Genomic DNA, 41,406 nt, shown 5'->3' with positions numbered 1-41,406 from the left:
GCCCGCGGGGGCGGGTCAGCGCGGCGGGCGACGCGCCGGCTCCGGGCGTGCCGCCCGGACCTGGTCGAGGTGCTCCCGCGTGGCGGCCACCATCACCGTCAGGAAGCGGCGCACGACCTCCAGCTCGTCCTCGCTGAAGCCGGCCATCGCCGCGTCGGTGCGGCGCCCGAGCGGCTGGAAGAACTCCATGGCCAGCGCGGCGCCCGGGTCGGCGTAGCGCAGGAAGACCTTGCGGCGGTCGCCGGTGTCGCGGTCCCGGCGGACGTGCCCGGCGCGCTCCAGCCGGTCGATCAGCGCGGTCACCGAGCCGGACGACAGGTTCAGCTTCTCCCCCAGGCGGCCCGGGGTGACCGGCGCGCCGGCGAGTTCGGCGTCCATGACGGCGATGAGGGCGTGCAGGTCGGTGCCGTTGAGCCCGTGCAGGCCGGCGAAGGCGTGCCCGACGTGCTGGGCGTCGACCGAGTAGCGCCGCAGGTCGTTGGTGATGTCGGCGACGAGCTGCTCGCGCCGGGTTTCCCGCCGCCGGTACATGCCGTGCGTTGCCACGACGTCGCTTCCCCCTCCCCGTGCGTGCCGGTTGCAGCATAGTCGAGCAGTCGATAATCTCGCCTATCAAGATACTTGGTAGACGCGACAATCGGCTGTTCGGAACTCGCCGGCCCAGCGCGCCCACCAGCCCCGTGCCCACCCCGAAAACCACGAGGGAACCCGATGTCTGTGTTCACCCGCGTCGCCCGCGGTCGGCTCGCCGCCTGGCTCACCGTGGCCGCCGCGATCGTCCTCGGCGCAGCCGTCTTCGGACTCCCGAAGCCCGACAACCCCGCCTCCGTCTCGTCCACCGGGCTCTCCGTCGAGTGGCAGTCCACCCAGGTCGAGCGGCTCCAGGACGAGCTGCCCTCCCGCGACGTCCAACCCGCGATCGTCGTCGTCAGCCGCGCCGACGGCGGCCCGCTCACCGAACCGGACCGCGCGGCGATCACCGCCCGCGAAGGCGAGCTGGGCCGGTTCGCCGTCGGGGGCCGGGTGAGCCCGCCGCAGACCTCCCCCGACGGCACCGTGGCGCTGCTCGCCGTACCGATGTCCACCGCCGCCGGCCAGGAGGCCGTCGCCGGCGCGGTGGCCGACCTCCGCGCCGCCCTCGACGGCCTGCCCGCCGGCCTCACCGCGCAGGTCACCGGCGCCCCCGCGTTCACCGCGGACCTGACGCAGGTCTTCGAGGGCGCGGACGTCACGCTGCTCGCCGTCACCGCCGGCGTCGTCGCGCTGCTGCTGCTCGTCACCTACCGCAGCCCGTTCCTGTGGATCGTGCCGCTCGTCGTCGTCGCGGCCACCGAACAGCTCACGCTGCGGGCCGTCGACACCGTCGTCCCCGCCCTCGGCATCCACCTTCGGGAGGGCGCGGTCACCGGCATCGCCAGCGTCCTCGTCTTCGGCGCCGCCACCGACTACGCCCTGCTGATCATCGCCCGCTACCGGGAGGAACTGCGCCGCGAGGCCGACCGCTTCGCCGCGATGCGCAATGCCCTGCGCCGCACCACCGAACCCATCCTCGCCAGCGGCGGCACGGTCGTGCTCGGCGTGCTCACCCTGCTGCTGTCGGAGCAGGAGAACAACCGGGCCCTCGCCGTGGCCTGCGCCACCGGCGTCGTGTTCGCCATGCTGTCGGCGCTGTTCGTCCTCCCCGCCGCGCTGGTGCTCCTCGGCCGGGGACTGTTCTGGCCGTTCGTGCCCCAGGTCGGCGGCCCCGCGCGCGAGGGTCGGCTGTGGGGCCGGCTCGGCGCCGCCGTCGTCCGCCGCCCGCTGCCGGTCGCGGCGCTCGCGACGCTGCTGCTCGCCGGCCTCGCCCTCGGCGGGCTGGGCATCCGCACCGGCCTGTCGGAGACCGATCAGTTCCGGGTGAAGCCCGAGGCCGTCGCCGGCGCGGAGACCCTCGCCGGAGCCTTCCCCGCCGGCACGACCCAGCCGGTCGCCGTCCTGACCACCCCGGCGGCGGCGCAGGCCGTGACGGCGGCCGCCACGGCCGTCCCCGGGGTCGCCTCCGCCCGCCCCGGGGCCGCCGGCACCGCCGTCGCCCAGATCGACGTGGTGCTCGCGGCCGAGCCGGGCAGCGCCGCCTCGGACCACGCGATCGAGGCGCTGCGCGCCGCCGTCGCCGCGGTGCCCGGCTCCGCCCCGCCACCGGCCGCCGGCGCCGGACAGTCCGACGGGGCCGTCGTCGGCGGCACGGTCGCCGCCACCTACGACTCCACCGAGGCCGACGGCAGGGACCTGCGGCTGATCCTGCCGATCATCCTGCTGCTCGTCGCCGCGGTGCTCGTGCTGCTGCTACGCGGCCTGGTCGCCCCGGCCCTGCTCGTGCTCACCGTCGTCGCGTCGTTCTTCGCCAGCCTCGGCGCGGCCCGGCTGCTGTTCGACCTCGTCCTCGGGTTCCCGGCGCTCGACAGCGGTGTCCTGCTGCTCGCCTTCGTCTTCCTGGTGGCCCTCGGCGTCGACTACAACATCTTCCTCGTCACCCGGGCCCGTGAGGACGCCCGGCGCACCGGCACCCGCGACGGCATGCTCTCGGCCCTGCGCGTCACCGGCGGCGTGATCACCAGCGCGGGGGTGCTGCTCGCGGCGGTCTTCGCCGTCCTCGGCGTGCTGCCGCTGATCCTGCTGACCCAGATCGGGGTCATCGTCTGCATCGGGGTGCTGCTCGACACGCTGCTGGTGCGCACGGTCCTCGTGCCGGCGCTGGCGTTCCTGCTCGGCGACCGCTTCTGGTGGCCCGGCCGGATCCCGCCGGCGCCCACCGGCGAGCCGCGCGACCCGGACCCTAACCGGGGCCGGACGTCCCGCGCGGCCCCGCAGCGGGTTCCGCACCGACCGCCCGGCCCCGGGTCGCCCAGGCGACCATGAACAGCGCGGTCCACGCCACCCCGAGCAGTACCGAGGTGACCGTGCTGCTGGCGGTGCCCTGCCCGAGATAGAGCCGCGCGCCGCCGATGGTGGCCACCCCTGCCGCGGCGGCCGTCCACACCGCCACCGCCACCGGCCAGGGCGCACCCCGCGACAGCAGCCACGCCAGGGTGCACAGGCTCGCCGCCATCACCGCGTTCTGCGTCGCGAACAGCATGCTCTCCTCCCCCGACGCGAGCCGGCCCGGAGCGACCACGTCGGCGACGAGGGCGAGCACCACCAGCGGCAGGAACGCGCCGACGGTGCCCACCACGTCGAGCGGATCGGCCCGCGGCAGCGGCCCGCCACGGGCCGGGCACGGACGCTGCCGCCAGGCCCGACCGGCGGCCACCACCGCCACCAGCGCGATCAGCACCGAGCCGCGCGACACGGAGACCACGGTCAGCGCGACCTCCGCCGCGCCGGGAGTATGCCGGTCGGCGAACCAGCCGGCGATCACGTCGTCGACCACCGCCAGCCCGCTCCACCGCATCGCCGCCCCCAGCAGCCAGGCGATCCCCGACCCGGCCACGAACAGCAGCACCAGCCCCGCGCCCAGGTTGATCAGCAGCGTCCAGCCGGGGCCGACGCGCATCGCCAGCAGGAAGAACAGCACCCCGTACCGGGCGGAGAGCCAGCGCACCGGCGGCAGCGCCGCAGCCCGGGCCAGCAGCGCCCGAGCCGGGTCCGGGTGGCGGCCCAGCCAGCGACCCACCAGCACCACCGCGAGCACGCCGCCGAGCAGCACCAGCACCGCGCTGGTGGCCCGCCCGAGCAGCCGGGACACCGTCTCGTACGACTCCCCGGCCAGGTTGCCCGCCAGCACCGCCCCGCCCACCCAGGTCGCCACGCCCGCGAGGTTCCACGGCGCGAACCGGCGGTACGGCATGCCGGACGCCCCCGCCAGGCGGGGCGCGAGGGTGCGGGCGAACGCCACCCAGCGCGCCGTGCACACCCCCCGCCCGCCGAGCCGCTCCAGCAGCGCGTCGGCGCGCCGCCACCGGTGCGGGCCCACCCGCGCCCCGAACCCGGACGCGCGCAGCCGGGGACCATACCGGCGGCCCGCGCGGAACGCCAACGTGTCCCCGGTCACGGCTGCGACAATCATCACCAGCAGGGCGGGGCCGAGCCGCAGCGCGCCGGTGTACGTGAGGAAGCCGACCAGCAGCAGCGTCGCCTCGCCCGGCACCAGCAGCCCGACGATCACCGCCGTCTCACCGGCCACGATCGCCGCGGCGACCAGGTAGACCAGCAGGGGCGGCAGGCCCTGCACCGAGTTCAGCAGATCGTGCACGACGGCCCCCGGCTCACGCGGCCAGCATGCCAGCCGGGGCACGGGCACCGACAGTCGCACAGCCACCGGATCCGCCGAAGGCCGGGGGGTGACCCCGACGCGGCCCCTGATCCGCGCAGGCGGGAGGATGGAGCCCATGCAGCTTCGCACCGACCTCCGCAACGTCGCCATCATCGCTCACGTCGACCACGGCAAGACCACCCTGGTCGACGCCATGTTGCGGCAGGCCGGCGCCTACGGCGCCCGCGGCGAGACGACCGAGCGGGTGATGGACTCGATGGACCTCGAAAGGGAGAAGGGCATCACCATCCTGGCCAAGAACACCGGCGTGCGCTACCTGCCGGCGGACGGGTCGGAGCCGGTCACCATCAACATCATCGACACCCCGGGCCACGCCGACTTCGGCGGCGAGGTCGAGCGCGGCCTCACCATGGTCGACGGCGTGGTGCTGCTGGTCGACGCCAGCGAGGGCCCGCTGCCGCAGACCCGCTTCGTGCTGCGCAAGGCGCTGCGCGCCCGGATGCCGATCATCCTGGTGATCAACAAGGTGGACCGCCCCGACGCCCGGATCAAGGACGTCGTGGACGACACCTACGAGCTCTTCCTCGACCTGGACGCCGACGAGGAGCAGATCGACTTCCCCATCGTCTACGCCTGCGCCCGCGACGGCATCGCCTCGCTCACCCAGCCTGCCGACGGCTCGGTCCCCCAGGACAGCACGAGCCTGGAGCCGCTGTTCCGCGCCCTGCTCGACACCATCCCGCCGCCCGCGTACGAGCAGGACGCGCCGCTGCAGGCCCACGTCACCAACCTCGACGCCTCGCCGTTCCTCGGCCGGCTGGCGCTGTGCCGGGTCCGGCAGGGCACCATCGCCAAGGGCCAGACCGTCGCCTGGTGCCGCACCGACGGCAGCACCCAGCGGGTCCGCATCTCCGAGATGCTGATGACCGAGGGCCTGGAGCGCAAGCCCGCCGACTCGGCAGGCCCCGGCGACATCATCGCCGTCGCCGGCATCCCCGAGATCATGATCGGCGAGACGCTGGCCGACGCCGAGAACCCGATCGCGCTGCCGCTGATCACCGTCGACGAGCCGGCGATCTCGATGACCATCGGCACCAACACCTCGCCGCTGGTCGGCCGCGTCAAGGGCGCCAAGGTCACCGCCCGGATGGTCAAGGACCGCCTCGACAAGGAGCTGGTCGGCAACGTCTCGCTGCGGGTCCTGCCCACCGAGCGCCCCGACGCCTGGGAGGTCCAGGGGCGCGGCGAGCTGGCCCTGGCCATCCTCGTCGAGCAGATGCGCCGCGAGTCCTACGAGCTGACCGTCGGCAAGCCGCAGGTCGTCACCCGGGAGATCGACGGCAAGACCTGCGAGCCGGTCGAGCGGCTGACCATCGACGCCCCCGACGACTACCTGGGCGCCATAACCCAGCTCCTGGCCACCCGCAAGGGTCGGATGGAACAGCTGGTCAACCACGGCACCGGCTGGATCCGGATGGAGTGGCTGGTTCCCGCGCGCGGCCTGATCGGCTTCCGCACCGAGTTCCTCACCGAGACCCGGGGCACCGGCATCCTGCACCACGTCTTCGAGTCCTACGAGCCGTGGTTCGGCGAGCTGCGTACCCGCAACAACGGCTCGCTGGTCGCCGACCGGGCCGGGGCCGTCACCGCGTTCGCGATGACCAACCTCCAGGAGCGCGGCCAGCTCTTCATCGAGCCGGGCACCGAGGTGTACGAGGGCATGATCGTCGGGGAGAACTCCCGCTCCGACGACATGGACGTCAACATCACCAAGGAGAAGAAGCTCACCAACATGCGGGCGTCGACCTCCGACGAGACCGAGAAGCTGATCCCGCCGCGCAAGCTGTCGCTGGAGCAGGCCCTGGAGTTCTGCCGCGAGGACGAGTGCGTCGAGGTCACCCCGGCCGCGGTCCGCATCCGTAAGGTCGTGCTCGACCAGACCCAGCGCGCCCGCGCCACGGCCCGCCGCAAGCACGCCGGCTGACCCCGGCCCCCGGGCGACCGGGGGCCGGATCGGCTACCGTCACCGGCATGATCTGGGACGAGCTCGACGCCCGCCTGGACGCACTGCCGGGCACCGTCTCGGCGTACGCGGGCCGGGTCGACGCCCCGGCGACCTGGACCCGGCACCCCGACGCCACCCACTACGCGGCCAGCACCATGAAGGTCGCCGTGCTGCTGGCCCTGCACCGGGCCGCCGAGGCCGGCACGCTCGACCTCGACGCCCCGGTGCAGGTGCGCAACGAGTTCGACTCCGCCCTGCCCGGTGCCCCCCGCTTCGCCTGCGCCCGGCACTACGACAACGACGAGGCGGTCTGGGAGCGGGAGAGCGGACACGCGTCCCTACGCTGGCTGGCCGAGCGGATGATCGTGCGCTCCAGCAACCTGGCCACCAACCTCTGCCTGCGCCACGTCGGCCTGCCCGCCGTCGCCGACGCGTGGGCGGTCGCCGGTGCCCGACACAGCGTCACCGGGCGCGGCATCGAGGACTTCGCCGCCCGCGAGGCCGGCATCACCAACCTGGTCACCGCAGCCGACCTGGCCGACCTGCTCGGCGGGCTGGCCGCCGGCGCGACCCGCCCCGGCCCCCTCGCCTCCCCCGCCGGCTGCGCCGCGATGCTCGACGTCCTGTTCGCCCAGGAGTTCCGCGAGGACCTCGCCGCCGGCCTGCCCGACGGCGTCCGCATCGCCCACAAGAACGGCTGGGTGCGCGGCGTGCGGCACGGCGCCGGCGTGGTCCACCCGACCGACGCCCCACCGTACGTGCTGGTCGTCTGCACCACCGGCGACCCGGACGGCGGCGACCCGGACGGCGGCGACCCGGACGGCGGCGACCCGGACGGCGGCGACGGGGCCGGCGACAACGCCTGCCGGTTGCTCGCCGACATCTCCGCCCGGGTCTGGGCGGCCCGCCACGACCTGAGCCCGGCCCCGGCGGGGCCGAGGGCCCGGCAGGACAGCGAGCCGAGAACCGGGCGCGACACCGCCACGTGACACAGCGCAACGCAGGGCGATACGCAGACAAGGCCCTTTGCTCTGCACCCACGGACGCAACGGTCGCATAGCGGTCACGCAACGCATCTGGCCGCCGCTTCCACCCGTGACCTTCATTCGGCGCATCCGCAGCTCAGCGACGTGTTGCGTAGATGGGTGCAGAGCAAAGGGGGAGCGGGATGTCTGCTCGGGTCGCAGGACCATGACACAGCGTCAGCCGGACCGCCATTCGCCATCGCTTCCCGCAGCCGTCACGGAACGCGATCAGCGAACGGCGCGCCTCAGTCCAGCAGGTTGTCCCGCAGCGCCGCCAGGTGCCCCTGTGTCAGCCCCAGCCCGTCGCGCAGGTACGCGTCGAACGAGCCGTGCACCCGCCGGACCTCCGCGTACGCGGCGTCCAGGTACGCCTCCCGCACCTCCATCAGCGGCCGGATCGCCGCCTCCGCCAGCTCCGGCTGCCGGGCCCGCATCGCGGCCAGGACGACCTCCTTGAGGCTCTCCGTCCGCTCGTTGGTCCGCAGGTAGTCCGCCCGGATCGCCGCCTCGTCCACCCCCAGCGCGGTGAGCAGCACGACCGACAGCCAGCCGGTGCGGTCCTTGCCGGCCGAGCAGTGGAACAGCAGCGGCAGGCTGCCCGCGTCGGCGGCCAGCCGGGCCGCCCCGCCGAAGCCCGCCCGGGCCGCTTCGCCCGTGACGAACCACCGGTAGATCTCCGCCATCGCCGCCGGGCTGCCCTGCAGGGCCAGCGCCGTCTCCGCGCGCAGGTCGTGCCCGAGCAGCACCTCCGACACGGCCGTGAAGACCGGGTGCGCCGGGTCGTACACCGGCAGGCGCACCACGCGGGGCTCACCGGGCAACCGGTTCGGCGGGGCCGCCGCGATCTCCGAATCGTCGCGCAGGTCCACCACGCAGACCGGGGCGATCTTCCCCAGCACCGGCAGGTCCTCGTCGGTCAACCGGCCCAGCGCCGGGGTCCGGATCAGCCGGCCCGCCCGCACCCGCCGCCCGTCCAACCCCACCATGCCGCCGAGGTCGCGCGCGTTCGGCGCCCCCACCAGCTCCCAGTCCCGCCCGCCCATCCGGCCTCCCCTGTCGTCGCCGTGCCCTGTATAGGGTGCCCCACGTGACGATCACCGCGGTACACACCCATCGGCTTTCCGCGCCCCTGCACACCCCGTTCGTGACCGCGCTGCGCCGCACCACCACCACCGACACGCTGATCGTGGAGCTCGTCGACGCCGACGGGCGGTCCGGCTTCGGCGAGGCCCCGCAGGTGTGGCAGGTGACCGGGGCGTCGCTGGCCGGGGCGGAGGCGTGCGTGCGGGAGATGCTCGCGCCGGGCCTGGTCGGCCGGGACGCCGACGACCTCGTGGCCCGGTGCGCCGAGGTGCGCCGCGCGGTGGCCGGCAACGAGGCCGCCAGGGCGGCGGTGGACACCGCCCTGCACGACCTGGCCGCGCGGCGGCTCGGCGTACCCCTGGTGCGGTTGCTCGGCGGCACGGCCCTGCGCGTGCCGACGGACGTCACCCTCGCCGCGGGCGACGCCACCGACCTGGCCGCCGCCGCCCGGCAGCGACGCGGCGAGGGGTTCTCGGTGCTCAAGCTGAAGGTGGGCACCGACGCGGCGGGCGACCTGGAGCGGGTCCGGGCGGTCCGGGCCGCAGTCGGCCCCGACGTGCGCATCCGGCTCGACGCCAACCAGGGTTGGACCCCCCGCGAGGCGGTCCGCGTGATCCGCGGCATCGAGGACGCCGGCCTCGGCGTCGAACTGGTGGAGCAGCCGGTGTCCCGCTGGGACCTAGACGGGCTGGCCTGGGTCAGCGACCGGGTCGGCCTGCCGATCCTGGCCGACGAGTCGGTGTTCGGCGTGCGCGACCTGGTCGAGGTGATCCGCCGCCGGGCCGCCGACATGGTCAACGTCAAGCTGGCCAAGTGCGGCGGCCTGCACGCCGCCCGCACGCTGCTGGACCTGGCCGCCGAGCACGGGGTCGGCACCGTCGTCGGCTCGATGATGGAGAGCCAGGTCGGGCTCGGCGCCGCGGCCAGCCTGGTCGCCGCGCACGGGACCAGCGCCGTCTCCGACCTCGACGCCGCCTGGTGGCTGGCCTGGTCGCCGGTGCGGGGCGGCATCCGGTACGACGGGGCGACCGTGGTGCTGCCGGACACGCCCGGCCTCGGCATCACCTCCGTGTCTGAAGCAAAGATTCAGCAGACTGGTTGATTGGTGGCGCTTTCTTTCATAAGGTCGCGACAGGGACGCCGCGAACTGGGGGTGGACGTGGAGCTGCAACCGGGCCGCGAGGCCGTCGTCCGGGTCGCGGTCGCGACCCTCTGGTCCCAACCCGAGGCGGTACGCCCCGTCGACCGTCCCGCCCTCGACGCCCACGCCGACGTCGCCGCCTGGATCTCCGGCATGGATGCCGACCAACAGGTCGGCGAGTGCGTGCTGAGTCAACTGCTGCTCGGCGAACGGGTGCTGGTCACGGACGTACGCCCGGACGGCTGGGCGCACGTCGTGGCCGTCGAGCAGCCGGCGGCCCGGCTCGACCCGCGCGGCTACCCCGGCTGGCTCCCGGCCGCCCAACTCGCCCCACCGCGGGCCGACGCCCCGGCGGCCCCGGTCGCCCCGGCCACCCCCTGGGTCGTCGACGCGACCGTCACCGCCCTGCGCGCCGCCCCGGCCGGCCGGCCGGTCGTCACCGGGGTCGTCCTCGGCACCCGACTGACCCCGGTCGGCCCCCCGGTGGACGCCTGGCGGCCGGTGCGCGCCCCCGGCCACGAACCACCGCTCTGGCTGCCCGAGGCGCACCTCGTGCCGGCGTCCGCCGCGCCCCCGTCCCCGGCGGACGTGCTGACCGTCGCCGCCCGGCTGCGCGACGTGGCCTACGTGTGGGGTGGCGTGTCGGCGTACGGGATCGACTGCTCCGGCCTGGTGCACCTGGCCTGGCGGCGGTTCGGCGTGGTGCTGCCCCGCGACGCCGCCGACCAGGCCAACGCGACCACCCCGCTGCCCCTGGGCGCCGAACGCGCCGGCGACCTGTACTTCTTCGCTCGGCCCGGCCGGCAGATCCACCACATCGGCTTCGTCAGCGCCGCCCCGGACGGTGACGCCGACCGGCGCATCCTGCACGCCTGCTACCAGCACCGGCGGGTCCTGGAGGAGACGATGCCGGCCGAGCGGACGGCCACCCTGGTCGGCGTGCACCGGGTCTGAACCGCCCGAGACGCGAAAAGGGCGCTCCCGGTGCCGGAAGCGCCCCTTTCGTCGAGGCAGGGTCAGCCGCGTGCCGAGGTCAGCTCGCGCCGCCTGTCCCGGGCCGACTTGATCAGGCTGGCCACGGTCGCCACCGAGAGGGTGCCGAGGATGACCGTCAGGGAGAGCCAGATCGGGATGTGCGGGGCCCAGGCCACCGGATCGCCGCCGTTGACGAACGGCAGGTTGTTGTCGGCCAGGGCCTCCAGCACCAGCTTGACGCCGATGAAGCCGAGCACCACCGCCAGGCCGTAGCTGAGGTAGATCAGCCGGTTCAGCAGCCCGCCGAGCAGGAAGTAGAGCTGGCGCAGGCCCATCAGCGCGAAGACGTTCGCGGTGAAGACCAGATACGGCTCCTGGGTGATGCCGAAGATCGCCGGGATCGAGTCCAGCGCGAAGATCAGGTCGGTGGTGCCGATGGCGATCATGACGATCAGCATCGGGGTGAACAGTCGTCGGCCCGCCTCGTGCGTGGTCATCTTGGCGCCGTCGTAGTCCCTGGAGATCGGCAACGCCTTGCGGCTCCACCGGATCAGCAGGTTCTCGCTGAACTCGTCCTCGTCCGGCTCGCCCTGGCGGGCCAGGTTCACCGCGGTGTAGATGAGGAACGCGCCGAAGATGTAGAAGACCCAGGAGAACTGGGAGATCAGGGCCGCACCGGCGGCGATGAACCCGCCGCGCATGAGCAGCGCCAGCACGATGCCGATGAGCAGCACCTTCTGCTGATACTGCCGGGGCACCCCGAAACGGGCCATGATGATCACGAAAACGAACAGGTTGTCCACCGAGAGGCTGTACTCGGTGAGCCAGCCGGTGTAGAACTCACCGGCCACCCCGGGGCCGGAGAAGATCCACAACCCGGCTCCGAAGAGCAGTGCCAGCCCGACGTAGAAGCCGACCCACAGGCTCGACTCGCGGACGCTCGGCTCGTGCGGCCGCCGGCCGATGATCAGCAGGTCGACGACCAGAACCGCTGTCAGTGCGACGAGAGTCCCCGCCCACACCAATCCGGACACGTTCAATCCCATCCTCCGGCAGACACACGGCGTCGGGCACACCGTAGCCCGCCGGGGCGGGTGGGTGTGGTGACGCGGACACTGGTGGCTGTCGGAGGTCTCTTCCGTCGCCGACCCGCGAGCGGGCCGACAACCTACGGAGCCGGGTCGCGCCGCCGGGGGGCGGTCGACCGTGCTGACGACTCCGTCGCGGGGGAATACTCCCCTCCTTCGTGCCCATTGTTCACCATCGCGAGGCCGAAGCGCATCTCCGGTGGCGGACGTCTCCGCGCGCAGAGCGTCCTAGGAGGCCATCCCAGGACCGGTGGCGGCGCGGATCGCCCCCCCCCCGCAGTGGACACTGCCACCCCGGCGGACCAGGCCCAGCCGGCAACGTGCAAGGCTCTCGGCATGGTGCTTGAGGTTGCGCTCATCGACGTGACGCCCGGACACGAGGACGACTTCGCCGCCGCGTACGCGCGGGGGCACGAGATCCTGGCCGGCACGCCCGGCTGCCGCTCCGTCCGGATGACCCGGGGCATCGAGTCGCCGACGCGGTTCGTACTGCTGGTCGAGTGGGATTCCGTGGCGGCCCACGAGGAGAACTTCCGCGAGACCGAGCGGTTCCAGCAGTGGCGGGCGCTGATCGGCCCGCACTTCGCCGGCCCGCCGCTGGTCGAGCACTTCGTCGACGTCCCGGCCTGAGACGCACCGGCCCGACCGGTCGCCGCCCCCGCCCGCCCTGCCCCGCCGGGATTGTCGTACCCGCCGGCTACCGTGCGCTCGCGCGCGTGGCCACCGGCCCCGACGGGCTCGGGGTTGCCGGGCCCGGTGGCCGCGCGACGATGATCGCTGCCGGTCCACCGGCCCGACCCGTGCGTCAGTCCGGGCCGGGAGGTCAGTCCGGGCCGGGAGGTCAGTCCGGGCCGGGAGGTCAGTCCGGGCCGGGAGGTCAGTCCAGGGGCGCGCGGGGCCGGGGCAACGCCGCGCCCTCCGGCCGGCCCCTGACCGACGACCGCCCACCGAGGTCGGCCGCCGCCGGCAACGACGGGTCGTCGGCCAGCCGGGCCAGCAGCGCCGCCGTCTCCGCCGCCGGGAGCGCAGCGTCGAGGAGCCGCTCGACCACCGTGTCGTACCAGGCGAGATCGGCCGCGGAGACCAGCCGCACGTCGGTGGTCAACGCCTCCAGCATCACCGTGCGCGGGTCGGCCGGGTCGGGGAACGAGTATCGGGTGAACGGGGTCAGCGGATGCGCGCCCCCGGCCGTCGCCCCGGGCGGAACCACCCGAACCGTCACGTTCGGCTTGCCCGCCAGATTGACCAGGTGGCGCAGCTGCTCGCGCCAAATGCCGTCGGGCACGCCGCCCGAGTCGCAGGCCGTGAGCTCCAGCAGCGCCGTATACCGCGGTGGCTCCGGCCGGTGCAGCACCTCCTGCCGAACCAGCCGGGCCCGCACGTCGGTCTCCACGTCGACGTCGGGGTGCAGCAGCCGGGCCACCCCGAGCCGCAGCCGCGCGTACGCCGGGGTCTGCAGAAGCCCCGGTATGACGGCGGGCTGGTATTCCACGACGGTGGCCGCCCCGGCCTCCAGTTCGGCGTAGGCGCGCTGCCGCTCCCCCATCCCGCCGAGCGTCTTCCACCAGCCGCGGCCGGTCGCCGCGTCCCGGGCGATGACGATCAGCGCGTCACGCTCGTCCGACGCGACCCGGTAGACGTCCAGCAGGTCGAGCACGTCGGCGAGATCGGGCCGGCTCTGCCCCAGCTCGATGCGGGACAGCTTGGAGGTGGAGGCCCAACCCAGCCGTTCGCAGACCTGCTCCAGCGTCAGCTCCTCCCGCCTGCGCAGTTGGCGCAACTCGGCACCGAGTCGCGCCCGTCGAATCACCGGACTCGTTGGCAACGGCATCCCCGCCTCCCCAGGACGGAGAGTACGCAGATCGATCACGCGCTGCAATACCTCGCTTGCTTACGGCGACGGCATCCGACGCCCCGGAAGCGGCCCGGGGTCACTTCACGCCGGCCGCGTCCATCCCCCGCAACTCCTTCTTGAGGTCGGCGACCTCGTCGCGGATGCGGGCGGCCAGCTCGAACTGCAACTCCCGGGCGGCGGCGAGCATCTGGTCGTTGAGCTCCTGGATGAGCTGGGCCAGATCGGCCCGGGCCATCCCCTCCCGCGACGGCCCTCCCGCGCCGGCCCGGCTGCGGCTGCGGGCCTCCTTGACCGGCGCCTTGCCCCGGGACAGCTGCCGCGCCGCGCCACCGACCCGGGAACTCTCGGTGTCCTCCGCCTCCCGGTAGATGTCGTCGAGGATGTCGTGGATCTTCTTGCGCAGCGGCTCGGGGCTGATCCCGTGCGCCTCGTTGTGGGCGACCTGCTTGGCCCGACGCCGGTTGGTCTCGTCGATCGCCTCCGCCATCGACGGGGTGATCTTGTCCGCGTACATGTGCACCTGACCGGAGACGTTGCGGGCCGCCCGGCCGATGGTCTGGATCAGCGACCGGCCGCTGCGCAGGAAGCCCTCCTTGTCGGCGTCCAGGATCGCCACGAGGGACACCTCGGGCAGGTCCAGTCCCTCGCGGAGCAGGTTGATGCCCACCAGCACGTCGTACTCGCCCTTGCGCAGCTCGCGCAGCAGCTCGACCCGGCGCAGCGTGTCGACCTCGGAGTGCAGATACCGCACCCGGACGCCGTTCTCCAGCAGGTAGTCGGAGAGATCCTCCGCCATCTTCTTGGTCAGCGTGGTGACCAGGACCCGCTCGTCGCGCTCGGTGCGCAGCCTGATCTCGTGCATCAGGTCGTCGATCTGCCCCTTGGTGGGCTTCACCACCACCTCGGGGTCGATCAGGCCGGTCGGGCGGATCACCTGCTCGACGAACTCACCCTGGGCCTGCTCCAGCTCCCACGAGCCGGGCGTCGCGGAGAGGAAGACCAGCTGGCCCACCCGCTCCAGGAACTCGTCGAAGCGCAGCGGCCGGTTGTCGGCGGCGCTGGGCAGCCGGAAGCCGTGGTCGATGAGCATCCGCTTGCGGGACGCGTCGCCCTCGTACATGCCGCCGATCTGCGGGATCGTCACGTGCGACTCGTCGACGACGGTGAGGAAGTCGTCGGGGAAGTAGTCGAGCAGGCAGTGCGGCGGGCTGCCGGGCAGCCGGCCGTCGATGTGCATCGAGTAGTTCTCGATGCCGGAGCAGAAGCCGACCTGCCGCATCATCTCCAGGTCGTAGGTGGTGCGCATCCGCAGCCGCTGCGCCTCCAACAGCTTGCCCTGCCGCTCCAGCTCGGCGAGGCGCTCGGCCAACTCCGTCTCGATGTCGCGGGTGGCCCGTTCCATCCGCTCCGGGCCGGCGGCGTAGTGGGTGGCCGGGAAGATCATCAGGCTGTCGACCTCGCGGACCGCGTCACCGGTGAGCGGGTTCAGGTAGTAGAGCTTCTCCACCTCGTCGCCGAACAGCTCGATCCGGACGGCGAGCTCCTCGTATGCCGGGATGATCTCCAGCGTGTCGCCGCGGACCCGGAACGTGCCCCGCTGGAACGCCATGTCGTTGCGGGTGTACTGGATGTCGACGAGGCGGCGCAGCAGCTGGTCGCGGTCGAGCTCCTGCCCGACGGCGACCCGGACGGCGCGGTCGAGGTATTCCTCCGGGGTGCCCAGGCCATAGATCGCCGAGACGGTGGCCACCACGACCACGTCGCGGCGGGTCAGCAGCGACATGGTCGCCGAGTGCCGCAGCCGCTCGACCTCCTCGTTGATCGAGGAGTCCTTCTCGATGTAGGTGTCGGTCTGCGGGATGTAGGCCTCGGGCTGGTAGTAGTCGTAGTAGGAGACGAAGTATTCCACCGCGTTGTGCGGCAGCAACTCGCCGAACTCCTTCGCCAGCTGCGCGCAGAGCGTCTTGTTGGGGGCCAGCACCAGGGTGGGCCGCTGCAACCGCTCGACGAGCCAGGCCGTGGTGGCGCTCTTGCCCGTGCCGGTCGCGCCGAGCAGCACGGTGTTGCGGTCGCCGCGCCGGACCCGGCGCTCCAGGTCGTCGATGGCGGCCGGCTGGTCGCCGGCCGGCTGGAACTCGCTGACGACCTGGAAACGGCCGTCGAGCCGGGGAATGTCGAGCGCCATGACCCCACCGTACGCCCGGGGTCCGACAGCCTGGGACGACTACCGTCGGTCCGTGATCGGCTTCGATGTTCGCATTGTGTGGCGGATTTCACCGCGCTAAGGTATGGCCGTAGGCCGCTCGCGGCGGCCGTCCGGGCCGGCGGCTCGGCCTTCGACGGCCGGCACGCCCCCGGCACAGGGGTCGCAGCACCCGGGACATCACCGGCGTGCGCACCCGACGTGGTCGCGCGCAGGCGCAGACCGGCCGCCGCGAACGCCCCCAGCCAGCCCGGGCCGGGCGTCACCTGTCCCGCTCGCCGCACGTTCATCCTCGCGTGGAGAATTCCCCCGGGCCGACGCCCCGATCCGCCCGGCCGACGCGGCCGACGCCATCGCCCGCCGAGGGCCGGGCCCAGTCCACGGCGGCGCTCCCGGTCGTCGTCGCCCCCGTTCGGGGCCGGCGCGGCTGCCGGGGGCCCGCACACCGCGCCCGCCCGGGCGGCGGACGCGGCGGCGGGGCCAGGGTCGGGCCCGAGCCCGCCGGGCGCCGGCGTACCGCCGAGCTCGTCCTGGGGGTGGTCGCCGCCGCTGCCGCGGCGGGCCTGGCCGTCGGTTTGCTGACCTGGGTGCCGGCGGCACCGGAGCCGTCCCGGCCGCTGACCCCGGCGGAGGCGGAGCGCCTCGCCGCCGTGCGGGTCACCAACCACCGGGACGTGCGCTCCGGCCTGCGCCTCACCGTCGGCGAGGCCCGCGCCCGCACCGACGTCCTGGGCTGGGTCGACTGGTCCCGGCCGCTGGCCTACCTGGACGTCGGCGGGCCCGGCGCCGGCCCGCACCGAGGGCTGGTCCAGGCGGTCCCCGGGCTGCTGCTGACCCGGCCCGATCCGACGGCGGTGCCCGCCCCGGCATATCCGCCGCTGGTGCCGCCGGCCGACGGCTGGCGGGTGGGCGACGCGTCCGCCGCCCGGTCCCTAGGCCCTGCGGTCGACCTGCTCTTCGCGCTCGCCGCGCCCCGTCCCGAGCCGGCCGGGGACTTCCCGGCCGACGACGCCCGGTGGCTGGCCCCGGCCGAGGCGGGCGGGCTGCCGGTGGACGTGCTCCGGTCCCGCCTGCCCGACGACGCCGGTCGGGTCGACGGCAGCGCCCTCCCGTCCCCGCCCGGCCCGAGCGGCGAGGGCCGGCCCGGCGGCGCGGCGAGCCGGAGCACCCCGACCGACCGGCCGAGCGCGTCGACGACGAGCAGGTCGGCGCCGAACGCCTGGCCCGCGCCGGCGATCAGCCTGCCGGCCGCGGCCGGTCCGCTGCTCGACGGGACCGCCCGCTGGTGGGTCGACCGGGACGCCCGGCTGCACCGGCTGGAGGGACGCCTGCGGGGCGGCGTACCGGTGACCCTGGAGCTGCAGCGGGCCAACCGGCCGGTGCTGTGGCCGGTGGCCGCGCTCGGTGGCCGCGCGGGACTGCCCCGGGCGCTCACCGGCCCCGAGGAGGACCGGCTGGCCCGGCTGGCGACCCGGATGCGGGCCCGGGGAGGGGCCGTCGCCACACTCACCGCGCCCGTCGCCCCGGGCGGGGCCGTGCGCGGCACCGGCTGGCTCAGCTGGACGGCGGGGGCGGCGTACCTGTCGGTTGGCGGCGCCGGCGCGTGGCCCGGCCGGACGCTGCGCCGCTACGACGCCAGCGGCGTCTGGTCGGCGCCCGCCACCGGCGCCCCGACCGTCCCGCCACCGCTGCCGCCGCCGCGCGCCGGGCCCGCCTGGCACCACCGCACGCCCGACGCCGACGACACGGACGACGTCGACCTGCTGCTGGCCGCCGCGCTGCGCGTCGGCGCGGCGGAGTCGACGGGCGCGGCGACCCGGATCCGCGGGGACCGCCTCGCCGACCGGGCCGTCGACGTGATCGACGTGGACACGGGGCGCGGCACGCTGCGCTGCTGGATCGACCGGTCCGGGCTGCTGCGTCGCGTGGAGTTGCGCACCCGACTCGGCACGTACGCCCAGCTCGACCTGACGCCGGGCCCGGTGCCGGCGCTGCCGCCGGTGGCCCCGCCGCCGGCCACGCCGCGCGTCCCGCGCTGACGCCAGCGAGGCGGCCGTGCCGGCGACGCCAGCTGGTCCGCAGCCGGCTCAGGGCCGCCAGCCGGTGCGCGCGGCCCACTCCTCGGCGCGGTGGTGCTCCTCGTCGAACCACGGGTCCCGCGCCGTGGTGTGGTCGCCCCCGTCCGGCGCGCTGGCCGCCGGGTCCCCCTTGAGCGTCAGGTACGCGGCCCGCTGGTCCGGGTCGGCGCGCAGGTGGTCGCGCATCAGCAGCGCGTACCGCCAGCCGGGCGAGCCCTCCGCGCGCAGGTGCAGGCGCACCGGGCGGCCCGGATCGGCGCTGCCGTGCAGCCGCTTCTCCCACCGGCCGCTGCCCGCCGGACGGGGGCTGTCCCACCACTGGCCGGCGATCCGGGGGAACCCGGCCGCGGCGAGGCGCTCGGCGAGGACGCCGTCCGCCTCGGCCAGGCTCGGCACGGTCAGCTGGATGTCGATGACGTCCCGGGCGGCGAGGCCGGCGACGGCCGTCGAGCCGACGTGGTCGATCCGCCGACCGGCCGGGGCGAGCGCGTGCCGGAGCCGAGCGGCCAGCCGGGCGTACTGCTGGGGCCAGGTCGGGTCCGGGCCGGTCAGGGCGGTCCCGTCGGGTTCGGCCACCCGGCGGAGCCGGAGGTTCTCCTCGTACGGCAGCAGCCGGTCGCGCCACAGCCGGTCCACCTCGGTGTGCAGCTCGTCGAGGGTGCCGTCGTTGTGCAGCACCACGTCCGCGACCACCTCCCGGCGGGCGTCGTCGGCCTGCGCGGCGATCCGCCGCTCGGCCTCCGCCCGGCTCATTCCCCGGTCGCGCGCCAACCGCGCGAGCCGGGCGGCGACCTCCGTCTGCACCACGACCACCAGGTGGTACGTCGGCGCGAGCCCCACCTCGACCAGGAGCGGCACGTCGTTGACCACGACGGCGTCGGGGGCGGCCCCGGCGGCCAGCTCGGCGGTCCGCGCCCGGACCCGGGGGTGGGTGATCGCCTCCAGCCGGCGGCGGGCCGCCCCGTCGGCGAAGACCAGCCCGCCCAGTGCGGGCCGGTCCAGAGCCCCGTCGGGGCCGACGACCCGGTCACCGAAGGCGGCCACGATCTCCGCCAGCCCCGCGCTGCCCGGGGCGACCACCTCGCGGGCGATCCGGTCGGAATCGATCACCACCGCGCCGAGCGCGGCCAGCCGGGCCGCAGCGGCGCTCTTGCCGGACCCGATCCCGCCAGTCAGTCCCACCATCAGCACGGCAACAGTCAACCGGATCGTCAGCCGCGCCGCCAACCCGGCCGAAGACGTCCCAGCTTCCGCGCGGTCGCGCCGCCCGATGATCGCGCCCGATCAGGGAAGGAGTGGCCTCGGGCCGGGTCCGAAGCCACTCGATCCACGATCGAGCACGATCTTGCCGGCCCGCCCGCCGGAGAGCGGAGGCAAGGGACGGGCAGGGACAAGGGACGGGCAGGCGGGAACGACGAAGGGCCCCGTCTGGCGGCCCGGTGGAACCGGATCGCGGGACGGGGCCCGTCGTCGTCAGCGGCGGCTCCTCGCCGGGCGCGTCAGCCGCGCCGGTGAGGAGTCGTCACGGGGTCACTTGCCGCCGGCGAGCTTCTCCCGCAGCGCGGCGAGCGCCTCGTCGGTGGCCAGGGTGCCGGCCGGCTCCTCGGCCTGCCGGCTCGGGGCCGTGCTGGTCGAGGTGGTGGTGCCGCCGGTCGACACGGCCGGAGCAGGGTTGGCAGCGGCCTCGGCGTCGGCGGCCCGAGAGGTCTGCACCTGCTTGGTGTGGGCCTCCCAGCGCTGACGGGCCTCGGCGTACTGGTTCTCCCAGGTCTCGCGCTGCTTGTCGTACCCCTCGAGCCACTCGCCCGTCTCCGGGTCGAAGCCCTCCGGGTAGATGTAGTTGCCCTCGGTGTCGTACGTCGCGGCCATGCCGTAGAGGGTCGGGTCGAAGTGCTCCTCGCCCTCGACGAAGCCCTCGTTGGCCTGCTTGAGCGACAGCGAGATCCGGCGGCGCTCCAGGTCGATGTCGATGACCTTGACCATGACCTCGGAGCCGACCTGGACGACCTGCTCCGGGATCTCCACGTGGCGCTCGGCCAGCTCGGAGATGTGGACCAGGCCCTCGATGCCGTCGTCCACCCGGACGAAGGCGCCGAACGGCACCAGCTTGGTGACCTTACCCGGCACGATCTGCTGGATCGCGTGGGTGCGGGCGAACTGCCGCCACGGGTCCTCCTGGGTCGCCTTCAGCGACAGGGAAACCCGCTCGCGGTCCAGGTCGACGTCCAGAACCTCGACCTCGACCTCCTGGCCGACCTCGACGACCTCGGACGGGTGGTCGATGTGCTTCCAGGACAGCTCGGAGACGTGCACCAGGCCGTCCACGCCGCCCAGGTCGACGAACGCGCCGAAGTTGACGATCGAGGACACGACGCCCTTGCGGACCTGGCCCTTCTGCAGCTTGTTGAGGAACTCGGTGCGCACCTCGGACTGCGTCTGCTCCAGCCAGGCCCGGCGGGACAGGACCACGTTGTTGCGGTTCTTGTCCAGCTCGATGATCTTGGCCTCGAGCTCGCGGCCGACGTACGGCTGCAGGTCACGCACCCGCCGCATCTCGACCAGGGACGCGGGCAGGAAGCCGCGCAGCCCGATGTCGAGGATGAGACCACCCTTGACCACCTCGATGACCGAGCCGCGGACGACGCCGTCCTCGTCCTTGATCTTCTCGATCGTGCCCCAGGCCCGCTCGTACTGCGCCCGCTTCTTGGAGAGGATCAGACGCCCCTCCTTGTCCTCCTTCTGGAGGACCAGGGCCTCGATGTGGTCACCGACCGAGACGACCTCGGCGGGGTCCACGTCGTGCTTGATCGACAACTCCCGAGAGGGGATGACACCCTCGGTCTTGTAGCCGATGTCGAGCAGGACCTCGTCCCGATCGACCTTGACGACGGTGCCTTCGACAATGTCGCCGTCGTTGAAGTACTTGATGGTCTCGTCGATCGCGGCGAGGAAAGCCTCCTCGGAACCGAGATCGTCGTGGGTGACCCGGGTGGCGCTCGAGGGGGCCTCGATGCTGCTCGTCATGTGGGCGGTTGCTCCGGTCGGATGGGTTGTCACAGCAGGCTGGTGTCGCGGTGACCTGTTCGCGCCAGCGGATCCGTCGCCGGGCACACCGAACAATCACTAGTGAGGTCCTGATGTGGCTCCGTCTGGAAACTCCGCGACCGCACGCCTTCTCCCTGCCGAGGCACGCGACCCGCGAGCGCATCGTCTAGCCTACCGTGCGCATTACCACAGCGTGCAAGCCCCGGGAGAAGTGATCCAGCCCGCGTTCGCGACGGACTGCACCTTTCGTGCCCGAAACGGCAGTTTCCGGGCGAGGTTCCCCGGCCGCCGCGCCCGCCCAAGCGCCGCGCCGGGGGCTGGCTGGGGCCGCCACTAGACTGCCGCGGTGACCGACGACCTGGCCAACCTCCCGGTGAGCGCCGAGCAGGACGCCGCACCGGGAGTGCTGCGCCGCCCGGTGACCGACGCCGACGCCCGGCGGGCCAACCGCGGCTGGTGGGACTCCGACGCCGACGACTACCAGGCCGAGCACGGCGCGTTCCTCGGCGACGTGGACTTCGTCTGGTGCCCCGAGGGGCTGCGCGAGGCCGACGCCCGCCTGCTCGGCGACCTCGCCGGCCGCCGGGTGCTGGAGGTGGGCGCGGGGGCGGCCGCCGCCGCCCGCTGGCTGGCCACCCAGGGGGCCCGCCCGGTCGCCCTGGACCTCTCCGCCGGCATGCTGCGGCACGCTGCGGACGCCGCCGCCCGCAGCGGCGTACGGGTTCCGCTGGTGCAGGCCGACGCGCTGGCGCTGCCCTTCGCCGACGCGGCGTTCGACACCGCGTGCACGGCGTTCGGGGCCATCCCGTTCGTCGCCGACTCGGCGGCGGTGATGCGCGAGGTGTTCCGGGTGCTGCGCCCCGGGGGCCGCTGGGTGTTCTCGGTGACCCACCCGATGCGATGGATCTTCCTGGACGATCCGGGGCAGGGCGGGCTCACGGCGGTGCACTCGTACTTCGACCGCTCGCCGTACGTGGAGCAGGACCGCACGGGCACGGCGACGTACGTCGAGCAGCACCGCACCCTCGGCGACCGGATCCGGGAGCTGATGGGCGCCGGGTTCCGGCTGGTGGACCTGGTGGAGCCGGAGTGGCCCGAGGGGCACGAGGGGATCTGGGGCCAGTGGAGCCCGCTGCGCGGCCGGCTCTTCCCCGGCACCGCCATCTTCGTCGCGGAGAAGCCGGCGGGTTGAGGCACACGGAGTCCTCCGAGTGACGCCCTCCCCCACCCCGGGCCACCAGGACATCTCAAGCCTGCTGTGGCTGTGGCTGTGGCTGCGCGCGCACGCACCTGAGCACCTGCGCGCCTGAGCACCTGCGCGCCACGCAGGCCGTCGGGGTCGCGCTCGACGCGAGGAACACCCGGCAGCCGGACGTGCTGCTGCGCCGCGCCGACGTGCGGCCCGACCGGTCCCTGCTCCAGCCCGAGGACGTGGCCCTCGCGGTGGAGGTGGTGTCCGCCGGGATCCCTTTCCACTGGCGCATCGAGCAGGACCCGGTGCACGTGTACGCGTACCGGCTACGCGTACCCGCTCAGCCTCGGTGGCGAGCGCCAGTACGAGCTGGTCGCCGACGGTGCGGAGCTGATCGCGCTGGCCGAGCCGTTCGAGATCAGGCTGCCGGTCGCCGAGCTCACCGGCTGACTCCGTCCGTTTCGCCGCACCCGCCCCGGGTAGCCAGGGCACATGGCCGAGCAGAGGGAATTCCGCGCGGGCGACCACGTCTCCTGGGCCAGCCACAGCGGGCGGGCGCACGGCGTGATCCGGGAGAAGATCACCGAGCGCACGCATGTGCGGGGGCACACCGTGAACGCCTCCCCCGAGCAGCCGCAGTACCGCATCCGCAACGACGACTCGGGGCGGGACGTCGCCCACCGGCCGGAGGTGCTGCGCCGTGAGCGGGACTGACCGGAACGGGCAGGGGGACACCTACCGGGAGTTCACCGAGGCAGTCAACATGCGGCCCGGCGAGCTGTCGACGTGGCTGGAGACCGACGAGTCGAAGCACGTCGGCTGGCGGAAGAAGGGCACCACCGGCGGCGAGTCGGTGGGGCACTCGTCCGGCCGGCGGATCGTCGACCTGCTGCGCCGCAAGCGCGCCGAGCTGACGGAGGCCGACTACAGGCACATGCGCAAGGTCGTCGGCTACGTGCACCGGCACCTGGCGCAGCGCCCCGCAGGCGACGTGCGGGACACGCGGTGGCGCTGGTCGCTGATGAACTGGGGCCACGACCCACTCCGGTGAGCGGGCCGCGCCCCGGCCGCCACGACCCGCCCGGCCCGGTGAACGGGCCCCGGCCCCGCCGGTCAGTGGTCGGCGCTGTTCCAGTCCCGGCCTTCGCCGACGGAGACCTCCAGCGGCACCGACAGCGGGTAAGCGCCGCCCATCTGGCCGCGCACCAGCGCCTCCAGGGTGTCCCGTTCGTCGGGGGCGACCTCGAAGACCAGCTCGTCGTGCACCTGGAGCAGCATCCGCGAGCGCAGCCCGGCCTCGCGCAGCCCGGCGTCGACCCGCAGCATGGCGACCTTGATGATGTCGGCCGCCGAGCCCTGGATGGGGGCGTTGAGCGCCATCCGCTCGGCCATGTCCCGCCGCTGCCGGTTGTCGCTGACCAGGTCGGGCAGGTAGCGGCGACGGCCCAGGATGGTGGAGGTGTAGCCGTCGTGCCGGGCCCGGGCCACCACCTCCTGGAGGTAGTCGCGGACCCCGCCGAACCCGGCGAAGTAGTTGTCCATCAGCCCGCGCGCCTCCTCGGCGGTGATGCCGAGCTGCTGGGACAGGCCGAACGCGCTCAGCCCGTACGCCAGGCCGTAGTTCATCGCCTTGATCTTGCGCCGCTGGTCGGCGGTGACCTCGCCGACGGGCACCCCGAACACGGACGAGGCGGTGGCGGCGTGGAAGTCGTGGCCGGAGTTGAACGCCTCGATCAGCTTGTCGTCCGACGACAGGTGCGCCATGATCCGCATCTCGATCTGGCTGTAGTCGGCGGTGAGCAGGCACTCGAACCCCTCCCCCACGACGAAGGCGCGGCGGATCCGCCGGCCCTCCTCGGTGCGGATCGGGATGTTCTGCAGGTTGGGGTCGGTGGAGGAGAGCCGGCCGGTGGCCGCCACGGTCTGCTTGAACGTGGTGTGGATGCGGCCGTCCTCGGAGACCGATTTGAGCAGGCCGTCGACGGTCGTCTTGAGCTTCGCCACGTCCCGGTGGCGCAGCAGGTGCTCCAGGACCGGCAGCGGGTTCTGCGCGTAAAGCCACTGGAGGGCGTCGGCGTCGGTGGTGTAGCCGGTCTTGATCTTCTTGGTCTTGGGCAGCCCCAGCTCGCCGAAGAGCAGCTCCTGGAGCTGCTTGGGCGAGCCCAGGTTGAACTCCCGCCCGACGGCGGCGTACGCGCCCTGCGCGGCGGACTTCACCTCGCCCGCGAAGTGCGCCTCCAGCTCCTGGAGGTAGTCCAGGTCGGCGGCGATGCCGACCCGCTGCAACGCGGCGAGCACCTCCGACAGCGGCAGCTCCACCTCCGCCATCAGCCGGGCGGACTGCTCACCGTCGCGGGACAGCTCGGCGTCGATCGCGTCGGCCAGGTCGAGGGTGGCCCGGGCCTGGAGCATCAGGTTCTGCTCGGCCTCGCCGTCGTCGCCGAGGCCCTCGAAGGTGAGCTGCCCGGTCTCCGGGGCGTCGACCCGCAGCTCGCGGTGCAGGTAGCGCAGCGCCAGGTCGGTCAGGTCGTAGGAGCGCTGGTCGGGGCGGGCCAGGTAGGCGGCGAGCTCGGTGTCCCGGGCGACGCCCGCCAGCGACCAGCCGCGGGTGGCGAACGCCAGCCGGGCGTGCTTGCTGTCGTGCAGCACCTTCGGCCGCTGCGGGTCGGCCAGCCAGGCGGCGAGGGCCCGCTCGTCGGCCTCGGCCAGCGCCGCCGGGTCGAGCCACGCCGCCGGGCCGGTGGCCAGCGCGAGGGCCAGTGCGTCGAGCTGCGGCTCGTAGCGCTCGCGGGGGGCCGTCGGCTTGGCCGGGGTCTTCACCGCCACGCCGACCTGGGTGCCGGCGGGGGCGTGCGCGTCGAGCCAGGCCGCCACCGCCCCGGGCTCGGTGAGCCGCTCGGCGGCCAGGTCGAACCCGGCCTCGGCCTCCGGCTCGACGGCCTCCAGGTACTGGTAGAGCCGGTCGCGCAGGATGCGGAACTCGAGGGTGTCGAAGACCTGGTGCACGGCCTCGCGGTCCCAGCCGGCCCAGCGGGCGTCCTCGGGGCGGATCGGCAGCTCCAGGTCGGAGACCAGGCAGTTGATCTCGTAGTTGCGGATCACGTCGGCGAGCCGCTCGCGCAGACTCTCGCCGGCCTTGCCCTTGATCTCGTCGGCGCGGGCCACCACGCCGTCGACCCCGCCGTACAGGTTGATCCACTTGGCGGCGGTCTTGTCGCCGACTCCGGGGACGCCCGGAAGGTTGTCGCTCTTCTCGCCGACCAGCGCGGCCAGGTCGCGGTAGCGCTGCGGGCCCACGCCATATTTCGTCTCGATGGCGGCGGCGTCCATCCGGGCCAGGTCGGAAACGCCCTTGCGCGGGTAGAGCACGGTGATGTGGTCGTCGACGAGCTGGAAGGCGTCGCGGTCGCCGCTGGAGATCAGCACCGACATGCCCTGGTCGCGGGCCTGGCAGGCGAGGGTGGCGATGACGTCGTCGGCCTCGTAGCCCTCCTTCTCCACCACCGGGATGCGCAGCGCCGCGAGGACCTCCTTGACGAGGCTGACCTGACCCTTGAAGTCGGCGGGGGTCTCGCTGCGGCCCGCCTTGTATTCCGCGTATCTCTCCGTGCGGAAGGACTGGCGGGAGACGTCGAAGGCCACGACGATGTGGGTGGGCTGCTCGTCGCGCAGCACGTTGATCAGCATCGAGGTGAAGCCGTAGACGGCGTTTGTCGGCTGCCCCGTCGTGGTGGAGAAGTTCTCCACCGGCAGGGCGAAGAACGCCCGGTATGCCATGGAGTGTCCGTCGACGAGGAGCAGGCGCGGCGTCGTAGCTGTCACGGCAGCGACTCTAGCCCGTATGCCCGACATCCCCGCCGCGCGGCACGGCCGGCATGCCCGCCGCTGCGGCACGGCCCGCAACGCCGGCGGCCGGCCGCCCCGCGAGGGCAACGACCGGCCGCCGTCGGCGCGCGTCAGGCCACGCCGAGGTACGCCTCCTTGACCGCCGGGTCGTGCAGCAGCTCCTGGCCGGTGCCCTCCTTGACGATCCGGCCGGTCTCCAGCACGTAGCCCCGGTGGGCGCGGGACAGCGCCTGCTGGGCGTTCTGCTCCACCAGCAGGATCGTGGTGCCCTGCTCGTTGATCCGGGTGATGATCTCGAAGATCTGCTGGATCAGCTTGGGCGCGAGCCCCATCGACGGCTCGTCGAGCAGCAGCAGCCGGGGTCGGGCCATCAGCGCCCGCCCCACGGCGAGCATCTGCTGCTCGCCGCCGGAGAGGGTGCCGCCGGCCTGCTTGCGACGCTCGGCCAGCCGGGGGAACAGGTCCAGCACCATGGCCAGGTCCTTGGCGATCTCCGCCTTGTCGCGGCGGGTGTACGCCCCCATCTCCAGGTTCTCCAGCACCGTCATGCCCGGGAAGACGCCCCGGCCCTCCGGCGCCTGCCCGATCCCCTGGGTCACCCGCAGGTCGGCCCGCATCCGGGTGACGTCGGTGCCGTCGAAGACGATCGAGCCCTGGGCCACCGGGCGCAGCCCGGAGATCGCCCGCATCGTGGTGGTCTTGCCCGCGCCGTTGGCGCCGATGAGCGCCACCACCTCGCCCTCGTTGACCACCAGGCTGATGCCGTGCAGGGCCTGGATGCGCCCGTAGAGCAGGGTCAGGTCCTTGATCTCAAGCAGCATCGGTCGGCACCCCCAGGTACGCGGCGATCACCTTCGGGTCGTCCCGGACCTGCGCCGGCAGCCCTTCGGCGATCTTCTTGCCGAACTCCAGCACGACGATCCGGTCGGTCACGCCCATCACCAGCCGCATGTCGTGCTCGATCAGCAGCACGGTCGTGCCGTTGTCGCGGATCATGCGGATCAGGCCGAGCAACTCCTCCTTCTCCGCCGGGGTGAAGCCGGCGGCCGGCTCGTCCAGGCAGAGCAGGGCGGGGTCGGTGGCCAGCGCCCGGGCGATCTCCAGGCGGCGCTGCTCGCCGTACGACAGGTTGCGGGCCAGGTCGTTCGCGCGCCGCTCGATGCCGACGAACCGCAGCAGCTCGAACGCCTTCTCCCGGCCCTCCCGCTCCTCCCGGAAGTGCCGCGGCAGCCGCAGCATGGCCGAGATGACGCTGGTCTTGTGGTGGACGTCCGCGCCCACCATCACGTTCTCCAGCGCCGTCATCTCGGGGAAGAGCCGGATGTTCTGGAACGTCCGGGCGATGCCGGCCTTGGTGATCCACGACCGCCGCCTGCCGTTGGTGCGCTGCCCCTTGAACCGGATCTCGCCCTCGGTGGGCCGGTAGACGCCCGTCATCGCGTTGAAGCAGGTCGTCTTGCCGGCGCCGTTCGGGCCGATCAGGCCGAGGATCTCGCCCTTGTAGAGGGTGAAGTCGACCTTGTCGAGGGCGACCACGCCGCCGAAGCGCAGCGTGACGTCGTCGACCTCCAGCAGCGGCTCCCGCCCGCTGGCGTCGGGGCCCGCCGGGGTGGCCGCCGCTGGCGCGCCGGAGCCGGGCTCCGGCGGCACGCCGACCGTGCTGCGGCCGTCGGCGACGATGTCACGGTCGCTGCTGGCGTCGCGTTCGCTTCTCATCTGCGGATCACTCACTGGGCACCTTCTCCTGCGGGACCGCCTCCTGGCGCCGGTCGGCGAACTCCGCCGCCCGCCGCCGGTTGGGCACGATGCCCTGCGGGCGGAAGATCATCATCACGATGATGACCACACCGAACACGAGGATGCGGTATTCGGCCGCATCGAACTCCACCCCGACCAGGTCGCCGACACCGCGCAGCCACTCCGGCAGATACCAGGTGACCGCGCCGCCGACGATCGCGCCCTTGATGTTGCCCGCCCCGCCCAGGATGACGGCCGCGAGCACCAGGATGGAACTCTCCAGCACGAACTGGTCCGAGTTGATGAACGTCTGCTTGCCGGCGAAGACGGCGCCGGTGAGGCCGGCCACCGCCGCCCCGATGGCGAACGCCCACAGCTTGTACTTGAACGTGGGCACGCCCATCACCTCGGCGGCGTCCTCGTCCTCGCGGGTGGCCACCCAGGCCCGGCCGACCCGGCTGTTGGCCAGGTTCCGCACCAGCACGATCACCACGAGGATCAGCGTCAGCAGCAGCCAGTAGTAGGGTCGGGCGTCGACCACCCCGAACAGCGGCTTGCCGTCCGAGCCGGTGCCCGGCGGGTGCGGGATCGCCGGGATGCCCCGCTGGCCCTGCATCACGCCCTCGTTGCGGGCGGCGTAGAGCCGGATCATCTCGGCGAAGCCGAGGGTCACGATGGCCAGGTAGTCGCCGCGCAGGCGCAGCGTCGGGCCGCCGAGGATCACGCCGGAGACCATCGCGACCATGACCGCGATCGGCACCGCCGCCAGCCACGGCCAGTTCGTTCCCAGCCGGCTCTCCGGCGAGGTCAGCAACGCCACCGTGTACGCGCCGAGCGCGTAGAAGCCGAAGTAGCCCAGGTCGAGCAGGCCGGCGAAGCCGACCACCACGTTGAGCCCGACGGCCAGCAGCACGAACACGGCGGTGTCGAACAGCACGCCCGCGAAGTCCGACCGGGTGGTGTAGAAGGCGAAGTACTCGCTGCCGACGGGGAAGCCGAGGTACTCGTAGAACCACTTGTTCGGCAGGATGTAGAGCAGGACGACCAGCGCCGCGATCGCGGCCCAGCGGACCTGCTTCGGCATCGCCGCCCAGCGGCCCTTGAGGGTCGGGGCGCGGCCCTTGTCCACGGTGGCGGTCATGCGCGCGCCCTCCCGAGAGATTCGCCGAGCAGGCCGGTGGGCCGGAACATCAGCAGCACGATCAGCAGCACGAAGCCGGTGAAGTCCTTCCATTCTCCACCGAACAGGCCGGCGGCGTAGTTCTCCGCCACCCCGAGCAGCAGGCCGCCGAGCAGCGCGCCGCGCAGATTGCCGATGCCGCCGAGCACCGCCGCCGCGAACGCCTTCAGCCCGATCAGGAAGCCCACATTGAACTTCGTGTAGCCGTACCGGACGTTCCACAGCAGCGCCGCGACGCCGGCCATCAGGCCGCCGAGCACGAAGACCAGCAGGATCACCCGGTTCTTGTTCACGCCCATCAGCGCGGCCGTGTCCGCGTCCTGGGCCACGGCCCGGATGCCCCGGCCCAGCCGGCTGCGGTTCACGAACTGGTCCAGGCCGACCATCATCACCAGCGTGACGCCGAAGATGAGCAGCTGGACGTTGGTGACGGCCGCGCCGAAGACGGTGAAGGCCGGCTCGGCGGGGATCAGCGTCGGCATGCCGAACGGCGCCCGCGAGGTGCCGATGCCGAAGGACTCGGCGAGCACGAACGACGCGCCGATCGCGGTGATGAGGAAGGCCAGCGGCGGCGCGTTGCGCCGGCGCAGCGGCCGGTAGGCGACCAGCTCCACGGTCACCGCGGTCGCCGCCGAGGCGACCGCGGCCACGGCCAGGCCCGCCACCAGCGCGAGGACCAGCGGGCCGAGGGCCGGGGCGGGGGAGTTCTGGTCGTAGCCGAGGGCCTCCCAGGTCCACAGGGCGGTGAACGTACCGACCATGAAGACCTCGGAGTGGGCAAAGTTGATCAGGCGGAGGACGCCGTACACCAGGGTGTACCCGAGGGCGACGAGCGCGTAGATCGCGCCCTGTTCCAGCCCGGTGATGGTCAAGGCCGGGAAGTTCCCGAGCAGCTCATCGAAGTTCACGTGGGGGCTCCAACTGTGCGGTCAAACAATGCGGCCGGGAGAACCACTCCCGGCCGCATCGTCTGTGTCCCTGGCGGGACCGGCGGACCGGTCAGGCCTTCGGGATCTCGATGTCCGGGACGACCTGGCCCGCGTTGACCTTGAACGCCCAGACCAGCACCTGGGCCGGGTCCAGCTCACCGTTGGACTCGAACTTGTACGTCACACCGGTGGCGGTGCCCGCCTTGTTGTAGGCCTTCACGAAGGCGAGCAGGTCCGCCCGGGTGGACTTACCGGCCTTGATGCCCTCGAGGAGGATCTTCGTGATGTCGTACGACACGTCGGCGTAGGTGCCCGGCTCGGCGTTCTCGAAGGCCGCCTTGTAGTCGGTCACGAACGTGCCCTTGGCCGCGGTGGCCGGGGCGCAGGGGCAGGTCAGGATGGTGCCCTCGGCGACCTGCTGGCCGGCGACCTTGACGAAGTTGGCGTCGTTGACGCCGTCGCCGGCGACCATCGTGCCCTTCCAGCCGGCGCCCTTGAGCTGCTTGAGCAGCAGGCCCGCCTCGGTGTAGTAGCCACCGAAGAACAACACCGTCGCGCCGCTGCTGACGATCTTGGTGCTGACCGCGGAGAAGTTGGTCTGCTTGACCTGGACCTTGTCCTCGCCCGCGACCGCGCCGAGGACCTTCTTGACCTCGTCGACCAGGCCCGCGCCGTACGCCGACTGGTCGTCGACGACGTAGACCTTCTCGGCCTTCAGCACGTTCTTGATGTAGCGGCCGGCGGCCGGGCCCTGCGAGGTGTCGTTGCCGACGCCCCGGTGGAAGATCTTCCAGCCCTTGGTGCTCAGGCTCGGGCGGGTCGCCGACGGGGTGATGGTCGGCAGGCCGGCTTCGTCGAAGATCGGGTCGGCCACCTCGGACTCACCCGAGAACGCCGGGCCGACGACGCCGACGACCTTGGTGTCGCCCACCGCCTGCTGGGCCAGCGCCGGGGCCTTGGCCGGGTCGCCCTGCGAGTCGTACTCGGCGAGGTTGACCTTGCAGTCGGCGTTGTCCTTGTTGTACTGGTCGATCGCCAGCTTGGTGCCGTTGCGCATGTGGATACCGAGACCCGCGGCGTCGCCGGTCAGCGGGCCGAAGAAGCCGATCTTGAGGTCGCAGGCCGCCTTGTCGCCGCCGCCACCCTCCGTGCCACTGTCGGCCTTACACGCGGCCGCGCCACTGATAACGAGCGCGCTGATGGCCACGCCACCCAGCACCCGTGCGAGCTTCTGCCTCACGGCTCGTACCCTCCTCAGTCCGAAGGCCCGAACCACCCGCCGCGACTTGGAAATTGGACCTTGCGGGGAGTGGACGAACCGACCGCGTACCCGGTCTGGGCCGGGACGTTATCCCACCGGCGGGGCACGCCGTAAGACCTAGAAAGCGGGGTTGACCTAACCGTTACGTTGAGTGGCCGGATTCACCGAAGTGCTGTAACACACACATCGGGGCAAGGGCGAAACCGGACATCCGACACCGGCCGGAAACAGACCGGTGGCACGCTCAGCCGGGCCCGCCCGGCACCTGCGCCGACCACAGCCGGGCTCCCTCGGCACCGCCGTCCACCAGCAGCAACAAGCCGCCACCCGCCCCGGCCACCGCCACCGACCGGTCCGGCGCCGCCGGCAGCGGCACCGGCAGCCGCACCGGTGACCAGGCGCCACCGTCCGTGGCGAACCACGCCGAGGTGCCCGAGGCACCCGCCGCCACCGCCAGCACCCCGCCGTCGACCGCCGCCAGGCCCGCCACCTGCCCCGACCCGCCCGCCGCCGGCCCCAGCGCCCCGCCCGGCCGCCACTCCGCCGCGCCCGACCCCGCCGTGGCGCTTCCACCGCCGCCCGACCGGACCGGCGGCCCGCCGCCGGCCGCCGCGTCCGCGACCCACGCCGCCAGGGCGTCGCCGCGCCGGCCCACCGCGACCAGCCGCTCCCCCGCCCGGACCACCCGTTGGAGATCGCCCGGCGCGTCCCCGGCGGTGAGGACCTGCCGCCGCCAGTCGACGCCGTCCGGCGAGATCCACACCGCCGGGTCGCCGCCCGGCCGCCCCGGCGCGCGCACCGACCCCACCATGACCCACCCCGACGCCGCCGCCGTCACGTCCGCCGCCCACGTGCGCCCCGCCGCGCCCGACGCCAGCTCAGGCACGCCGCTGACCAGCCGGAACTCCCCCGCGTCGGCCGACGACCAGGCCGCCGCCCCGGTGCCCCGGTTGCCGGCGATCACCCACCCCGCCGGGCCGCCCGCGAGCCGCCCCACGTTCACCGCGTCGGGGCCGCCGAACACCTCGAACTCGGCCGGCACCTCCACCACCGAGCCGTCGGCGAGCTGCCGCCACGTGCTGATCCGGGGATTGCCGTGCACCCCGCCGCTCTTCGCGCCCACCGCCGCCAGCCGCCCGTCGCGGCAGCCGACCGCCGTGAGCACGTTCTCCGCGCCGTACGCGGTGCGCGGCGTCAACCGCAGCGGAGACCACACGAACCCGTCGCCGCCCTGCGCGGCCACCGTCGCCGAGGGCGGCACCACCGGAACCAGACTGGACCACGCCGCCGGCCGGGTCACGCCCGCCGCATCCGCGACCGCGCCCACCACGAACCAGCGCCCGCTGCACGCCGCCGCGTCCCGCAGCAGCAGCCGACCCGGGCCCCCCGGGGGCGTCGGCAGGGTCAGCGCCCGCCAGTCCGGGCGCAGGAGCGCAGGAGCGGGCGCGGCGCGCTCCGGCGACCGGCAGCCCGCCAGCAGCACCGCGAGCCCGGCGACCATGCAGAGCAGCGCCCGCAACGGTCCCGACGCCCGACGCGGGCGGTGACGAGGCATGCATCCGATCGTATCGATCAACCGGAGCGCCCGGGACCCCGCGCCGCCGGGTCGGGCCGCAGATCTTGGACAGCTGCTGCTCGCGGTGAACAGCAACCGTCCAACAACCAGGGGCCGTCAGGACGCCGGCTGGGCCACCTCGCCGCCGGCCGTCTCGGCGAGGATCCGCTCGGCGACCTCCTTCATGGTCATCCGGTGGTCCATCGCCGTGCGCTGGATCCACTTGAACGCCTGCGGCTCCGTCATCCCGTACGTCGTCATCAGCGCGCCCTTGGCGCGCTCCACCGTCTTGCGGATCTCCAGCCGGTCGGTCAGGCCCGCGACCTCGGCCTCCAACGCGGCGATCTCCGAGTAGCGCGACAGGGCGATCTCCACGGCCGGCACCAGGTCGCTCTTCTGGAACGGCTTCACCAGGTATGCCATCGCGCCGGCCGCCCGCGCCCGCTCCACCAGGTCCCGCTGGCTGAACGCGGTCAGGATGATCACCGGGGCGATCCGGGCGCCGGCGATCCGCTCGGCGGCGGCCAGCCCGTCCATGATCGGCATCTTGATGTCGAGGATCACCAGATCGGGCTTCAGCTCCTCGGCGAGCCGGACGGCGGTCTCGCCGTCGCCGGCCTCGCCGACGACCTCGTAGCCCTCCTCGACGAGCATCTCGGCCAGGTCGAGCCGGATGAGCGCCTCGTCCTCGGCGATCAACACCCGCCTGCGCTCGGCATCCGTCTGCGTCTCGGCCACGAGCCACTCCCACCAGTCTGCGCCCGACACCCGCCGTGCCGAGTGTCGCCGTCCCTAGCGTAGTGGGTAGTCTGTCAGGGTCGAATCATGGAAGGCCCCTGTAGTCCAACAGGTAGAGACGATGCACTCAAACTGCATACAGTGTGGGTTCGAATCCCACCGGGGGCACCAAACGTGTCGTACAGGCGTTCGAGTATGGGTGAATGCATCCACCCGAGGCGCGGGCTCGGGCCCGCGAGCTGCGCGCGAACGGCCATAGCATCCGGTCGGTGGCCCGGGCACTCTCGTTGCCCTACAACACCGTCTGGCACTGGTGCGTCGACCGCCCCGAACGGGCCGTCGTCGGCACGGCGAAGCGTTGCTTCCGTTGCTCACCCGAGGTCGGCCATCCGACAGAACCCGACGCCTACCCCTATCTGCTCGGCCTCTATCTGGGCGACGGGCACCTCGTCACGTCCGGGAAGGCACCGGTTCTTCGCGTCGCTTGCACCGCCGCCTATCCCCGCCTGATCGACTCGTGCGAGCAGGCGATGCTCGCTGTGCTCGCCGCAAAGGTGCAGCGGATCCCCAAACGCGGGTGCGTCTCGGTGGAGAGCAGTGGTGTGCACTGGCCCTGCCTGTTGCCGCAGCACGGGCCGGGCAAGAAGCACGAGCGACCGATCGTCCTGGCCGACTGGCAGCGCCAGATCGTCGCCGCCCGCCCCGGCGACTTCACGCGGGGCCTGTTCCACTCCGACGGCTGCCGGGTGGCCAACCGGGTGACCGTGCGCGGCAGGGGCTACGTCTACCCGCGCTACATGTTCAGCAACGAGTCCGCCGACATCATGGGGCTCTGCCAGTGGGCGCTGGACCTGCTCGGCGTCGCCTGGCGGATGAACCGCCCCAACTCGCTGTCGGTGGCCCGCCGCGACGCGGTCGCCGCGCTGGACCGGCACGTCGGCCCGAAGTCCTGACCGGGCGAGACGATGGCCGGCCCGCCGGGCAGGGCCACGACCGGCAGCGCCGGTCCACGGCCTGGCGAGCACCGCAGCGCCGGTCCACGGCCTGGCGAGGCACCGGAAGCGCCAGTCCACGGCAGCGGCAGCGGTCAGTCCAGCGAGGCGAGCGCCTGTTCCAGGTCCGCGCGCAGGTCCTCCGGGTCCTCCAGGCCGACGGAGAGGCGCAGCAGCCCACCGGCGGGCCGGGCGTCGCCGGTGACGGGCCGGTGGGTGAGCGAGGCGGGGTGCTGGACGAGGGTGTCGACGCCGCCGAGGGAGACGGCGTGGGTGATCAGCCGGCAGGCGGCGGCGACGGTGGCGGCGGCGGGCGCGCCGCCGCGTACCTCGAAGGCGAGCAGGCTGCCGGTGCCGGTCATCTGCCGGCCGACGAGCCCGGTGGGGTCGTCGAGGCCGGGGTGGTGCACGCGGGCGACGGCGGGGTGGCGGGCGAGCCAGGCGGCGAGCTTCTCGGCCCCGGCGGACTGGGCGCGGACGCGCAGGGGCAGGGTTTGCAGGCCGCGGTGCAGCAGGTACGCGCCGAGGGGGTGCAGGATCGCGCCGGTGAGGGCGCGGACCTGGCGCAGCCGGGCGGCCCAGTTCTCGTCGCAGGCGACGACGCCGGCGAGGACGTCGCCGTGGCCGCCGATGCTCTTGGTGGCGCTGTGCAGGACGAGGGCGGCGCCGTGCCGGGCGGGTCGCTGGAGCACGGGGGTGGCGACGGTGTTGTCGACGAGCAGCGGGGTGCGCCGGCGGCGGTGGCGAGGGCGGCGATGTCGACGAGGTCGAGGGTGGGGTTGGCGGGGGTCTCGACGACGACGAGGGCGGTGTCGGGGCGGATCGCGGCGGCGACCTGGTCGGGCTGGGCCCAGGTGACGTCGGTGCCGAGCAGGCCGGTGGCGAGGACGTGGTCGGTGCCGCCGTAGAGGGGGCGGACGGCGACGACGTGGCGGTTGCCGTCGCGGGTGGCGGCGAGCAGGGTGGCGGTGAGGGCGGCCATGCCGCTGGCGAAGGCGACGGCGGCGGGGGTGCCTTCGAGTTCGGCGAGGGCGGTTTCGAAGCGGGCGACGGTCGGGTTCCAGAGCCGCTGGTAGACGGCGCTGCCGCCGGGCGGGAGGGTGCCGCCGGTGGCGAGGAGTTCGTAGGCGTCGCCGCCGCCGGTGACCGAGGGCAACGGGTTGGTGGTGGACAGGTCGATGGGTGGGACATGGACGCCGAGGGCGGCGAGGTCGGCGCGGCCGGCGTGCACGGCGGCGGTGTCGACTGAACGGGTGTCCACGGTGCTGCTCATGGCGGGAAGGGTCGAACATCACGGCGATGTCAGGCAAGAGAACCGCAGAAGATTCTGCGAGTGAGCCTTCAGGTTACGCGCAGATTCGGAGCAGGATGGGTGGATGCCCCTTGCACCGAATGATGTGCGGCCCTTCGCCGCCCTGGACGACGTCGACCGCGCGATCCTGACCGAGCTGGCGGCGGACGGCCGGTTGCCGAACAACGCCCTCGCCGAGCGGGTGGGGGTGGCGGCGTCGACATGTCTGACCCGCACCAGGGCGTTGCGGGAGTGCGGGGCGATCCGGGGGTTCCACGCGGAGGTGGACCCGGCGGCGGTGGGCCTGCCGTTGCAGGCGTTGGTGTCGGTGCGGCTGACGGCGCACGAGCGGGCGGCGGTGGACGCGTTCCGGGCCCGGTCGGTGCGGCTGCCGGGGGTGGTGTCGGTGTTCCACGTGGCGGGCGCGGAGGACTACGTGCTGCACGTGCGGGCCGCGTCCGGGGACGCGCTGCGGGACTTCGTGCTCGATCATCTGGCGGTGGACCCGGTGGTGCAGCACACCCAGACGAGCCTGATCTTCGAGCAGGTGCGCGGCACGGGCTGAGGCCGGCACCGGGCGGGGGCGGCCCGCGCCGAGGTCGGCCCCGCGCGCCGGTGACGGGCCGGGGCCAGCCGCGTTGTACGGGGTGAGGCGCACCGGCCCACCGGCGGGTCGCGCGGGGCCGGGGAGAGACGCGGGTGTCGGCATGCGCAGATGGTTACCCCTGACGGCGGTCTGCCTGGGCACGTTCATGCTGCTGGTCGACGTGACGGTGGTGACGGTCGCGTTGCCCGACCTGGTGCGGGACCTGGACGCGTCGTTCGGCGCGGTGCAGTGGGTCGTCGACGCGTACGCGCTGGCGCTGGCGGCGCTGGTGCTCGGGGCGGGCGCGGTGGCCGACCGGGTCGGGCACCGGCGGACGTATCTGGTCGGGGTGGTGGTGTTCGCGCTGTCGTCGCTGGCGTGCGGGCTCGCGCCCGGGGCGGCGGCGCTGGTCGCGGCACGGGCGGCGCAGGGCGTCGGCGCGGCGGCCATGTTCGCGACGACGTTCGCGCTGCTCGACGGGGCGTACGCGGGGCGGGACCGGGGCACCGCGTACGGGGTGTGGGGGGCGGTGTCGGGGGCGTCGGCGGCGGTGGGACCGGTGCTGGGTGGGCTGCTCACCGAGGGCGTGTCGTGGCACTGGATCTTCTTCGTGAACCTGCCGGTCAGCGCGGTCGCGCTGGGGCTGGGGGCGCGGACGCTATCGGCGGGCCGCCCGGCGGTGGGCGGGCGGGTGGACGTCGGCGGGGTGGTCGTGTTCGCCGTCGCTGCGGGCTGTGCGACGTACGCGCTGATCCGCGCGGCCGAGGCGGGCTGGTCGGACGCCGTGGTGTGGGCGTCGGCGGGCGCGGCGGCGGTGCTGCTGGCGGGGTTCGCCGTGGTGGAGTGGCGGGTCCGGCAGCCCATGTTCGACCTGGCGCTGCTGCGGGACCGGGCGTTCGTGGCGGTGCTGCTGGCGGGGCTGCTGTTGACGTTCGCGGCGTTCGCGCCGTTGGCGTACACGATGATCTGGTTGCAGTCGGTGCTGGGGTTGGGGCCGGTCGGCGCGGGGCTGACCGGGCTGCCGATGTCGGTGGTCGCGTTCGTGGTCTCGGCGGTGTCCGGGCGGGCGCTGCACGGCCGGCGGCCGGGCCTGGTGATCGGCGGGGGGCTGCTCTGCGTGGGTGCGGGCAGCGCGCTGACCGCCGCGCTGGTGCACGGGGCGGCGGGCTGGCCGGCGCTGGTGCCGGGCGGGGCGGTGATCGGCGTGGGGGTGGGCCTGGCGACACCGGCGCTGGGCGCGGTGGCGATGTCGCTGGTGCCGGCGGCCCGGGGCGGGATGGCGGCCGGCGCGGTGAACACCTGCCGGCAGCTCGGGTTCGCCTTCGGCATCGCCGCGCTGGGCAGCGTCTTCGCGGCCGGGGCGCGGGGTGTGCTGCACGCGCGCGGGGTCGCCGACGCGGCGGGGGTCGCGCATGCGGTCGCCGGTGGGCAGACCCCGGGCCTGCTGGGTTCGGTGCCGCCGCAGGGGCGGGAGCTGTTGGCGGGCGCGGCGCGGGCGGCGGCGGTGGGTGGCGTGCGGGCGAGCTTCGCGGTGGCCGCCGTGGTGGGGATCGGAGCCGGGCTGCTCGTGGTCGGGCTGCTGCGGGACGGGGCGGGCGGGAACAAACGCGGGGGCACTCCGGTTGGTCAGACGCGTGATCGACGTACCCCTGTCAGTTCTTGACGTTGCCCCCGTCGCGGCCGGTTCCACGGCCGGCGAGGCCCTGCGGCACACCACCGAGCTGGCCCGGCGGGCCGAGGAGCTGGGCTACCGGCGGTTCTGGGTGGCCGAGCACCACAACATGCCGGCGATCGCGAGTTCCGCCCCGGCGGTGCTGATCGCGCACCTGGCCGCCCACACGAGCACGATCCGGCTGGGCTCGGGCGGGGTGATGCTGCCCAACCACGCGCCGCTGGTGGTGGCCGAGCAGTTCGGCACGCTGGAGGCGCTGCACCCGGGGCGGATCGACCTGGGCATCGGCCGGGCCCCGGGGACCGACCAGGTGACGGCGCTGGCGTTGCGCCGGACGATGGAGGGGCTGTCGGCCGAGGGGTTCCCCCGGGAGCTGGCGGACCTGATGGGCTACTTCACCGGCGAGAACGCGGGCCCGATCGTGGCGACGCCGGGGCGGGGCGAGCAGCCGCAGGTCTGGCTGCTGGGCTCCAGCGGGTTCAGCGCGCAGCTCGCGGGGCTGCTCGGGTTGCCGTTCTCGTTCGCGCACCACTTCAGCGCGCAGCACACGCTGCCGGCGTTGGCGCTGTACCGGCAACACTTCCGGCCGTCGCGGTGGCTGTCGAAGCCGTACGCGATGGTGGCGGTGAACACGATCTGCGCGGAGACCGACGAGCGGGCGCAGTGGCTGGCGGGGCCGTCGGCGCTGGCGTTTCTGAAGCTGCGCTCGGGGCGGCCGCAGCCGCTGTCGTCGCCGGCCGAGGCGGCGGCGTACCCGTACACGGAGGCGGAGCGGGAGTTCGTGGCGCAGCGGCGCGAGGGGCAGGCCACGGGCTCGCCGGAGACGGTGGGTCGGCAGCTGACGGAGCTGCTGGCGCGGACCGGCGCGGACGAGTTGATGCTGACGTCGATGGTGTACGACGGCGCGGACCGGGTGCGCTCGTTCGAGCTGGTCGCCGAGAAGGTGGCGGGCGGGTTGCGCCGGGAGGGATGACCCGGTTGGAAACGCCCGAAACACGATCTTCATACCGACGTCACCGGTGCGTTGCGGTCGCCGCGTAACTTTGGTTCCGGTGGTGGTACGGCACTCCCCGGTCGGGACGGGTCGGGGGTGCTGCGGTGTGGTGCACCGGGCCGGAGCTGTGCGGATTCCGCGGCTGCGGCCCGGTGCCTGCCACCCTACCTAGTAGCGGTCAGCGCAGGTAGATGTTCGGCGTGGGCGGGGTGCCCATGCCGTCCCCGATGAAGAAGCCCGGGTGCGGCGGCTGGTTGTAGGCCGTGTTCTGCCAGGCGATCGCGGCGCGATACTGCGGGTCGTGCATGAGGGTGTGGATCCGGGTGCCGGTCTGGGTCGGGGTGCTGTAGATGCGCAGCGCGCGGCTGTCGCCGGTGCGCCAGACCACCTCTTCCCGCCAGTCGCCGAGAATGTCGCCGGAGAGCGCCGGGGTGGCCTTGGTGGTGTTGTTGGAGGCGACGTCGCTGCCGGTGAGCAGCCGGGTCTCGCCGCCGGTGCCGTACTTGTCGATCTTCGTGCCGTCGAGGAGCTCGCGGACCGGGTCGCCGTCCCACCAGGCGAGGAAGTTGGCCGAGGACGGCTTGCGGCCGACGTTCTGGCCCCGGGTGTTGGCCAGGTAGCTCACCGCCGACGACCACGACTCCGCGCCGGGGCTGCCGGCCCAGATGTCGGCGGAGACGCCCCGGCCGTTGTCGCCGGAGGCGGGGGTGGACCAGATGACCTGGCCGGTGCGGGCGTCGGCGAAGTACGAGCTGGGCTTGCTGCCGTCCTCGTCGACCTTGAACACCTCCAGGCCGGAGCGGCTCGGGTCGAGGTCGCCGACGTGCAGGGCATCGCCGTGGCCGTTGCCGGTGGAGTGCAGCAGCCGGCCGTTGTCGTCGATGGTGGCGGCCCCGTAGACGATCTCCTGCCGGCCGTCGGCGTCGACGTCGGCAATCGACAGGTTGTGGTTGCCCTGGCCGGCGGCGGCGGAGTTGCCGGAGGCGTTGGAGTCGAACGTCCACCGCTTGGTGAGGGTGCCGTTGCGGAAGTCCCAGGCGGCGATGACGGCGCGGGTGTAGTAGCCCCGGGCCATGATCAGCGAGGGGCGCTGGCCGTCGAGGTAGGCGGTCCCGGCGAGGAACCGGTCGACGCGGTTGCCGTAGCTGTCGCCCCAGGAGCAGACGGTGCCGCGCGGCGGGTCGTAGTCGACGGTGGACAGGGCGGCGCCGGTGCGGCCGTCGAACATGGTGAGGAACTCGGGGCCGGACAGGACGTATCCGCTGGAGTTGCGGTAGTCGGCGGATGACGAGCCGATGAGCTGGCCGGTGCCGGAGCGGGTGCCGTCGGCGGTCTTCATGGCCACCTCGGCGTCGCCGTCGCCGTCGTAGTCGTACACCTGGAACTGGGTGTAGTGGGCGCCGGCGCGGATGTTGCGGCCCAGGTCGACGCGCCACAGCCGGGTGCCGGTGAGGGTGTAGGCGTCGACGTAGACGTTGCCGGTGTAGCCGGACTGGGAGTTGTCCTTGCTGTTGGACGGGTCCCACTTGAGGACGATCTCGTAGTCGCCGTCGCCGTCGAGGTCGCCGACGCTGGCATCGTTGGCCGAGTAGGTGTAGGCCTCCCCGGCGGGGGTGGTGCCGCCCGGCGGGACCTGCAACGGCACGTCGAGGTAGCCGTTGGCGAACTGGAGCGCGGGCGCGGACGCCGCCTGCTCGGCGCCGCCGACGACGGCCCGCACGGTGTACGCGGAGCCGGCCGCCGCCCCGGCGTCGAGGTAGTTGGTGGCGCCGGTGATCGGGCTGGCGTTGACCTTGGTGGAGCCCCGGTAGAGGTTGAACGACACCCCGGAGGTCTCGGTGCCCAGCAGCCGCCAGGAGACGAGGTTGCCGCTGCCGGAGCGGACGCTGATCAGCCCCCGGTCGAGGTCCTCCAGCTGCTTGGCCCCGGCGGGCGGGTTGGTCGGCGGCGGGGTCGTCGGCGGCGGCGTGGTGGGTGGCGGCGTGGTGGGTGGCGCTGTCGTCGGCGGCGCGGTGGTGGGGGCGGTGCCGCCGGTGCAGGTCGTGCCGTTGAGGGCGAAGCTCGCCGGCACGGGGTTGCTGCTGTCGTTCCAGGAGGCGTTGAAGCCGAAGTTCGCGGTGCCGTTGGTGCCGAGCGCGGCGTTGTAGCCGGCGTCGCGGGCGGTGACCTGGGCGCCGGACTGGGTGACGGCGGCGTTCCACGCCTGGGTGACCTGCTGGCCGGCGGTGTAGGACCAGGTGAGGGTCCAGCCGTTGATCGGGTCGCCGAGGTTGGTGACGGTGACGTCGGCGCCGAAGCCGCCGCCCCACTGGTTGGTGATCTTGTAGTCGACCCGGCAGCCGGCGGCGGCGGCCGAGGCGGCCACGGTGCCGAGGGCACCGGCGGCGAGGGTGGTGGCCGCCACGGCGGCGGCCAGGAGGGTACGGCGGGATGCGGTCAGGTGCACGGGGATGCCTCCAGGGGAGGTCGGGCGGGCGCGACGACGCGTCGGCCCCGGCGGCCTGCCCTTGGCCGCCGGGTTGCGTCCGCCGCGCTGGCGGCGGTGATCGGACGTTACATCGACGTCCATGGTTCGGCTTCGCGCCCTTGGGATGCTAGGACACCGCTTTCCGAGCCGCAACAACCGCCCGATCCGTTGCGTCCACCCGCATGAGTTGGTCGACGATGTCGGCGACGTGGGGGC

At 73.5% G+C, this 41,406-nt stretch carries 29 protein-coding genes, 1 tRNA gene and 3 pseudogenes; 15 read left to right on the top strand and 18 right to left on the bottom strand.

From position 1 onward, the window contains the following. Positions 1-15: 15 nt before the first annotated feature. A complete protein-coding gene (locus ACFT41_RS24835; protein WP_377614004.1) occupies positions 16-531 on the bottom strand; it encodes a MarR family winged helix-turn-helix transcriptional regulator in 516 nt (171 codons plus the stop codon). 180 nt (positions 532-711) lie between these two features. Here ACFT41_RS24835 and ACFT41_RS24830 point away from each other — a divergent pair. Next, positions 712-2,817 (top strand): annotated as a pseudogene (locus tag ACFT41_RS24830) (MMPL family transporter); the annotation flags it as partial. Here ACFT41_RS24830 and ACFT41_RS24825 read toward each other — a convergent pair. Next, positions 2,816-4,231, bottom strand: coding sequence for a DedA family protein (locus tag ACFT41_RS24825; protein WP_377588044.1), 1,416 nt, complete (start codon positions 4,229-4,231; stop codon positions 2,816-2,818). The pseudogene ACFT41_RS24830 and the gene ACFT41_RS24825 sit on opposite strands and share 2 nt — an antisense overlap. A 136-nt stretch (positions 4,232-4,367) precedes the next feature. On the opposite strand from ACFT41_RS24825, the gene typA reads away from it, so the two are divergent. Beyond that, a complete protein-coding gene (typA, locus tag ACFT41_RS24820; protein WP_377588045.1) occupies positions 4,368-6,236 on the top strand; it encodes a translational GTPase TypA in 1,869 nt (622 codons plus the stop codon). A 47-nt stretch (positions 6,237-6,283) separates the two neighbouring features. Further along, the gene (locus tag ACFT41_RS24815) at positions 6,284-7,246 is read left to right on the top strand and encodes a serine hydrolase (RefSeq protein ID WP_377588046.1); all 963 of its coding nucleotides are present in this window, start codon (positions 6,284-6,286) and stop codon (positions 7,244-7,246) included. Positions 7,247-7,527: 281 nt separating this feature from the next. Here ACFT41_RS24815 and ACFT41_RS24810 read toward each other — a convergent pair whose 3' ends face one another. Further along, positions 7,528-8,325 (bottom strand): tyrosine-protein phosphatase, encoded by a 798-nt coding sequence (locus ACFT41_RS24810; RefSeq protein ID WP_377588047.1) that lies wholly within the window; start codon positions 8,323-8,325, stop codon positions 7,528-7,530. Between the two features lie 44 nt (positions 8,326-8,369). Here ACFT41_RS24810 and ACFT41_RS24805 point away from each other — a divergent pair, with 44 nt between their 5' ends. Further along, positions 8,370-9,467: a mandelate racemase/muconate lactonizing enzyme family protein gene (locus ACFT41_RS24805; protein ID WP_377588048.1), complete on the top strand. Its 1,098-nt coding sequence runs from the start codon at positions 8,370-8,372 to the stop codon at positions 9,465-9,467. Positions 9,468-9,524: 57 nt separating this feature from the next. Beyond that, positions 9,525-10,460, top strand: a complete 936-nt coding sequence (locus ACFT41_RS24800) for an NlpC/P60 family protein (protein WP_377588049.1) — start codon at positions 9,525-9,527, stop codon at positions 10,458-10,460. A 62-nt stretch (positions 10,461-10,522) separates the two neighbouring features. On the opposite strand, the gene ACFT41_RS24795 is transcribed toward ACFT41_RS24800, so the two are convergent. After that, on the bottom strand, positions 10,523-11,521 hold the full coding sequence (locus ACFT41_RS24795; RefSeq protein ID WP_377588050.1) for a TerC family protein: 999 nt from the start codon (positions 11,519-11,521) through the stop codon (positions 10,523-10,525). 384 nt (positions 11,522-11,905) lie between these two features. On the opposite strand from ACFT41_RS24795, the gene ACFT41_RS24790 reads away from it, so the two are divergent. After that, positions 11,906-12,199, top strand: a complete 294-nt coding sequence (locus ACFT41_RS24790; protein WP_036372516.1) for an antibiotic biosynthesis monooxygenase — start codon at positions 11,906-11,908, stop codon at positions 12,197-12,199. 247 nt (positions 12,200-12,446) lie between these two features. On the opposite strand, the gene ACFT41_RS24785 is transcribed toward ACFT41_RS24790, so the two are convergent. Further along, entirely contained in the window at positions 12,447-13,400 is a 954-nt protein-coding gene (locus ACFT41_RS24785) for a helix-turn-helix domain-containing protein (protein ID WP_377588051.1), read from the bottom strand. A 100-nt stretch (positions 13,401-13,500) separates the two neighbouring features. Next, entirely contained in the window at positions 13,501-15,609 is a 2,109-nt protein-coding gene (uvrB, locus tag ACFT41_RS24780; protein WP_377588052.1) for an excinuclease ABC subunit UvrB, read from the bottom strand. A gap of 314 nt (positions 15,610-15,923) precedes the next feature. Between uvrB and ACFT41_RS24775 the strand changes: the two genes are divergently transcribed. Next, a complete protein-coding gene (locus ACFT41_RS24775) occupies positions 15,924-17,666 on the top strand; it encodes a hypothetical protein (RefSeq protein ID WP_377588053.1) in 1,743 nt (580 codons plus the stop codon). 48 nt (positions 17,667-17,714) lie between these two features. On the opposite strand, the gene coaE is transcribed toward ACFT41_RS24775, so the two are convergent. Both coaE and rpsA read right to left on the bottom strand, forming a co-directional pair. Continuing rightward, a complete protein-coding gene (coaE, locus tag ACFT41_RS24770) occupies positions 17,715-18,896 on the bottom strand; it encodes a dephospho-CoA kinase (RefSeq protein WP_377588054.1) in 1,182 nt (393 codons plus the stop codon). 339 nt (positions 18,897-19,235) lie between these two features. Then, a complete protein-coding gene (gene rpsA, locus ACFT41_RS24765) occupies positions 19,236-20,729 on the bottom strand; it encodes a 30S ribosomal protein S1 (RefSeq protein ID WP_377588055.1) in 1,494 nt (497 codons plus the stop codon). A 394-nt stretch (positions 20,730-21,123) separates the two neighbouring features. Here rpsA and ACFT41_RS24760 point away from each other — a divergent pair, with 394 nt between their 5' ends. From ACFT41_RS24760 to ACFT41_RS24750, 3 genes and pseudogenes are all read left to right on the top strand, one after another. Next, positions 21,124-21,942, top strand: coding sequence for a class I SAM-dependent methyltransferase (locus tag ACFT41_RS24760; RefSeq protein WP_377588064.1), 819 nt, complete (start codon positions 21,124-21,126; stop codon positions 21,940-21,942). Between the two features lie 492 nt (positions 21,943-22,434). Then, positions 22,435-22,656 (top strand): DUF2945 domain-containing protein, encoded by a 222-nt coding sequence (locus ACFT41_RS24755; RefSeq protein ID WP_377588056.1) that lies wholly within the window; start codon positions 22,435-22,437, stop codon positions 22,654-22,656. Between the two features lie 49 nt (positions 22,657-22,705). Then, positions 22,706-22,990, top strand: a pseudogene (locus ACFT41_RS24750) (DUF3140 domain-containing protein); the annotation flags it as partial. 65 nt (positions 22,991-23,055) lie between these two features. On the opposite strand, the gene polA reads toward ACFT41_RS24750, so the two are convergent. From polA to ACFT41_RS24710, 8 genes are all read right to left on the bottom strand, one after another. Next, positions 23,056-25,764: a DNA polymerase I gene (gene polA / locus ACFT41_RS24745; protein ID WP_377588057.1), complete on the bottom strand. Its 2,709-nt coding sequence runs from the start codon at positions 25,762-25,764 to the stop codon at positions 23,056-23,058. Positions 25,765-25,898: 134 nt separating this feature from the next. Continuing rightward, the gene (locus tag ACFT41_RS24740) at positions 25,899-26,609 is read right to left on the bottom strand and encodes an ABC transporter ATP-binding protein (protein ID WP_377588058.1); all 711 of its coding nucleotides are present in this window, start codon (positions 26,607-26,609) and stop codon (positions 25,899-25,901) included. Further along, a complete protein-coding gene (locus ACFT41_RS24735) occupies positions 26,599-27,504 on the bottom strand; it encodes an ABC transporter ATP-binding protein (RefSeq protein WP_377588059.1) in 906 nt (301 codons plus the stop codon). The genes ACFT41_RS24740 and ACFT41_RS24735 overlap by 11 nt, the downstream gene beginning before the upstream one ends. A 7-nt stretch (positions 27,505-27,511) precedes the next feature. Next, entirely contained in the window at positions 27,512-28,666 is a 1,155-nt protein-coding gene (locus ACFT41_RS24730; protein ID WP_377588060.1) for a branched-chain amino acid ABC transporter permease, read from the bottom strand. Further along, positions 28,663-29,613 (bottom strand): branched-chain amino acid ABC transporter permease, encoded by a 951-nt coding sequence (locus tag ACFT41_RS24725; protein ID WP_377588061.1) that lies wholly within the window; start codon positions 29,611-29,613, stop codon positions 28,663-28,665. Before ACFT41_RS24725 ends, ACFT41_RS24730 begins: the two co-directional genes overlap by 4 nt. A gap of 91 nt (positions 29,614-29,704) precedes the next feature. Continuing rightward, positions 29,705-30,874, bottom strand: coding sequence for a branched-chain amino acid ABC transporter substrate-binding protein (locus tag ACFT41_RS24720; protein ID WP_377588062.1), 1,170 nt, complete (start codon positions 30,872-30,874; stop codon positions 29,705-29,707). Between the two features lie 265 nt (positions 30,875-31,139). After that, complete coding sequence (locus ACFT41_RS24715; protein ID WP_377614003.1) at positions 31,140-32,450, bottom strand: hypothetical protein; 1,311 nt, start codon at positions 32,448-32,450, stop codon at positions 31,140-31,142. 117 nt (positions 32,451-32,567) lie between these two features. Next, positions 32,568-33,188, bottom strand: coding sequence for an ANTAR domain-containing response regulator (locus ACFT41_RS24710; RefSeq protein ID WP_043969321.1), 621 nt, complete (start codon positions 33,186-33,188; stop codon positions 32,568-32,570). A gap of 94 nt (positions 33,189-33,282) precedes the next feature. Here ACFT41_RS24710 and ACFT41_RS24705 point away from each other — a divergent pair. Together ACFT41_RS24705 and ACFT41_RS24700 are read left to right on the top strand one after the other, a co-directional pair. Next, positions 33,283-33,359, top strand: a tRNA-Leu gene (locus tag ACFT41_RS24705). Positions 33,360-33,457: 98 nt separating this feature from the next. Continuing rightward, positions 33,458-34,141 (top strand): transcriptional regulator, encoded by a 684-nt coding sequence (locus tag ACFT41_RS24700; RefSeq protein WP_377589876.1) that lies wholly within the window; start codon positions 33,458-33,460, stop codon positions 34,139-34,141. Positions 34,142-34,275: 134 nt separating this feature from the next. Here ACFT41_RS24700 and ACFT41_RS24695 read toward each other — a convergent pair. Continuing rightward, a pseudogene (locus tag ACFT41_RS24695) lies at positions 34,276-35,453 on the bottom strand (trans-sulfuration enzyme family protein). 103 nt (positions 35,454-35,556) lie between these two features. Between ACFT41_RS24695 and ACFT41_RS24690 the strand changes: the two are divergent. The 3 genes from ACFT41_RS24690 to ACFT41_RS24680 all read left to right on the top strand — a co-directional run bounded on the left by ACFT41_RS24690 (position 35,557) and on the right by ACFT41_RS24680 (position 38,702). Further along, positions 35,557-36,036 carry an Lrp/AsnC family transcriptional regulator gene (locus ACFT41_RS24690; RefSeq protein WP_377589875.1) on the top strand — a complete coding sequence of 160 codons (480 nt, stop codon included), beginning with the start codon at positions 35,557-35,559 and terminating at the stop codon, positions 36,034-36,036. A 142-nt stretch (positions 36,037-36,178) separates the two neighbouring features. Continuing rightward, on the top strand, positions 36,179-37,720 hold the full coding sequence (locus ACFT41_RS24685; RefSeq protein ID WP_377589874.1) for an MFS transporter: 1,542 nt from the start codon (positions 36,179-36,181) through the stop codon (positions 37,718-37,720). Continuing rightward, positions 37,692-38,702, top strand: coding sequence for an LLM class flavin-dependent oxidoreductase (locus tag ACFT41_RS24680; protein ID WP_377589873.1), 1,011 nt, complete (start codon positions 37,692-37,694; stop codon positions 38,700-38,702). The genes ACFT41_RS24685 and ACFT41_RS24680 overlap by 29 nt, the downstream gene beginning before the upstream one ends. A gap of 199 nt (positions 38,703-38,901) precedes the next feature. Here ACFT41_RS24680 and ACFT41_RS24675 read toward each other — a convergent pair whose 3' ends face one another. Next, a complete protein-coding gene (locus ACFT41_RS24675) occupies positions 38,902-41,169 on the bottom strand; it encodes a cellulose binding domain-containing protein (protein ID WP_377589872.1) in 2,268 nt (755 codons plus the stop codon). Positions 41,170-41,406: the final 237 nt, after the last annotated feature.

The sequence above is a fragment of the Micromonospora sp. NPDC057141 genome, assembly GCF_042670805.1.
Lineage (GTDB): Bacteria > Actinomycetota > Actinomycetes > Mycobacteriales > Micromonosporaceae > Micromonospora.
Note: the sequence above shows the minus strand (reverse complement) of the source record. Positions and strands in the feature narration are given on the sequence as shown.

What these genes read in the sequence shown, in the direction of transcription:
- ACFT41_RS24835 (WP_377614004.1), bottom strand. Translation starts at nt 531, where the DNA reads ATGTACCGGCGGCGGGAAACCCGGCGCGAGCAGCTCGTCGCCGACATC.
- typA (WP_377588045.1), top strand. Translation starts at nt 4,368, where the DNA reads ATGCAGCTTCGCACCGACCTCCGCAACGTCGCCATCATCGCTCACGTC.
- ACFT41_RS24815 (WP_377588046.1), top strand. Translation starts at nt 6,284, where the DNA reads ATGATCTGGGACGAGCTCGACGCCCGCCTGGACGCACTGCCGGGCACC.
- ACFT41_RS24810 (WP_377588047.1), bottom strand. Translation starts at nt 8,325, where the DNA reads ATGGGCGGGCGGGACTGGGAGCTGGTGGGGGCGCCGAACGCGCGCGAC.
- ACFT41_RS24790 (WP_036372516.1), top strand. Translation starts at nt 11,906, where the DNA reads ATGGTGCTTGAGGTTGCGCTCATCGACGTGACGCCCGGACACGAGGAC.
- ACFT41_RS24785 (WP_377588051.1), bottom strand. Translation starts at nt 13,400, where the DNA reads ATGCCGTTGCCAACGAGTCCGGTGATTCGACGGGCGCGACTCGGTGCC.
- uvrB (WP_377588052.1), bottom strand. Translation starts at nt 15,609, where the DNA reads ATGGCGCTCGACATTCCCCGGCTCGACGGCCGTTTCCAGGTCGTCAGC.
- rpsA (WP_377588055.1), bottom strand. Translation starts at nt 20,729, where the DNA reads ATGACGAGCAGCATCGAGGCCCCCTCGAGCGCCACCCGGGTCACCCAC.
- ACFT41_RS24755 (WP_377588056.1), top strand. Translation starts at nt 22,435, where the DNA reads ATGGCCGAGCAGAGGGAATTCCGCGCGGGCGACCACGTCTCCTGGGCC.
- ACFT41_RS24740 (WP_377588058.1), bottom strand. Translation starts at nt 26,609, where the DNA reads ATGCTGCTTGAGATCAAGGACCTGACCCTGCTCTACGGGCGCATCCAG.
- ACFT41_RS24735 (WP_377588059.1), bottom strand. Translation starts at nt 27,504, where the DNA reads ATGAGAAGCGAACGCGACGCCAGCAGCGACCGTGACATCGTCGCCGAC.
- ACFT41_RS24730 (WP_377588060.1), bottom strand. Translation starts at nt 28,666, where the DNA reads ATGACCGCCACCGTGGACAAGGGCCGCGCCCCGACCCTCAAGGGCCGC.
- ACFT41_RS24715 (WP_377614003.1), bottom strand. Translation starts at nt 32,450, where the DNA reads ATGCCTCGTCACCGCCCGCGTCGGGCGTCGGGACCGTTGCGGGCGCTG.
- ACFT41_RS24690 (WP_377589875.1), top strand. Translation starts at nt 35,557, where the DNA reads ATGCCCCTTGCACCGAATGATGTGCGGCCCTTCGCCGCCCTGGACGAC.
- ACFT41_RS24685 (WP_377589874.1), top strand. Translation starts at nt 36,179, where the DNA reads ATGCGCAGATGGTTACCCCTGACGGCGGTCTGCCTGGGCACGTTCATG.